Source organism: Lentzea terrae, assembly GCF_003265345.1.
Taxonomy (GTDB): domain Bacteria; phylum Actinomycetota; class Actinomycetes; order Mycobacteriales; family Pseudonocardiaceae; genus Lentzea; species Lentzea terrae.
Genome location: NZ_QFWW01000001.1, coordinates 497,639 through 553,646 on the forward strand (window position 1 = coordinate 497,639; position 56,008 = coordinate 553,646).

Below are 56,008 nucleotides of genomic sequence, written 5' to 3' on the forward strand. Positions count from 1 at the left end.
ACGCGCCCTCGGCCACCGCCTCAGCGGTCACCGGAAGCTCCGGGGCGAGCTCACTGCCGGTCGGAGTGATCTCACGACCCAGCAAACCCGCGTTCGCCACCCATTTTCTGGCGGTGTTCACGTCCCAGCGAACAGCGTGCCGCAGCACCTGAGCCAGATTCTTGTAACCCAGCTCGGAAGCGGCACCGCGCCGATCCAACTCGGCAATTTTCTGCATCACCGCAGATTCGCGAGCCCGAATTTCCGCCACCTCCGCGACAACACTGCGCAGCAGCTCGTCGGTCGAGAGGAGTCGGGGTTCGATCACGTGTTCTACTCTACCGCAAGATCACGAAACAATAACGGCCTAGGACGAACACGGCCGAGTGAACCGAGCCGGACAGGCAATACCAACGCGGGAAACCGGTAATGACCGCAGGCCGAACAACCCTACGCAACCATAGCCCGTCTCGGCACACGAAAAGGCCCGGCCCGCCAAACGGCGAACCGGGCCAAAGCCGAGACGTCAGAACGTGCGCTGCACCCGATCAGCCACCAGCTTCACGAACCGGGACGGGTCGGCCAGCTCCCCGCCCTCGGCCAGCAACGCCAGCCCGTAGATCAGCTCAGCCGTGTCCGCCAGCGACTCGCGCTCACCGGCACCGAACGCCTTGTGCAGACCCTCCACCAGCGGGTGCGACGGGTTGAGCTCCAGGATTCGCTTGATCTTGGGCAGCTCCTGGCCCATCGCCTTGTACATCTTCTCCAGGGTGGGAGTGATGTCGTGGGCGTCGCCGACCACGCAGGCGGGCGAGGTCGTCAGGCGCGTGGAGAGCCGGACCTCCTTGACGTTGTCCTCCAGGGCAGAGCCCATCCACGAAAGCAGATCGGAGAACTCGGCTGCCTTGGCGGCGGCCGCGGTCTTCTCCTCCTCCGTCTCCAGGTCCACCTGTCCCTTGGCGACGGACTGGAAAGGCTTCTCAGAGAACGACGGGACGGAGTCGACCCACATCTCGTCGATCGGGTCGGTGAGGATCAGCACTTCGTAACCCTTGGCGCGCAACGCTTCCAGGTGCGGCGACTGCTCCACCGCGACCCGCGAGTCGCCGGTCATGAAGTAGATGTGCTCCTGGCCTTCCTTCATCCGCGAGACGTACTCGGTGAGCGTCGTCAAGGAGTCGGAGTGCGTCGAGGCGAAGGAACAGATCTCCAGGATGGCGTCGCGGTTGTCGGCGTCGGCGAGCAGGCCCTCCTTCAGCGCCGCACCGACCTCGCCCCAGAGCTTCAGGTAGTCGTCCGGGCGCGCGCCCATCAGCGACTTGATCGAGGACAGGACCTTCTTCACCAGGCGGCGGCGCATCAGCTGGATCTGGCGGTCCTGCTGCAGGATCTCGCGCGAGACGTTCAGCGAGAGGTCGGCGGCGTCCACCACGCCCTTCACGAAGCGCAGGTACTCCGGCATCAGCTCGGCGCAGTCGTCCATGATGAAGACGCGCTTCACGTAGAGCTGGACGCCGCGCTTGCCGTCGCGCATGAAGAGGTCCATCGGAGCCTGCGCCGGCAGGAACAGCAGGGCCTGGTACTCGAAGGTGCCCTCCGCCTGCATGCGGATGGTCTCGAGCGGCGCGTTCCAGTCGTGGCTGATGTGGCGGTAGAACTCGGCGTACTCCTCCTCCGTCACCTCGGAGGACGGGCGCGCCCACAGGGCCTTGCGGGAGTTGATGTCCTCGCCGCCCAGGCGGACCGGCCAGGTGATGAAGTCCGAGTAGCGCTTGACGATCTCGCGGATCTTCGCCGGCTCGGTGTAGTCCGGGAGGCGGTCCTCGTCGTCGGACGGCTTGAGGTGCAACGTGACCGAGGTGCCCTGCGGCGCGTCGTCCACGTCGTCGATCGTGTACGTGCTCTCGCCGGTCGACTCCCAGCGCACGCCCTTCTCGGCGTGCGGGTGCCGCGTCACGAGGGTGACCTTGTCGGCGACCATGAACGACGAGTAGAAGCCGATGCCGAACTGGCCGATCAGGTCCGAGGAAGACGACTGCTGTTCCTTGAGCTGCTTCAGGAACTCCGCCGTGCCCGACTTGGCGATCGTGCCGATCAGCCGGACGACGTCCTCGCGCGTCATGCCGATGCCGTTGTCGCGCACGGTCAGCGTACGAGCGGAAGGATCGGACTCGATCACGATGTGCAGGTCGTCGACGTCGACCTGCATGTCCTTGTCGCGGAACGACTCCAGCCGCAGCTTGTCGAGCGCGTCGGAGGCGTTCGAGACCAGCTCGCGCAGGAACGTGTCCTTGTTCGAGTAGATCGAGTGGATCATCAGCTGCAGCAGCTGGCGAGCCTCGGACTGGAACTCAAGCGTTTCCATGCATCCCCACCGAAAACAGAAAGCGGAACGAACAGCCCTATAACTTACCGACCCACAACTGTGAGAGCGCCTGGAACCGTGTGAACCGAGACGGGCAGCGCCTCCTGGCGTTCACCATCGGCGTAAGCGATCCAGCCGTTGCCACCGGACAGCGACACCTCACGCGCGCGGAACGTGCGTACGGACGGATGCGACGTGTGCTCGCCCGTGCGCAACGTCGGCAGCATCCGGACCAGCATCGACCGGCTCGCGTGCTCCACGACCGTCACGTCGAACAGGCCGTCCGAGGCGTCGGCGGTAGGACAGACCGGGATCCCGCCGCCGTAGTTCGGCGTGTTCCCGACGGCCACCAGGGTCGCGTCCAGCGAGAACGTGTCGGTCTCGGTCGTCACCAGCAACGGAGCCGACCGCAGCGACGCCAGCTCGGCCAGGATCGCCAGGTCGTAGCGGCGCGGACCGGCGGGCCAGCGCATCGCGTTCGCCCGCTCGTTCACCGCGGAGTCGAACCCGGCGCACAGCACCGTCGCGAACCACTGCCCCGTCGACAACCGGCCCAGGTCGAGCTGCTTGCGGGTCCCGAACACGACGTCCTCGACCGAAGCCGACCCGATCGCGGCCGCCAGGTCGTTGCCGGTACCCGCCGGCACGATGCCGAGCGCCGTCGACGTGCCCGCGCACGCCTGCAAGCCCAGATGAGCGGCACCATCACCACCCAGCACGACCAGCAGGTCGACACCAGAAGCAACGGCCTCGCGCGCCATCGCCAACGTACCGGCTGCGTCATGCGCGACCAGCTGTGTCAACGACGAGACGTGCGGACGCAACGCGGCGGCGGTCGACCCGGCCATGCGGGCCGCCCGCCCCTTGCCCGACGCCGGGCAGACCAGCAGGGCTGCCCGCGTCACGTGGCGTCGTCGTAGTTCACGCGCTTCGCGGGTTCCGAAGCGGCCGCCTCACCGGGCACCTTCTCATCGGGCACCTTCTCATCGGGCACCTTCTCATCGGGCACCTTCTCATCGGGCACCTTCTGACCGGGCAGCTCGCCGTCGGCGTCGGACGGCGTGTAGTCGAACGGCGCCGCCTCGTTGTCGTCGAGCGCGTCCCAGCCCTCGGCCGCGCGCAGCTTGGCCTTGCGCTTGTCGTGGATGCGGGCGAGCTGGATCGCCAGTTCGAACAGCAGCACCAGCGCGAGCGCCAGCACGACCATCGAGATCGGGTCCGTGCCCGGCGTCGCAATCGCGGCGAACACGAACAGGCCCATCATCAGGCCACGCCGCCACTTCGCCAGCCGCTCGTACGACACCACGCCCGCGCGGTTGAGCATCACCACGACCAGCGGGAGCAGGAAGCTCACGCCGAAGATGAACAGCATGGTGATCACGAAGTTGATGTACTTGCTACCCGTGAGCGCCGTGGTCCAGTTGCCGCTGCCGAAGCCGAGCAGCACCTTCAAGCCCTCGGGCACCACCAGGTAGGCGAGCACCGCACCGGCGACGAACAGCAGCGCGCCGATGCCCACGAACACCCGCGCGAAGTTGCGTTCCTTCGCGTACAGGCCGGGCGTGATGAACGCCCAGATCTGGTACAGCCACAGCGGGCTGAGCAGCACCGCTCCCGCCGCCGTGCCGACCTGGAGCTGCACCAGGAAGATCTCGAACGGCTCCGTCTGCAGCAGCGCGCAGCGGCCGTCCGTGGTGATGTCGGCGCGGTACTCCGCCAGATCGGGCTGGCAGTACGGCCCCGTCAGGATGTCGCCCAGCGACGGGATCGGACCGAGCCGCACCTGGAACCAGATGAAGCCGAAGACGGCACCGACGGCGATGACCAGCATCGCCAGGCCGAGGCGGTACCTCAGCTCGTACAGGTGCTCTTTGAGCGACATCGTGCCGTCGGGATTGCCCCGACGGCGCCTGCCGCGTTCCCGGCGCTCGGCGAACCACCGGAACGGACCTGCCACCTCGCTAACCGTCCTTACAAGTCAGGCGACCGGAAGGTCAGTTGGTGTTGGCCTTGTTCTGCGAGGTCTGCTCGATGGGCTGCGCCACCTGCGGCTGCTGCTGAACAGGCTGAACGGGCTGCTGAACAGGCTGAACGGGCTGCTGGACCTGCGGCTGGGCGGGCGGGAGCTGCTGCACCGGCTGCTGCACGGGCTGCTGCTGCGCGTCGTCCGTGGCGTCGGGGTCGCGCAGGCCCTTGGTCTCGGCCTTGAAGATCTTCGCCGACCGGCCGAGCGACCGGGCCATGTCAGGAAGCTTCTTCGCACCGAACAGCAAGATGATCACCACAGCGATGATGATCAGCTCGGTGGGTCCGAGGTTAGGCATTGCTGGTCCTCCTGTCTGCCCCGCGTCGATCGTACGCGGGGTTCGCCCTGGTGCGGGCCTGTTCCGGGCGCCGCCGTTCGGCGAGGGCCACCTTGAGCGCGGCGGACCGCGCCTTCAGCAGACCGACGCCGTCGCCGACCCTGTCCCCCACCAGAGTGCGGGCGGCAGCGAATCGGCGCAAGGATCGGATGACTCGGACTCCGATCGCGACCAGCACGATCAGGCCGAGCGCGATCAGCGCCAGGGTCGGTGTGTACGGCACGAACACACGTTATACGTCCTGGGTGGACAGCAGGTGATCTGCCCGGCGCAATGCTTCTTCCGCCCGGCGAACAACTTCCTCCGCGAGCTCGGCCGGCTGCTCGACGTGCACGTCACCGCCGAGTCCGAGGAGCAGGCGGACCATCCAGGACGGGTCGTCGTAGCGCATGAGGACACGCGTGCGGCCGTCGGAGAGCTCTGCCGCGTGATCCACCGGGTAGTACTCGGCGACCCAGTGCGCGTCCGGTTCGAGAAGAAGGACCGCGATCTTCTGATCGTCCCTTGGTTGGAACAATCCCTCCGATGTATCGGTCAGCCGGGCGTGCGGCGGGGGCGACGACGGCTCGTCGAGCACCTCCACCTCGTCGATGCGGTCGAGCCGGAACAACCGCACGCCGAGGGCCGTCCGGCACCACGCTTCGAGGTACCCGCGGCCCTCCACGAGCAGCAGCCGCATCGGATCGACGACCCGATCGCTCATCGCGTCGTGCGACTGCGAGTAGTAGCGGATGCGCACAGCACGTAGACGCTTCACGGCGTCCTGCACCGCAGCGCGGATCTCTGCGGTCTCCTCGCGCTCGAACGCGCCCAGCCCGACGACCATGCCCGCCGGCTGCGCCTTGCCGACCGCCGACTCGATCTTGGCCAGCGCCCGCTGCACGGCGTCCGTGTCGACCACGCCAGGGGTGTCCGCGAGCGCCCGCAACGCCACCAGCAGCGACGACGCCTCGGCCGCGGTGAGCCGCAGCGGCCGGTTCATGCCCGCGTCGAACGAGACGGTGATCGTCTCGCCCTCGAAGGACAGGTCGATCAGGTCGCCGGGGCCGTAGCCGGGCAGGCCGCACATCCACAGCAGCTCGAGGTCCTTGCGCAGCTGCTTGGGCGTGATGCCGAAGTCGGCCGCGGCCTCCTTGACCGTGATGGCGGGCCGGTTGAGCAGGTACGGCACGAGTGCGAGCAGCCGCGGCAGCCGTTCGTTCGACGCGGTCACCGCGCTCCTTCCAGTGCGCCCTGCAGCCGATCGCGGACGCTCTTCTGCAGGACCTCGGGCTCCAGCACCACGACGTCGGGCCCGAACCCGGCGAGCCACTTGGCCGCCGAGTCGGGGAACTTCAGGTCGATCTCGACGACGTCGCCGCCGTCGCGTTCCTCGATGATCTTCGCGTGCCGGCGCAGGCCCTGGGCGCGGTCCTTGGCGACCCAGATCTTCGCGGGCGCCGTGTGGTGCGGATCGACCTCCGTGCGCGCGATGAGGCTCATCAGGTCGACGCCCTCGGGCACCTTGAACGCACCGGGCTTGCCGACGGTCCTGACCGCGCCGACGACGCGGGAAAGCCGAAAGCAGCGGGTGTCGTCGCGGTCGCGGTCCCAGCCGACGAGGTACCACTTGCCGCGCCAGGCGACGACGCCCCACGGCTCGACCGTGCGTTCCTTCTGCCCGCCCGGCGGGGGCTTGCGGTAGTCGAACGCGACTGCCTGCCCGGCCTGCACGGCCTGCAGCAGCGGCGGGAACGCGGGCTCGTTCGCCCGCACCTTGGGCTCGACGGCGGCCGGCGCGTCCTGGTCGACGTCCACCCCGGCGGCCCGCAGCTTGATCAACGCGCCGTGCACCGCGCCCGTGAGCTGCGGCGAGTCCCAGAGCCGCGCGGCCAGCGCGACGGCGGCCGCCTCGTCGGGTTCGAGGTCGATGTCGCCGAGCTCGTAGTCGCGCCGGGCGATCCGGTAGCCGTCCTCCGCGCCCTCGACGTTGGACTGCCTGCCGGTCTCCAGCGGCACGCCGAGGTCGCGCAGTTCGGACTTGTCCCGTTCGAACATGCGGAAGAACGCCTCGTCCGTCGGAGCTTCGTGATAGCCCGGGACGATGGCGCGGATGCGCTCCGCTGTCAGGTACTGGCGGGTCGACAGCAGGCACAACACCAGGTTGACGAGGCGTTCGGCGCGTGCGATGGCCACGGACAAACCCTAACCCCGCGCGGTTTGAAACCTTGACATCACCTGTTGTGAACGGTCCGTTCAGAGCAACGTGCGCAACTCTCGCACCAGCTCCACGGGCGCTTCCTCGGCCATGTGGTGTCCGCAGTCGATGGACCGTACCTGCACGTCATCGGCCCATTCGGCCCACACGGCGGGGAGATCCTCGTAAAGCTCGCCCAGATCGTCCTTGGCCGCCCACAACGCCAAAACCGGACACGCGATCTTCCGCCCGTTTGCCCGGTCCTCGTCGTCGTGCTGGCGGTCGACCTCCAGCCCGGCCCGGTAGTCCCCGCACATGGCGAGCACGGTCTCGGGGTCGTGGATGGCGCGCTGGAAGTCGGCCCAGTTCTCCACGCCCATCGCGAGCGGCGTGTCGTGGTAGCGCCCGCCGTAGAAGAGATCCGGGTTCTCGATGATCATCGCGGCGGCGAGCTCCTGCTGCGCCAGGAAGAACCAGTGGTACCAGGACCGCGCGAACCGGGCGTCGCACCGCTGCAGATGAGCCCCGATCGGCAACCCGTCCAACACGGCCAGCTTCGTGATCTTCGCTGGGTGATCGAGGGCCAGCCGGATCGCCGCGGCGGCACCCCGGTCGTGCCCGGCGACCGCGAACCGCTCGTACCCGAGGCCGCTCATCAGGTGCACGAAGTCCCGCGCCATGGCACGTTTCGAGTAGTCGCCGGGCTTGCTGGACTCGCCGTAGCCCCGCAGATCCGGACACACCACCGTGTGGTCCGTGGCGAGCAACGGCGCGACGCGGTGCCACGTCGTGTGCGTTCGAGGGTGGCCGTGCAGGAGGAGGATCGGTGGCCCTGCTCCACCGATCCTCACTCGCAGCACGGCCTCGCCGACATCGATGCGGCGCAACGAGAATCCCTCGAACACCCCCGTCATCTACCCGGCGGGGCCCACGGGGAAACGGCCTGGGGCGATGACGATCTCGGACTCGGGGTCGTGCGGGAGGCCGGTGGTGCCGGCCACGATGACGCTCGCCTTCCGCCACGGCTGTTCGCGGAGCATGAACGGCAGCTCCTCGGCCAGCCACGCGGCCACGTGCCGCCGTTGCTCGGCCGAGTCGCCGTCGCGGGCCACCAACCGGCGTTCCTGCTCGTCCAGGTCGCCCTGCACCCAGATCGACGCGTCGAGCCACGGGACGAGCTCGGCGCGGATGATCCCGGTGCCCTCGATCCACACGACGTCCAGCCCGGCGGCCACGCTGATCGCACCGGGTCGATCGTGCTCGACCCACGCCGGTGGCCGGAACTCCACCTCCTCGCCCCGGTGGAGCGGCTTGAGGACGTGCTCGACCAGCAGGCCGCCCCAGTCGAAGTACGCGTGGTTCCAGGCGACGTCGTCGGTGTGCACGACCGCGGACTTCGGGCCCCGCAGTCGTGCGGCGAGCGTGGACTTCCCCGCCCCGCCGCGCCCGTCGATCGCGACGAGGAGGGGTCGTCCGGCCGGCTTGCGCAGCCGGACGACCTCCGACAGCTTCACGACCCGCCACCCCGAGGCCTCGGGCTCACCTGGATGCAGACGCATCAGGTACGGCCGACCCGTCCCTTCTCACCGGACGCCCAGCAGGTGAACCCGACGCAGTCGACCGTGTCGAAGCTGCCCGTGTCCGCCACCTTCCAGCTCCTGCCGTCCAAGCTGACGTCCGTACCCGACGGCCCGACCGCGACGAGTCCGTTGCCGCGGTAGGCGATCCCGGACCGATAGCCGACGGGCGCCTGCTTGCCCGCCGTCCAACCGTGGCCGTTGTTGGTCGCGAACGCCGGCGTCGGATCGGTCGGCTTCTCGTAGTCGCCACCGATCGCCACTCCGCGCCACGGCGTCTTGAACGCCACCGCGAACACCCCGGCCGCCGGACCGCTCGGCAACGGGGTGTCCGACGCCTTCCACGACCGGCCACCGTCGCGCGACTCCAGCACCCGTGCTTTCGCGCCGCCGCCGGTCGCGATCCACGCGTGGTTGCCGCTCGTCGTCACGCACTGCCCGGACGCCGCGAACGCGAACTCACCCGGCAGCGCGTCCGGCATGCCCTCGGTGGAGTTGACGTGCCACGACCGGCCGCCGTCCCACGTCCGCAACACCCGGAACTTGCCGCCGACCGGGTCGCTCAGCGCCAGCCCGCGGAACCGGTCGAAGAACGCCACGCAGTCGTAGAAGACGGCGGGATCGGGGTCGGTGTTGCGGAACGACTCCTGCCAGGTCCTTCCGCCGTCGGAGGTCCGGTAGATCCGGGCCGACTCGCCGGTGCCGGCGGACAGGGCCACCGCGTTGCGCGCGTCGAACGCCTCGATGTCGCGGAACTGCAGCGCCGAGGTGCCGGGCGGGCCGACGGACTCCCACGTCCGGCCACCGTTGACAGTCCGCAGGACAGTGCCTTTTGAGCCGCTGACCCACGCGACCTGACCGGACACGGCGGACAAACCGCGCAGCTGCGCGTCCGTTCCGGTCGGTTTGAGCTCCCAGAAAGGCGCTTCAGCCGAAGCGACCCCTGAGAGAACCAGGAAAGCAGCGAGTGCCGCCGCAAAGATCCTCATGCGACGGCACTCTGCCAGCTCTACAGAGAGGAGATAAGCCTCTCGACGCGCTCGTCCACCGCCCTGAACGGGTCCTTGCACAGCACGGTCCGCTGCGCCTGGTCGTTCAGCTTCAGGTGCACCCAGTCGACGGTGAAGTCGCGCCCGGCCGCCTGCGCCGCCGCGATGAAGTCACCGCGCAGCTTGGCCCGCGTGGTCTGCGGCGGGGTGTCCTTGGCCGCCTCGATCTCGCCGTCGTCGGTGACCCGCTCGACCTGGCCCTTGCGCTGCAGCAGGTCGAACACGCCACGACCGCGGCGGATGTCGTGGTAGGCGAGGTCGAGCTGGGCGATGCGCGGGTTGGACAGGTCCATGTTGTGCTTGGCCATGTACCGCTCCATCAGGCGGTTCTTGATGGCCCAGTCGATCTCGCGGTCGATCTTCGAGAGGTTCTGCGACTCGACGGCGTCCAGCGTGCGGCCCCACAGTTCGAGGACGCGCTGCGCCATCGGGTCCGGCGAGCGCTTGGCCACGTGCTCGACGGCCTTCTCGTAGTACTCGCGCTGGATGTCCAGCGCCGAAGCTTCCTTGCCGCCCGCCAGGCGGACTGTGCGGCGGCCGGTGAGGTCGTGCGAGATCTCGCGGATCGCGCGGATCGGGTTGTCCAGCGAGAAGTCGCGGAACTGGACGCCCTGCTCGATCATCTCCAGCACCAGGTTCGCGCTGCCCACCTTGAGCAGCGTCGTCACCTCGGACATGTTCGAGTCGCCGACGATGACGTGCAGGCGGCGGTAACGCTCGGCGTCTGCATGAGGCTCGTCGCGGGTGTTGATGATCGGGCGGGACCTGGTCGTCGCGGACGACACGCCCTCCCAGATGTGCTCGGCGCGCTGCGAGAGGCAGTAGACGGCGCCGCGCGGGGTTTGCAGGACCTTGCCGGCGCCGCAGATCAGCTGGCGCGTGACCAGGAACGGCAGCAGCACGTCGGCGATCCTGGAGAACTCGCCTGCCCGAGCGACCAGGTAGTTCTCGTGACAGCCGTACGAGTTGCCCGCCGAGTCGGTGTTGTTCTTGAACAGGAAGATGTCCCCGCCGATGCCCTCGTCGGCCAGCCTGCGCTCGGCGTCGACCAGGAGGTCCTCGAGGATGCGCTCGCCCGCCTTGTCGTGCGTGACGAGCTGGGCCAGGTCGTCGCACTCGGCCGTGGCGTACTCCGGGTGCGAGCCGACGTCCAGGTAGAGCCGGGAACCGTTGCGCAGGAACACGTTGGACGAACGTCCCCAGGAGACGACCCGGCGGAACAAGTACCGCGCGACCTCGTCCGGGGACAGACGACGCTGCCCGTGGAAGGTGCAGGTCACCCCGAATTCTGTCTCAATGCCGAAGATCCGCCGCTGCATCCCTCAACAGTAGGCGACTTCCGGCCGCACGAGGGTGATCCGTTCGGGCGGCACGCCGGTTGCGGTTTAGTGTCGGTGGGGTGTGGAAACGGGTCAGCGCTCTCGACAAGAAGCTCATGAGCTCGTCTGCCGGACTGCCTCCGAGCAGGCTCGACAGGGGTTTCAAGAGGCTTTCGAAAGCCGCCAACCACAGTCTGCTGTGGTTCGTGATCGCGGCAATTTTGGCAACTGGGAAGGGGTCGTTCCGGCGGGGTGCGCTGCGCGGTGTCGCGGCCATTGCCGGGGCCTCTGCCAGCGCGAACCTGGTCGGCAAGTCACTTTTCCCGCGCCGCCGGCCCGCCGCTGATCTGCTCGCGGTGCCGCGCCGGTTGTCCAAGCGGCCGACGTCCTCGTCGTTTCCGTCCGGTCACTCCGCGTCAGCCGCCGCTTTCGCCACGGCGGTGGCCATGGAATCACCCAAAGCAGGTGCGGTGGTCGCGCCGATCGCGGCGGCCGTGGCCTATTCACGCGTCCACACGGGCGTGCATTGGCCAACGGACGTTGCGGCCGGTGCGGCGGTGGGTGTCGGGGCCGCGTTCCTGACGCGCCGGTGGTGGCCGCTCGGCATGAACGAGCCCGCTTCGGCCTACGAGCACGCCGACCTGACGCCGTTGCAGGAGGGCGACGGGCTGGTCGTCGTCGTGAACCCGCATTCGGGGATCGGCCCGGACCCGACGCCGCGGATCGCCGAGGAGTGGCCGAAGGCGCAGATCCTGTCGATCGACGAGCTCCCCGACCTGCCGGACGCGAAGGCGCTGGGCGTGGCCGGTGGTGACGGCACCGTGGCCGCCGTGGCCTCCATCGCGGCCGAACGCGACCTCCCGATGGTGCTCATCCCGTCCGGCACGCTCAACCACTTCGCCCGCGACGTGGGCATCACGGGCCTGCACGACACGGCGCAGGCGGTCGCGGACGGCTTGGGCGTGCGGGTCGACCTGGCGCAGGTCAACGGGCAGTGGTTCGTCAACACGGCGTCGCTCGGCGGCTACCCGGACATGGTGCGCATCCGCGAGAAGCTCGAGAAGCGCTGGGGCAAGTGGCCCGCGGCGGCGATGGCGCTGTTCCGCGTGCTGCAGCGCGCCAAGCCGCTGGAGATGACCATCGACGGCGACCGGCACCTCGTCTGGCTGCTGTTCGTGGGCAACGGCCCGTACCGGCCGAAGGGGTTCGCGCCGACGATGAGGCCGCGGCTGGACGACGGGCTGCTCGACGTGCGGTACGTGCGTGCGGACCGGAAGTTCTCCCGGACCAGGTTCTTCATCGGCGCACTGCTCGGGGCGTTGGAGCACTCGCGCATGTACGAGCACTTCGAAGTGCCGTCGTTGAACGTCGAGGTGCACGGCGCGCCCATCTCGATCGCGACGGACGGTGAGGTGCGCGAGAAGGGCAACCACTTCAAGTTCCGTTCGCGGGCTGCCGCTCTCGGGATCTACCGACCCTAAGTGTTCGACAATGTCGAACGTGCGCAGCTAGAGTGGGGTGCGTGCCCGGACCCATTCAGTCCATCCAGCGCGCGGCGGAAGTGCTGAAGCTGCTCGCGCACGGCGGCGCGCACCAGTTGAGCGTCGGCGAGATTTCGCGCGCGCTCGACCTGCCGAAACCGACGGTGCACGGCATTCTGCGCACGCTGCACGAGGTCGGCTTCGTCGAGCAGCCCGTCGAGGGCGGCAAGTACCGGCTGGGCGCCGCGCTGTTCCAGATCGGCACGTCCTACCTGGACGGCAACGAGCTGCGCGCCAAGGCGTTGAACTGGTCGGACTCGCTGGCCATGCGGGCGCGCGAGGCGGTGCGCATCGGCGTGCTGCACGGCAAGCACGTGCTGGTCGTGCACCACGTGTTCCGGCCGGACAACAGCCGGCAGACGCTCGACACCGGCGCGCTGCTGCCGTGGCACGCGACCGCGCTCGGCAAGGCGCTGGTGGCGTTCGGCGAGTGGCCGGACGGCGAGCTGCGCCGGTTCACCCGGCACACGCTCGACGAGGCCGGCCTGCGCTTGGCGCTGGACCAGGCCCTGGTCCGCGACTGGGCCTACGACCTGCACGAACTCGTCGAGGGCGAGGCCTCCGTCGCGGCGCCGATCCGGGACGGGCGCGGTGCGGTCGTGGGCGCCATCGGGGTGTCCGGGCCGGTCGAGCGGCTGTGCGAGGCACCCGACCAGCCGCCGCGGCTCGAGCTCGTCTCCTACGTACGTGAGGCAGCTCGCAGCATCTCCAGGGAGCTGGGTGGCCTCTCCTGGTAGTACGCTGACACCGTTCGACAATGTCGAATGGGCGTACACAGAGAGGTGTGCACGGGGTGAGCTACATCGCGGCGATCGACCAGGGCACGACGTCGTCCCGGTGCATCGTGTTCGACCAGTCCGGCGGGATCGTGTCGGTCGCTCAGCGCGAGCACCGGCAGATCTTCCCGAAGCCGGGCTGGGTGGAGCACGACGCGTCGGAGATCTGGACGAACGTGCAGTCCGTCGTTCGCGACGCACTGGCACACGCATCTCTCTCGTATACCGACATCGCGGCGTTCGGCATCACGAACCAGCGCGAGACGACGGTCGTGTGGGACAAGGCGACCGGCGAGCCCGTGCACAACGCGATCGTCTGGCAGGACACGCGCACGGACGCGTTGATCAAGTCTCTGGGCGACCAGAACCGGTTCCGCGAGCGCTCCGGCCTGCCGCTGGCGACCTACTTCTCCGGCCCGAAGCTGCGCTGGCTGCTGGACAACGTCTCCGGCCTGCGGGAACGAGCCGAACGCGGCGAGGTCCTGTTCGGCACCATGGACACCTGGCTGATCTGGAACCTGACCGGCCGCCACGTCACCGACGTGACGAACGCGTCGCGCACCATGCTGATGAACCTGGAGACCCTCGACTGGGATCCCGAGCTGGTGTCCGCAATGGACGTTCCGCGGTCGATGCTGCCGGAGATCCGGTCCTCCTCCGAGGTTTACGGAAACTACGAGGGCGTGCCCGTCGCGTCGGCGCTGGGCGACCAGCAGGCCGCGCTGTTCGGGCAGACGTGCTTCGAGGCCGGCGAAGGCAAGTGCACCTACGGCACCGGCGCGTTCCTGCTGATCAACACCGGGGACAAGCCGGTGCAGTCGGCCAACGGCCTGCTGACCACCGTCGGCTACAAGATCGGCGACGAGCCCGCCGCGTACGCGTTGGAAGGCGCCGTCGCAGTGACGGGCGCGCTGGTGCAGTGGTTCCGCGACAAGGTCGGGCTGATCTCGTCGGCCGCAGAGATCGAAACCCTGGCGCGCACGGTGGACGACAACGGTGGCGCGTACTTCGTGCCCGCGTTCTCCGGACTGTTCGCGCCGCACTGGCGAAGTGACGCGCGTGGCGTGATCGCGGGCCTGACGGGCTACATCTCGCGCGGGCACCTCGCACGGGCCGTGCTGGAGGCGTCCGCGTGGCAGACGCGCGAAGTGGTGGACGCCATGAACGCGGACTCCGGCGTGGACCTCACGACGTTGCGGGTCGACGGCGGCATGACCGCCAACAACCTGCTCATGCAGTTCCTCTCCGACGTGCTGGACGTGCCGGTGGTGCGCCCGATCGTGGCCGAGACGACGTGCCTCGGCGCGGCGTACGCGGCAGGTCTGGCCGTGGGCTACTGGAGCAGCACGGACGAGCTGAAAGCCAACTGGCACAAGGCGGCCGAATGGGAGCCGTCGATGGAACCGGCAGCCCGCGACAAGGGCTACCGGAAGTGGAAGAAGGCGGTCGAGCGGACCGTCGGGTGGATGGACGAGGACGATGACTGACCTTTCGCAGCGGGCGCGTGCCCGTGAAGAGCTGCAGCACGGCAAGTTCGACGTCGTCGTGATCGGCGGCGGCATCCTGGGCATCGCGACGACTTGGGCCGCCGCGCGGTCGGGGCTGCGGGTCGCGCTGGTGGAGAGCGGTGACTTCGCGGGCGCGACCTCGTCCGCGTCGTCGAAGCTCGTCCACGGCGGCCTGCGCTACCTCGCGATGGGCCCGTCGGCCGTGCCGATGGTGCACGAGAACCACAAGGAACGCCGCGCACTGGGCGACCGCCTGGCGCCGCACCTGGTGCGCCCGTTGCCGTTCCTCGTCCCCGTCTACAAGGGAGGCCCGCACAGCCGCTTCGTGCTGGGTGCGGGCGTGACGCTGTACTCCGCGCTGTCGGGCTTCGGCGACGGCATGGGGAAGGTGCTGTCGGCGCGCAGGGCTGTTGAATGGGTGCCTGACCTGCGCGCCGACGGTCTGCGCGGTGCCGCGATGTACTACGACCACCAGATGAACGACAGCCGCGTGGCGATCACCGCCGCCCGTGCCGCCGCCGAGGCCGGCGCCGTGCTGCTCAACCACATCTCGGTCGTGGGCCTGCGCAAGACCGGTGCTCAGGTGACCGGCGTCGACCTGCGCGACTCGCTCGGCGAGTTCGGCGTCGACGCGAAGGTCGTCGTGAACGCCACCGGCCCGTGGCTGGACGTGTTGCGGCGCATGGAAGATCCGTCCGCCGACCCGTCGATCCGGCTGTCCAAGGGCTCGCACCTGGTGATGCGGACGCAGTCGGAGTGGAAGGCCGCGCTGACGATCCCGGTCGACGACGTGCGCGTGTCGTTCGCGATCCCGTGGGAGGGCCACCTGCTGCTGGGCACCACGGACGAGGCGTACGAGGGCGACCCGGCTGCGGTTGCCTGCACGGACGCCGACATCGACCAGATTCTGAGCGAGGCCGGCGTCGCCGTCACGGGCCTGGACCGCGCGAACCTCGCCTACACGTTCGCGGGCCTGCGCGTCCTGCCCGGCGGCCCCGGCGACACCTCGCACGCCAAGCGCGAGACCGTGATCACCGCGGGCTCCGGCGGCATGATCAGCGTCGCCGGTGGCAAGTGGACGACGTTCCGCAAGATCGGCGCCACCGTCCTGGCCCGCGTGAACTCCTCGCTGGGCCGCACGTTCGACGGTCCGCTGGACGGCGTCGCCCTGCCGGGTTCCGCGTCGCCGGACACGGTCGGTTCCGTGCTCGGCCACGCCTGGGACGCGCTGCCCGACGACGTGGTCCGCCACCTGGCCACCCACTACGGCACCACGTCGCACGAGGTCGTGGCGCTCGGCCTGGAGAACCCGGCCCTGCTGGAGCGCGTGCACCCGGACGGCCCGGACATCTGGGCGCAGGTCGAACACGCCCGCCGCACCGAGTGGGCGTCCGAAGTGGACGACGTGCTGCGCCGCCGCACCACCGTGATGGTCCGCGGCCTGGACTCGCCCGAGGTCCGCACGCGCGTGTCGGAGCTGCTCGCGTCCTGAGCGAAGTCGGTGGCGTCCGTGGCGGGAGTCGGGAAGTCTGCACACATGGTTTCGGTGCTGCAGAACGTCGCGATCGACTGTGCGAACGCCTATGAGCTGGCCCGGTTCTGGAGCGAGGTGACGGGCCGTCCGCTGCACCCGGACGACAAACCGGGTGACCCGGAGTGCGAGGTGCTCCTGGCGGACGGTCCGGTGCTGTACTTCAACCAGGTGTCGGAGCCCAAGACGACCAAGAACCGGATCCACGTGTGCCTGCGCCCGGACACCAGCCGGGACGAGGAGGTGGAACGGCTGCTGGGCCTCGGTGCCACGTTCGTCGCCGACCACCGCGAGCCGGACGGCACCGGTTGGGCGATCTTGGCCGACCCCGAGGGCAACGAGTTCTGCGTGCTGCGCAGCAAGTCCGAGCGGGGCTGATGGCCGACCGTCACCTCGTCGACGTCCACGTGCTGCTCCTGCGCGACGACCAGGTGCTGCTCACCCGGCGGCGCGACCGGAACCCGTTGTTCGACGGCCGCTGGCACCTGCCGTCAGGCAAGCTCGACGCGGGCGAGTCGGTGCTCGCGGCGGCGGTGCGGGAGGTCGACGAGGAGGTCGGCGTGGTCGTCGCGCCGGAGGATCTGCGGCACGTGCACACGTTGCACGTCAACGGTTCTGGGGTCGAACCCCGGCTCGGCCTGTTCTTCGAGACCCGCCGGTGGAGCGGCGAGCCCGTCAACCGCGAGCCCGAGAAGTGCTCGGCTGTGCGGTGGTTCCCGCTCGACGGGCTGCCCACCGACCTGATCGAGTACTCGGCCACGGGTCTCACCGCCCGCCAGCCGTTCGGGGTGCTCGGCTGGGACTAGCACGCCAGTCCGAGCTCGACCAGGTACGCGGCCAGTTCGGGCTCCGAGTGGAACGCGCTGCGCAACGCCAGCATCCCGTCACAGCCGAGCACGACCTCCTCGCGTGACACCGCGCGGTGTTCGAGCCGCAGCCCGTCCAGGTAGGCGTCGATGATCTCCTCCCGGATCGGCGGCAGCTCAGCGACCGCCATCCGCCCTGCCTGTGCGAGCCCCACGAGCAATTGGCCGAGGTCCGCGCCCACCGGGAACGGGGCCTGCCAGCCGACGTCGATCACCACGAACGACTCGGGATCGTCGGCCGGCACCAACAGGTTCTGCGGACACGCGTCGCTGTGGCCGGTCGCCTGTGGCAGTGCCTCCAGCAGTGTCAACAACTCCGGCATGCGCTCGGCGAGCCGCCGCGGGCAGTCCGGTCGCAGAAACGCGTCTCGGACCAGCCTTCCCTCGTGCAGCAACCGGATCGCCCGCGCCGGCGCGCCACCGAACCGCCGCCCCGCCCACCGGCCGAGCCCGAGCGCCGCCCGCCGGAACCTCGCGAGGTCCCACGGCACGTCGGCGCACCGCACGTCCTCCAGCCACAACCCGATCCGGTCGCCCAGGTCGTCCACGCGCAGCACGCGCGGCCGTCTGAACCCCGGCGGCAACGGGAAGTCCGACAGCAGGAATTCCGCCTCGTCGCGCCACGGGAACTCACCCACCAGCTCGGCCAGCTCACCGGGGAACTCGGGCCGCCGCAGCACTTTCACGAACGCCGGCGCGCTGCCGCCGACCACCCGGTAGACCGCCGCGGTGGTCAGCGCGACCGGCCGGAACGCCACCGGCAGGACCGTCAGCGGTACGGGTCGGTGATCTCGCAGAGCATGTCCAGCGCCTCGCGCAGCTGTGCCATGCGGCGCTTGCCGATGTGCTGTTCCCATTCCGCCTCGATCCTCGCCATCTCCGCGTTCGCGACGGGCACGGCGCCCTTCGCCTTCTCGGTGACCCGCACCAGCCGCGCGCGGCCGTCCGTCGGGTCGGGCACGCGTTCGAGGTACCCGGCCTTCTCCAGTTGGTCGACCAGGAACCCCGCGGTCTGCTTGGTGACCTGGGCCGACTCCGCGAGCACGGTCAGCCGCGTGCCTTCCGGGTCGACGCGCATCAACACCCGCGCCTGCGCCTGCGAGACGTCGAAGCCCGCCGCGTTCACCGCCGCCAGGATGCGGTTCTCCACGTTGCGGCTTGGAATGAAGAGCAGCAGACCGATGTTCACGCAGACCCCTTGTGTTTAGTCAGATACTCTGATTAAAGTAGTCAGTCCATCGAACTAAATCAAGAGGAGGTTCGTCATGGACGAGACCCAGATGTGGCAGACGATCGACTCCGAGCGGGCGGCGACGGCGGACCTGCTCGCCGGGCTCACGGACGTGGAGTGGACCTACCCGTCGCTGTGCACGGGCTGGACGGTGCGCGAGGTCGCCGCCCACCTGTCGCTCGCCCACCGGACCGGTGTCGGCGTCGTGCTGCGGGAGATCGTGAAGGCCCGCGGCAGCTTCAACCGCATGATCGACCAGACCGCCCGCGCCGAGGCGCGCAGACCGACCGAGGAACTCGTCGCCGAACTGCGCGGCGCCGTCGGCGTGCACCGGCTCGCACCCGGTCAGAGCCTCAAGAACGCGATGATGGACGTCATGGTGCACACGCAGGACATGGCCCTGCCGCTCGGCATCGAACGACACATGCCGATCGAGGCCGCTGTGGTGTCCGCGGACGACCTGTGGCGGATCGGCTTTCCGTTCCACGCGCGCAAACGGCTGGCCGGCTACCGGCTGGTCGCCACCGACGCCGACTGGAGCGCGGGCGTTGGCAGCGAGGTCAGCGGTCCGATCGAGGCGCTGCTCATGCTGCTCGCCGGACGCAGCGCCACGATCCCGAGGCTCACCGGCATCAGCGCGTGACCGGACGGACCAGTCTCCGGCACACGTGGACGCGCTCGAACCGTTGGCGCATCTCGGCTTCCCGCTCGATCCGCGCGTGCAGGAACGCTCTGGCCGGCCTCAGCCCGTGCCTCGCGGTGACCACCGTGCCGACCTCGTCGGCGGACGCGTACACGTGCAGATACCGTTCCGCCTCCGCGAAACCGTGGCGCGCGTACCAGGCCAGCGCCGGCCGGTCCTCGCGAGTCCAGGCGTCGAGGGTCTGCACCCGGGCCCGTTCCAGCCGCCGCAACGCCTCCTCCAGCAGGGCCGTCGCGATTCCCCGTCCGCGGTGGTCGGGATGCACGACGACGTTGTCAACGGTCGCATCCGGGCCGGGCACCGACACGTCCAGCAGTCCGACCACTTCTCCGCCGTCGAGCGCGACGAGCTCCAGATCGGTGCGGCGCTTCTCCTGCCAGACGTCGTCGTAGTAGTTCGTCGCGAGGAACCCCAGCACCCGGCAGCGCAGCCACGACGGCTCGTCCGTCGGCTCGTAGTCCCTGATCAGTGCGGGCAGCCCGGCTCTCGGCCTGGCCCCCAGCAGGTTCACTCCCCTTGTTCGACCCCGTGCGGCGTCGACCACGTCGTCCCCCAAACCGACTTCGGCTGCCGGACGTCTCCGGCACCGTCCAGGGTTCCTGAACTCACGCGTGCTCGCACCTGCGTTTCGGCGTCACCGTTTGCCAGGAACATACTCGGTATGCATACTCAGTACGCATGTCGGTCAAACACGGTCTGCTCGCGCTGCTGGAGCGCGGGCCCATGTACGGCTACCAGTTGCGGGCGGCGTTCGACTCGGCCACCGGCGGCACGTGGCCGTTGAACATCGGGCAGGTCTACACGACGTTGGCGCGCCTGGAGCGTGACGATCTGGTCGCCGCGCTGCCCGAGAACGAGGGCCAGCGCCCCTACGAGATCACCGCCCAGGGACGCACCGAGCTGACGAAGTGGTTCGCTTCGCCGGTGCGGCGCGGCGACCGGCCGCGCGACGAGGTGGCGATCAAGCTCGCCCTCGCCATCACCACCCCCGGCGTCGACGTGGCCAAGGTCGTGATGACCCAGCGCACGGCCACGATGCGCACGCTGCAGGAGTACACGCGGCTGAAGACCCAGCCGGGCGACCTGCCGTGGCTGCTGGTGCTCGACGCGATGATCTTCCAGGCGGAGGCCGAACTGCGCTGGCTGGACCACTGCGAGGCGAGCCTGGTGCGCTACGAACCGCGCCCCGTCGCCGAAACCACGGACGTCGAGGTGCCGAGATGACCGTCCTCGAACTGCGCGGCGTCCACCGCGTGCACGGCACCGGCGAGACCGCGGTCAACGCCCTCGACGGCGTCTCGCTCACCGTCGAGCCGGGCGAGCTCGTCGCCGTCATGGGCCCGTCCGGCTCCGGCAAGTCGACGCTGCTCAACCTCGCGGGCGGCCTCGACAGCCCGACCAGCGGCCAGGTGCTGGTCGACGGCACCAGCCTGCAGTCGTTGTCCCGCAGGCAGCTCGCCGCGTGGCGCCGCAAGCGGATCGGGTACGTCTTCCAGGACCTGAACCTCATCGCGAGCCTCACCGCCGCCGAGAACGTGGCACTGCCCCTCGACCTCGACGGCGTCCGCAAGTCCCGCCGGCAGGCCGAAGAGGCACTGTCCGAAGTGGACCTCGACGGCTACGCGGACCGCTTCCCCGACGAGATGTCCGGCGGCCAGCAGCAACGCGTCGCCATCGCCCGCGCGTTGATCGGCGAACGCCGCCTGGTCCTCGCCGACGAACCCACCGGCGCGCTCGACTCCCGCACCGGCGAGACCGTGCTGCGCCTGCTCAGGTCCAAAGTGGACGCCGGAGCCGCCGCCGTCCTCGTCACGCACGACGCCCGCCACGCCGCGTGGGCCGACCGCGTGATCTTCTTGCGCGACGGCGTAGTCGTCGACGTCTCCCAGCGCGACCAGCCAGAAGAACTGCTGAGCACGCCGTGACCGGATGGCGCGCAGCACTGCGCATCGCCTGGCGCGAGGCCAGCAGGTCCCGCGGCCGCTCGGCCCTCGTCCTCGCCCTGATCCTCGTTCCCGTGGCCGCACTCTCGTTCGCGGCCGTCGTCCACGACTCGACCACGCTGACCCCGGCCGAGGAGTCGTCCCGCCGCATGGGCGCCGCGGAAGCGCTGGTCAGCTGGCCCTACAGCAGCCCGGTGATCCAGCAGCCGACCAGGGACTTCGCCATCCCGATCAGCAACGCGCAAGGCGAAAAACCGTCCGAGGACCGCCTGCGCGCCCTGCTCCCCGGCACCGACCTCGTCCCGGTCGACCGCACCGGCGCCAACCTCCGCACCACCGCGGGCGTCGGCCGCGCGGCCCTCCGGATGCTCGATCTGAACAACCCGCTCACCAAGGGCCTGATCACCGTCCTGGAAGGCCGCCCCTCCCTCACCGGCGCGGAAGTCACGTTGTCCCGCAAGGCCATCGCCCGCACCGGCGCGAAGCTGGGCGGCACCGTCACCACCGAGAACGGCCGCACGTTCACCGTCGTCGGCGTCGTCGAGGAACCGGACCGCCTGGACAACACCACGATCGTCGCCCTGCCCGGCACGTTTCCCGACGCCGACCGCTCCTGGCTCGTCACCACCCCGATCGACTGGGCGAAGGTCAAGGAGCTCAACAAACTCGGCATCGCCGTGCTGTCCCGCACCGTCCTGCACAACCCGCCTGCGGCCGCCGACCGCTACCCGCAGTTCACCGACTCCAACGAACTGAGCGCCGACGTCCTCGTCCTGATCGCGGGCCTGGCCGTCCTGGAAATGTCGCTGCTGGCCGGCTCGGCCCTGGCCGTGGGCGCCCGCCGCCGCAAACGCGACCTGGCCCTGATCTCCGCAGTCGGCGGCTCCCCCAGCCACATCCGCCGCATCGTCCTGGCCGACGGCGTGGTCGTGGGCTTGCTCGCTGCTCTCGGCGGCGTGCTGCTCGGCGCCCTGGCAGCCGTGGTGTGCCGCCCGTTCGTCGAATGGCTGATCGCAGAACGCTTCGGCGCCCAACGCCTCTACCCCTCCGCTCTAGCCGCCCTGGCCCTGCTGGCCATGGTCACCGGCGTGCTGGCCGCGCTGGTCCCGGCCTGGATCTCCTCCCGCCAGGACGTCGTGACGGCCCTGGCCGGCCGCAGGGGCATCACCCGCTCCCGCCGCCGCTGGCTGGTGCTGGGCCTGCTCCTGATCGCGGCAGGCGTGACCGCCGGCGTCCTCAGCGCGATCAACATGGAGGTCGTCGGCATCCTGGTCGCCCTCATCCTCACCGAGGTGGGCCTGGTCCTCTGCACCCCAGCCCTGCTGGGCCTGCTGGCACGCGCCGGCCGTTGGCTACCGGTAGCCCTCCGCATCGCTCTGCGCGACGCCTCCCGCAACCGCACAGCCGCCGCCCCGGCGATCTCCGCGGTGATGGCCGCCGTGATCGGCGCGGTGGCCATCAGCGTCATCCTCACCTCCCAGTCCCAGCAGGAAGCAGGCCAACTGGCGGGCAACATGGGCGACGTAACCGTCTACCGCCTCGACGACCTCTCCAAGGCCAGCACCACCACCATCCCCTCCTCAGTCGCCACCGCCATGCGCACCACCCTCCCGGTGGCCGAAACCCACGAGATCAAACTCCTCTCCTGCAACGGTGGCCCGTGCTTCGCCCACATCCGCCCACCGGCAGACCGCGAATGCCCGTACCTCAGGGTCGTACTCCGCCGCGAGCCCACCGAAGCCGAACAACAGCGCGCCCTGGCCGACCACCGCTGCACCGACGTGGGCCGATCCCACCGCTACTTCGGCACCTTCACCACCCCGAACGGCTTCCTGACCGTGGCCACCCCAGGCGCCGCCAAGTCCGTCCTGCACCTGCGACCAGACGAGGTAGCCGCAGTGGAAACCGCCCTGCGCGCAGGCAAAATCGTCGTCAACGACCCCGACCTGGTCGCCGACAACACCGTCCTGCTCGCCACCGGCACCCAAGCCACCACAACCCCGGCCCCAGGCCACGCGATCCCGAAACGCTCAGCCCCGATGGCGATGATGACCGAGGAAACCGCCCGCGCCCTGGGCTTCGCCGTCTCGACGTTCACCATGTACGCCACCACAACCCGAATGCCCACCGAAGCCGAACAAGACGCTCTGACAGCAGCCCTGGGCGGCGAGTACGAAGTGCACGTAGACCGCCCAACAGAATCCGACGTCCAACAAGCCCTAAGCCTCCTGGGCCTGGTAGCGGGCATCATCACCCTCGCAGCCGCCGCCCTGGCGACAGGCCTGGCCGCAGCCGACGGCCGCCGCGACCTGACCACCCTGGCCGCAGTGGGCGCCACCCCTTCCTTGCGCAAACTCCTCTCGCTGAGCCAAGCAGGCGTGATCGCAGGCATAGGCGGCTTCCTCGGCACAGCAGCAGGCGTCGGCTCAGCCCTGGCTCTTCTGGCCGCGCTGAACGTGGGCTACGCGAACATCTGGCCCCGCCCAGAACTGAACCCGCTGACCATCCCGTGGCCCAACATCGCCATCTCACTACTGGTCGTCCCCGCCACAGCCATGCTGGGCGCAGCCCTCTTCACCCGTTCCCGCCTACCGATCGAACGCCGCGAATAGTGTGGCCCGCATGACAACCTTCGCGATCGTGCACGGGGCAGGCGACGTAGGCTGGTCGTGGCACCTGGTGTCCGCTTTGCTCGAAGCCAAGGGCCACACCGTCATCGCCCCCGACCTCCCGACGGAGGACGAGTCGAAGGACCTGACGGACTGGGCGTCCACGGTGGTGGCCGCCCTCCCGTCCACTTCGGACGTGGTGGTCGTGGGCCACTCGTTCGGCGGCCTGGTAGCACCCCTGGTGGCAGCACAGGTGAACGCTTCCGCTCTGGTGTTCGTGACGGCGATGCTGCCCAAACCAGGCGAGGCACCGGGCGACTGGTGGGCCCAAGCGGGCTACGCGGACAGCGGCTTGGAAGACCAGTTCTGGCACGACGTTCCACCAGACCTGGCCGCAGAGTCGCGGAAGCGCGAACGGGGCATGTCCGAGAACGCCATGGTGAAGCCGTGGCCACTCGACGCACTGCCCGACGTGCCAACGCACTTCATCCTGTGCACAGAGGACCGCTTCTTCACACCGGAGTTCATGCGACGGGTGGTCGCAGACCGCCTGAGCGGCGTTGCACCGGTAGAGCTGGCCGCAGGCCACTGCGCCCAACTGAGCAAGCCACAAGAACTGGCAAACCTGCTGGCAGGCTTCGCAAACTGACGCAGCCCTCAGGGGAAGCACGCAACAGCAACCCGCCAACCCAACTGGGGAACGCTACGGAAAAGGCCCCCGGCGGCGAAGCCGAGGGGCCTTCAACCAAACCACTACTCAGGCATCATCCGAAGGCAGCTCAACATCCTCAACAGCCTTCCCACCCTTGGTAGGCGAAGGCATCAAAGAATCCAAAGCCGCCCCAGCGATCCGCCGGAACGCCCGCCGAGGCCGAGCCCTCTCCAAAACCGCGATCTCCAACTTGCTGGCCGGCAGAATCTCAGCCGACCCGTTCCCAGTGGACGACGACCCAGCGGACAACGCCTTGACCGCAATCGGAACAGCCTCAGCCAACGAAAGCCCGTCAGCGAAGGCCTCCTTCAGAGCCGAGTTGGCAGCATCCACGGTGCCGCCCATCACGATGTACTGCGGCTCGTCCACGATGGACCCGTCGTACGTCAACCGGTACAACGTGTCCGACTCGGACGAGTCGCCGACCTCGGCCACGCAGATCTCCACCTCGAACGGCTTGATCTGCTCGGTGAAGTACGTACCGAGAGTCGTGGCGTAAACGTTCGCGAGAGACCGGGAAGTCACGTCACGCGGGTCGTTCTGGTAGCCGCGGACATCAGCGAACCGGATGCCCGCCTGCCGCAGGTTCTCGAACTCGCTGTAGCGGCCGACGGCGGCGAAGCCGATGCGGTCGTAGATCTCCGAGACCTTGTGCAGGGTGCTGGACGGGTTCTCCGCGACGAACAGAATGCCGTCCGCGTACTTCAGCACGATGACGCTGCGACCCCTGGCGATGCCCTTGCGGGCGTACTCCGAGCGGTCGCGCATCACCTGCTCTGCCGATGCGTACAGCGGCATCGTCATGGGTGGTGCTCCTGACGTCAGAAGAGGATCGGGACTCAGCCTGAGGGGCGGGACCGGCGGCCTTCGACGACCGCGTTGGCGACCGTGGCCACCTGGGGCTCCGGGATCTCGACGGCGCCGTCGGGGCCGTTGATCGTGACCACGACCGGGTAGAGCTTGCGGACCGGGTCGGGCCCGCCCGTCGCCGAGTCGTCGTCCGCCGCGTCGTACAGCGCCTCGATGACCGAGCGGATCGCGGCGTCGACGTCCGCGTCCGGGTCGTAGAGCTTCTTGAGCGCCGACTTCGCGAACAGCGAGCCGGAGCCGACGGCCTGGTAGCCCTGCGACTCCTCGTAGCGGCCGCCGGTGACGTCGTAGGACACGATGCGGCCCGCGCGGTCCGAGTCGGTGGCCGAGGTGTCGTACCCGGCGAACAGGGGCACCACGGCGAGGCCGGCCATGGCCGCGTCGAGGTTGCCCCTGATCATCGCCGAGAGGCGGTTCGCCTTGCCGTCGAGCGACAGCGAGACGCCCTCGATCTTCTCGTAGTGCCGCAGTTCGACCGTGTACAACCGCACGATCTCGATCGCGATGCCCGCCGTGCCCGCGATGCCGACGGCCGAGTGGTCGTCGGTCACGAAGACCTTCTTCATGTCGCGCTGGGCGATGACGTTGCCCATCGTCGCGCGCCGGTCGCCGGCGATCACGACCCCACCTTTGTAGGTGGCCGCGACGATCGTCGTCCCGTGCGGGGCCTGGACGGTCCCCTCCGGGAGCTTCCGGGCGCTAGGCAGCATGTCGGGTGCCTGTGCCCGCAGGAAGTCCGTGAACGACGACGAGCCCGGCGTCAGGTACGCCGAAGGCAACGCCGCGGCCGGGTAACGCCCGGTCGAGCTGTGGTCCATGTGTTGGTTGTTCTCCCGTCCCCGAGGTGGTCAACAGGCCCCCGAAGGCCTACTGACCACCCTTCTGCACGTATGCGCGGACGAAGTCCTCCGCGTTCTCCTCGAGCACGTCGTCGATCTCGTCGAGGATCGCGTCCACGTCCTCGCCGAGCTTCTCGCGGCGTTCCTGACCGGCTCCGGCGGCGTCCTCGGCACCGTCGTCGCCGTCGCCACCACCCTGGCGCTGCTTCTGTTCCTGGGACATCTCGGCCTCCTGCTGACTCGCCTGACAAGAACACTACCCAGCGGCACCGACAAAAATCCTGAGCCACTCGGGTAGACGATCACCCGCGAGTCAGTGCATCCACCAGCTGCTCCGCGGTGTCCGAGGCCTCCAGCAACGCCCCGACGTGCGCTTTTGTGCCTCGAAGCGGTTCCAGCGTGGGAATCCGCACGAGGGATTCTCGACCGAGGTCGAAGATCACCGAGTCCCAGGATGCGGCCGCGACCGAGGTCGGGTAGCGCTCCAGGCACCGGCCGCGGAAGTACGCACGCGTGTCCTCCGGCGGCGTGGTGATGGCCGCGCGCACCTCCTCCTCGCTGACCAGGCGCTTCATCGAGCCGCGCGCGACCAGGCGGTTGTAGAGGCCCTTGTCCAGGCGGACGTCGGAGTACTGCAGGTCGACCAGGTTCAGCCGCGCGGAGCCCCACGCGAGGCCGTCGCGCTGCCGGTAGCCCTCGAGCAGCCGCAGCTTGGCGACCCAGTCGAGCCGGTCGGCGCACTCCGCGGGGTCGCGGGCCAGCGCGTCGAGCACCTCGCCCCACACGCGCAGCACGTCGCGGTCGCCGATGCCCTCCTTCTCGATGAAGGCGGCGGCCCGCTCGTGGTAGGCGAACTGCACGTCCAGGCCGGTGAACTTGCGGCCGCCGGTCAGCTCGACCTTCGTCTTCAGCGTCGGGTCGTGGCTGATCTGGTGCACCGCGCGCACCGGGTCGACCATGCGCAGGTCGTCGAACCGCTGGCCCGCCTCGATCATGTCGAGCACCAGCGAGGTGGTGCCGACCTTGAGGTACGTCGAGTACTCGGCCAGGTTCGCGTCACCGATGATGACGTGCAGGCGGCGGTACTTGTCCGCGTCCGCGTGCGGTTCGTCGCGGGTGTTGATGATGCCGCGCTTCAACGTCGTCTCGAGGCCGACCTCGACCTCGATGTAGTCGGCGCGCTGCGAGAGCTGGTAGCCCGCCTCCTCGCCGGACGGGCCGATGCCCACGCGGCCGGACCCGGTCACGACCTGGCGCGACACGAAGAACGGCGTGAGGCCGGCGATGACGGCGGTGAACGGCGTCGACCGCTGCATCAGGTAGTTCTCGTGCGTGCCGTACGACGCGCCCTTGCCGTCGACGTTGTTCTTGTACAGCTGCAGGCGGGGCTGGCCCGGCACGGAGGCGGCCTTGATCGCGGCCTCCTCCATCACCCGCTCCCCCGCCTTGTCCCAGATCACCGCGTCGCGCGCGTTGGTGACCTCGGGTGCCGAGTACTCGGGGTGCGCGTGGTCGACGTAGAGCCGCGCGCCGTTGGTGAGGATGACGTTGGCCGCGCCGAGGTCCTCGACGTCGGAGTCGGCGGGATGGCCGCCGGGGCTGCCCAGGTCGAACCCGCGCGCGTCGCGCAGCGGTGACTCCACCTCGTAGTCCCAGCGCGCCCGCCTGGCGCGCGGTATGTCCGCCGCCGCCGCGTACGCGAGCACCACCTGTGTCGAAGTGAGCACCGGGTTCGCGGTCGCGTCGCCCGGCACCGCGATGCCGTACTCGACCTCGGTTCCCATGATCCGCCGCATGCGCAACACCTTATGACCTGCCCCTGACAACAGCGTGAGGGGAGCTTCCGGGTTGAAGCTCCCCTCACCCTATTCACCCGGACGCCAGTCCTGCCGCCGGGCGAATGCGCGACGCGCCCCGAGACGGTCCGAAAGCAGCCAGCACCGCGAGCACGACTACCACCAACGCGCCGATGACCAGCGGCAACACCACCCGAATCCCCGGCAGTGACATGTCGATCCCAGTGGCCAGGATGGCGATTTCGGCGTAACCGAACCCGAGCACGCCACCACCGATCACTCCGACCAGCGCCAACATGATCGCTTCAGCGATGACTCCACCCTGCAGTCCGCCCTGAGTGACACCCAAGGCGCGCCTGAGTGCGAGCTCCTTGCGGCGTTCCTGGACCGAGATCGTCAGCGCGGTGCCGATACCGGTCACTGCGACCGCCACGGACAGGCCGAGCAGCACCATCATCAGCACGGTGCCGAGGTGCATCTGTCGGTCGACCTCCGCACGCTCGTCGGCGTCGGTCTGCACGATTACCGTCGGGTTGTTGGGCAACGCGGCCTGCAGCTTCGCCCGGAACTGAGCCGCGTCCACGCCCGGTTTCAGCGCTACCAGCACCTTCTCGGAGGGTCCTGACGTCGAACCGCCGATGATCGGCGTGTAGCCGGTGAGGCTGCCGGGCACGGTGCCGACGACCTTGTACTGCTTGCCGTCGCTCTCGACGAACGGCCGGTCCTCCCAGTGCGGCGGCACGATCGCGGTCCCGGACGTGAACTGCTCGGCACCGGACACGTTCTGCGCCTTCAGCCACGCCTGGAACTCGGCGGGGTCGGCGCCCGCGCCGTTCTCGGCCCGGTGCAGCACGACGCTGGCGGCCGCCCCGTCCTGCACGGGGATCGCGGGCAGCGGCCGCTCCCCCGCGTCGACCACGGTCACGTCCGGCCGTTCCTCGTTGGCGAACGCGGACGCCATGTCCTGCGCACCACCCAGCACGACCAGGAAGAACGTCACCATCGAGCTGGCCAGCAGCAACGGCAGCGCCACCGAAGCCGACCGCTGCGGCATCCTGCGCACCTCGGCACCGGCGAGCTTCCACTGGGTGCCACCGATCTTGCCGAACAGCCGCGCGATGAACGGGACCGTGACCGGGCCGAGGATCCAGAACAGGCCGGTCACCGCGGCGATCGCGGAGAACGTGACCGCGAGCGGCGCGGCAGCGGTGCCCTTGGCCGCGACGGCCAGCAGCGCGAGCAGTGCCGCCCCACCCGTGAAGAGCAGGCCGAACACCAACCGCAGCCGACGCACGGAGCGAGGCGGCACCTCGTTCTCGGCATCACGAAGAGCAGCCAACGGCGAGACGCGCGCCGCGTTGATCGCGGGACGAACAGCCGCCATCACGCTCAACAGCGCGGCAACAACAACTCCGAGGATCACGTACCCGAGCGACGGCAGCAGGTCGGGGCTCAGCTCCACCGCACCGAACAACGCCGAGATGCCGGTGACGTCGAACGTCCTGGCCAGCAACCACGCCATCGGCCCGCCGAGCAACGCGCCGCCGACACCGGCCAGCGCACCCGTCAGCAGCGCCTCGAACAGGCTCCTGCGCACCAACGGCCCGCGCTGGGCCCCGATGCACCTCAGCAACGCCGTCTGCCGCTGACGTTGCGCGTAGACGGCCCGGAACGTGGCCGCCGCGACGAACACCGCCGTGGCCAGCGCGAGCACGCTGAACGGCAGGAGGATGAACTTCAGGTCGTTGCCGATCTTGTCGGCGTCCGGCGCCGGGTCGCGCACGAGGTACGACGCGCCCGCCGCGCTCGCGACGGCCTCGCGGGAGCCACCGATCACCCATGCCGCCACGGTCTCCGGTGCGGGGTCGAGCTTGCGGGCGAGATCGGGACCGGCGACCAGGATGGGCCGCGAGTCGATCCCGCCCTTCTTCATGACCCCGCTGACCGCGGCCTCGAACGGCTTGCCGTCCGCCGAGGCGAGCTTGATCTTGTCGCCGGGCTTGAGGCCGCGCTCGTACGCCGTGATCTTGTCGACGGCGACCTCGTTGTCGGCGGCGGGCGGCTTGCCCTCCGCCAGCGGCCAGCGCGCCAGGTCGGGCTGCTGAACGTGCACCTCTGCCCGGTGCTCCCCGGCACGGCCGTTGCCGTCCAGCAGGTCCGCCCGCGCCTCCTGCACCGGCACCGCCCTGCCGACCGCGGAGAGCCTGGCCAGCACCCCGTCGTCGATCTTCGGACGGTTCGCCTCGACGGTGTCCGCGCCGTACTCGGAGGGTTTGACGTTCACCACGTGGCCCACCGTGGACGGGGTGACCGGCGCGCCCTCGTCGACCGACCTGCTGAGGGCGTCGCTCAGCACCAGTGCGGCCAGCAGGCAGGCCACGCCGACCACGAGCGCGACGCCGGGCAGCAGCGCGCGGCCCGGCCGGGCGCGGAACTCGGCGACGCCGAGCCGCAGGGAAGTGGACACGAATCCTCCTCGGTGACGTCTGACGGTCCCGAAGGTAGGAAGGAAGCCGATCAGCGGGCGTCGGACTGGGGTAGCAAGCTCGCGTACGACCACAGGAGGACCCCGAATGATCCACCGCAGCATGATCAACCTCTACGACGAGGACGCCAACGTGATCGGCGAGGTCACGCGCGAACGCATGCGCGCGGAGAACCTCTGGCACGGATGCGTCCTCACCCTGGTGTTCTCGGTCGACGGCGAACGCGTCTACGTGCACCGCCGCACCGACACCAAGGACATCTTCCCCGGCCTGTACGACTACACCGCCGGCGGCGTGATCGACGCGGGCGAGACCCCCGACACCGCTGCCCGGCGCGAGCTCGAAGAAGAACTCGGGGTCGACACTCCCCTGACGTTCCTCTTCCAGACCACCTACGTCGACGAGCAGACCCGCTACCACGCGTGGGTCTACGAAACGCACTCCGACGGCCCGTTCACCCACCAGCCGGAGGAGGTCGCCTGGGGCGGGTGGATGGACCTCGCCGAACTGCGGGGCAAGATCGACGATCCCGGCTGGCCGCTCGTCCCGGACGGCCGGGCGATCGGCCGGGAGTGGCTGGACCTCAGTTCCAGCTGAGCCCGGCGCGCGTCTTCCAGTACCGCTCGGCGGGCTCGGCCAGCTCCGGCAGGTCCACCTCGATCCGCAGCGCGTCCACATTGGACAGAAGCTGCCGCGGGCTCGCCGCGCCGGACAGCACGACGTCCACCCACGGCTGCCGCGCGATCGCCGCCAGCGCGACCGCGTCCGGCCCGACGCCCAGCGCTTTCGCCTGCGCCGCAACCGCTTGCGGTGGTTCGACGACGAGCCGCCCGTTGGCCACGCCCTCCTTGACGATCACCCGCAACCCGGCGTCGTGCGCTTCCCGGAGAGCGTCACCCGCCGAGGTCTCCAGCACGTTCCAGGTGGACTGGACGGAGGAGAAGATGCCGAGGTCGAGCGCCTTGCGGATGGCGTCGGCCTGCCGCGGGCCGGATGTGGAGAACCCCAGCGGCACCCCGATCGCGACCATCGCGTCCTGCAGGGCGCGATCGGAGAACAGCGGGCTGTCGGCGGTCAGCGAGTGCACCTGGTAGAGGTCGACGCGCGGCAGCAGGGCCTGAGTTTCCTGCCACTGCTGGGTGAACCGGACGAGCGAGTGCTCCTTGACCTCGTGCACCTCGGCGTCGGGCCGCCAGTCCGCGGTGTAGGCGTACCCCCACTTGCTGGAGATCGTCACGTCGTCGTGGCCGGGCAGCCAGGACGACAGGAAGTCCTCCGACAACCCGTACGAACGGGCCGCGTCCACCCACCGGATGCCCAACTCGTAAGCGGTGTCGAGCACCAGATGGCACTGCGCGCGCATCGAGTCGACCGATCGCTCGCGAGGCAACGCGTCCTCGCGGCCGAGGTTGATGTAGGCGGGACGACCGAGTGACGCGAGACCGAGCGCGAGTTGAGCCATGCCGACAACCGTAAACGGCGGCGACAACGGTGAACGGCGGCCCCGGAGGACCGCCGCTCACGTGACCCGCCGGGGTCGGTTCTAGCGATTCGCCCTGATGTGGTTGCGCACCCACTTGCCGGCGTCCTTCAGCGGACCCTCACCGGCGAAGCTGTTGCCGGCACAGGTACCGCCCTTGAACACCGCGCCCGAGCGCTTGTCGTCGGAGAAGTTCCAGTTGGTCCAGGAGATCTTCTTCGAGTTCATCAGGCTGATGAACTTGTTCGCCATCGTGAAGTCGTTGGGACCGTCACCGGACGCTTCCTGCGAACCGAACTCGGTGACGAACACCGGCACCTGGTTCGAGACCGTGTCCAGCGCCTTGACGTAGCTGTCCCGGTGCGACTTCGCGTAGAAGTGGAACGTGTACATCAGGTTCGAGGCGTTGACCTTGTTCCGGCTCACCTCGTTGATGTCCTTGCCGTCGGACAGGCCGAAGGTCGACCAGCCGTGCGTGCCCACGAGCACGAGGCTGTCCGGGTCCTCCGCGCGGATCGTCGGGATGACGGCCTCCGCGTAGGACTTGACCCGCGCCCACGACACGCCGTTCGGCTCGTTGGCGATGTCGTAGATGATGTTCGTCTTGTTCTTGTGCCGCGCGGCGATCTCCTTGAAGAAGGTCTTGGCGCGGGCGGTGTTGTGGTTCGGGTCGCCCGGCGAGAGCTGGTGCCAGTCGACCAGCGCGTACATGCCGCGCTTGGTGGCTTCCTCGATGTAGCCGTGCACCATGTCGGTGAACTTCCGGGGGTTGGTCTCGTAACCGCCCTCCTGGATGTACATCGAGATGCGCAGGACGTCGGCCTTCCAGTCGTTCGCGAGCGCGTCCAGGGACGCGGTCTTGATGCACTGCGAGAACCACTGGATGCCGTGGGTGCTCATGCCCCGCAGCTGGACCTGCTGGCCCGCCTGGTTGCACAGCTTCACACCGCAGACCTTCAACTGGCCGTTGACCGCCGCGCTCGAACCCGGTGGCAGCGCGGCCGCGGAGACGTCACCCTCCGGTGCGGCGACGGAACTGCTCGCCATGACACCGGTCAGCGGGAGCACGACTGCCGCGGCGAGTGCCACCACAGACTTCTGCCAAGCCATTCAGCGTCTCCTCTCGGACTGCCGGCGGCGGATTAGTTAGGTAAGTTTCCTTACCGATTAAAGGTATAGATGACCTTAGGGCGGCCCCTGGGGTGCGTCAAGCGTCTCGTCGCAGAAGAGTCACAGTTCCGGTACCGAGAGTCACCGCTGCGTAAACGAGCAAACAGGCGACGGCGGCCACCGGGTTCAGCGGCGCGTTCTCCACGACCCCCGCCACCTCGTACACCAGGTACGGGACCATCACCCCCGAAGCGTCCATGTTCCAGGGCTCCGGCAGCATCGGCGTGATGGCGGGCAACCCCCACAGCAGCACGCCCACCACCACGATCGCGACCGCCGTCGACCGCAGCGCCAGGCCCAGCCCGAGGCCGATCAGACCCGTCACCACGATCGACAGCACCGCCGCACCGGCCCACGGCAGCACGTCGCCGAGGCTGTCCCACGGCGCGACCGGCGGCGGACGATCGCCCATGATCAGCCAGCCGGCTCCGATGCTCAGCGCGAGCGCGACAGCGCCGACCACCGCGGCCGCACCGGTGACGAGTGCGGTTTTGGCCGCCAGCAAGCGTTTCCGGTTCGGTACGGCGGTCAGCGCGGCCAGTCGCGGGTCCGAGGTGGCCACCAGAGCGCCCAGCGCGGCGACGCAGAACTGCAGGACCGGGTTGATCACCACGCTGGCGTCGGCGGAGGCGAACCGGGCCTGCTCGGCGGCCGGGGACGTGTCGTAGTCCTGCACCATCAACCACGAGAGCAGCGCACCGAGGACGACCATCAGACCGACGGCGGCGACGAGACCGAAGGGTGCGCGGACCGTCCAGAGCTTCAGCCACTCCGCTGCGAGCGCGTTCTTCACAGTCCCCTCCCGGAGGTGAGCGCCAGGTAGGCGTCTTCGAGCGAACCGTTCTGCGTCAACGCTTCCATCGGCGTTTCTTTGACCAGCTGTCCTCTTGCGACGATCACGACGTGGTCGGCGGTCAGCGCCATCTCGCTCATGAGGTGGCTGGAGACGAAGACCGTGCGGCCCTCGTGAGCCAGCGCGCGCATCAGGTCGCGGATCCACCGCACGCCTTCGGGGTCCAGGCCGTTGACGGGTTCGTCGAACATCAACACCTGCGGGTCGCCCAGGAGCGCGGCCGCGACGCCGAGCCGCTGCTTCATGCCGAGCGACAACGTCCTGATCCGCTTGTGCCGCACGCCGCCCAGCCCGACCTGCTCCAGCAGCTCGACCGCGCGCCGCTGGCTGATCCCGTTGCTCGCGGCGAGCCAGCGCAGGTGGTCCAGCGCCTTGCGGCCGTGGTGCACCGCCGCCGGGTCGAGCAGCACGCCGACGTGCCGCAGGGGCTGGTCGAGGTCGGCGTACCGCTTGCCACCGACCAGCGCCTCCCCCTCGCTGGGCCGGTCGAGTCCCACGATCATGCGCATCGTCGTGGACTTGCCGGCGCCGTTGGGCCCCAGGAAGCCCGTGACCAGTCCAGGTTGGACGGTGAACGACAGGGCGTCGACCGCCGTCGTGCCGCCGTATCTCTTCGTCAGGTTCCGCACCTCGATCATGCCGAGAAGAGTCGGCTGCCGCGGCCGTCAGCGGATCGGACCTGGAGCCGAACCCGGGAATCGGACCGTGGTCCGAGGCGTGCGGGACCTCCGCTCGTTACCGTCGGTCCCGTGATCGCGAAACTGCACCTCTACCTGGTCGACCTGACCGCCGCCGTGGTGATCGGCGTGCTCGTCGGCTACGGCATGGTGGAACACCAGGGCAAGCCGTGGTGGCTCGTCGTGCCGAGCGCCGCGCTGGTCGCGCTGCCCGTGGCGGTGCGCCGGTGGTGGCCGGTCACCACGCTGGTGGTCACCACCGCGGCGACAGCAGCGGTGATCATCGGCCAGGTGCTGCCGGTCCAGGCGCTCGGTGCCCCCGTCGGCGCGATCTGCTTCACGCTCTACACCGTGGCGGTCGAACGCACCCTCACGTGGTCGCTGACCGGTCTCGTGGTCTCCGTCGTCGCGGTCGCCGGCGTCGGCGGCGGAGAACCGGAGAACGTCCTGGCCGGCGTCGCGGTGCTCGGTGCGGTGTGGGTGATGGGCTACACGACCCGGCTGCGCCGGTCGTTCTTCGAGCGGGAGGGCCGGCAGCGAGCCGAGCAGGCACTGTCCGACGAACGCATGCGCATCGCCCGCGAACTGCACGACGTGGTGGCGCACAACCTCTCTCTCATCGCCGTACAAGCCGCCAACGCCGCACATGTGCGCTCACCCGAACACGCCTATGAGGCCTTGCAGGTCATCTCGGAGACCAGCCGGGCTGCGCTGACCGAGATGCGCAGCCTGCTCGGTGTGCTGCGCTCCGACGCCGACCTGGCGCCCTCCCCCGGCCTCGACGGGCTGGCCGAGCTGGCCGACCGGGCGTCCCTGGCGGGTGTGCGCGTGTCGTTGGACGTGCGGGGCGACGCCGAGGTCCCCGAAGGGGTCGGGCTGTCGGCGTACCGGATCGTGCAGGAGGCTTTGACGAACGTGGTGAAGCACGCGGCGCCCGCTTCGTGCACGGTGCTCGTAGAGGTGACGCCGTCGTTGGTGCGCATCGAGGTGGACGACGACGGACCTGGGGTGAAGGAGCTGGGTGTGGGGCACGGCCTGATCGGCATGCGTGAGCGTGTCGCGGTGTACGACGGCACGTTCACGGCAGGACCGGCACCGGACGGCGGTTTCCGGGTCGTGGCGGAGCTGCCGGTCCGATGACGACCGTGCTGATCGTCGACGACCAGGCCCTGCTGCGCGCGAGCTTCCGGCTGCTGGTCGACAACGAACCGGACCTGACGGTGGTGGGCGAGGCGGGCACCGGCGCCGAGGCCGTGGCGCTTGCTTCTTCGTTGGCACCAGACGTTGTGCTGATGGACATCCGCATGCCGGAGATGGACGGCATCGAGGCCACTCGCCTGGTGGACGGGCCGAAAGTGCTGGTGCTGACGACGTTCGACCTGGACGAGTACGTGTTCGGCGCACTGCGTGCCGGGGCCTCGGGTTTCCTGCTGAAGGACACGCCCCCTGCCGAGTTGCTGAGCGCGATCCGCGTGGTGGCCGCCGGTGAGTCGCTGCTGTCGCCGTCGGTCACGCGCCGGCTGATCTCCGAGTTCGTCCGGCAGCCCTCCGCTCCGGCGGTCAAGGGGCTGGAAGTGCTGACCGAGCGGGAGAAGGAGGTGCTGCTGCTGATCGCGCGCGGACTGTCCAACGCGGAGATCATGGCGGCGCTGCACGTCAGCACGGGCACGGTGAAGACGCACATCGGGAACCTGCTGGCGAAACTGCACGCACGCGACCGAGCACAGCTGGTTATTGCGGCGTACGAGGCCGGTCTCGTCGGTTAGCCTCACCCGGTGATCGCTGGGGATGTCACCGCTGTCCGGGAGGCTGTCGCCGCCGCGCAGACGGGGTTGGTGGATCGTGAGCTGATCGCCGAGGTCGTGGTGCTGTGCGCCGTCGCTGGCGAGCACGCGCTCGTGGTCGGTGCGCCGGGCACGGCCAAGTCCGCGGCGGTGCGGGCGGTCGCACGGCAGTTGGGCGGCGCGTACTTCGAGTACGTGCTGGGGCGCTTCACCGAGCCCAACGAGCTCTTCGGACCGGTGGACCTGCGGCGGCTCAAGGACGGCGTGGTCGAGATCGAGACCGCGGGCATGCTGCCGGAGGCCGAGGTCGCGTTCCTGGACGAGGTGTTCCTGGGGTCGACGGCGATCCTGAACACCTTGCTGGGACTGCTGAACGAACGGGTGTTCCGGCGCGGCGCCACGCGCCTGGCGAGCCCGCTGCGGGTGTGCGTGGGCGCCACCAACACGCTGCCGGACGACCCGGTGCTGGCGGCGTTCGCGGACCGGTTCCTGGTGCGGGTGTTCGTCGACCCGGTGGCGGATGCCTTGCTCGAGGAACTGCTGGAGACGGCGTGGTCGCCCGCGCAGAGCCCGGTGACCGCCGCGTTGCCGGCGGTGGATCGGCTGGCCGAGCACGCACGCGCGGTCGATCTGCGGCCGGTGGTGCCCGCCGCGGCCACGGCGGTGCGCAGGCTGCGGCACGCGGGGGTCGTGCTCAGCGACCGGCGGGTGGTGCGGGCCCAGCGACTGGTGGCGGCGGCCGCCGTGCTGGACGGCCGGACCGCGGCGGCGGTTCAAGACCTGTGGGTACTGCCGCTGGTCGCGCCCAGCCGGGAGACCCAGGCGCTCGCCAGGGACGTGCTCGGCGACCTGATCGACCAGGCCCGCAACGCGAGCCTCGTGCACGCGGCCGAGGAGTTCTCCCGGGGACCGCAGGCGCGTGCGGACCGGCTGGCGCTCACCGCGGCGAAGGTGCTCGACGGCGCACCGGACCGGCTGCGCGTCGAGGCGACGCTGCGGGAGATCGACGCGGGGTTCGCCGCGGACGACCTGCCCGCCGTGCTGCGCGACACCCGCGCCCGCCTCATCGCCACGCTGCAGCCGTGAGACCCCTGACCTGGACGCGCCGCGAGCCACCGCTGCACCCCGCGGCCGTGGCAGGTGGTCCCCGGCTGCGCGCCGCCACCGTCCGCCGTCTGCGCGGGGGTGCCGAGCTGCGGGTGGCGTTCGGTCCGGAGTGGACACTGGTCCTCGGCGACGACCTGCCGTGGGCGGACGACGCCACCTATCTCGGGTGGGACGACGGGCTGCTGGTGCCGACCACGCTCGCGCCGTCGACACCGGCGGGGTTGTTGCGGCACGCGCTGCCGGGCGACGTTCTGGCCGTGTTGCCGGGTGCGCTGCTGACGGGGCCGGCGCCCGTGCGGACGGCAGACCCGGAGTTGCTGGCATGATCGCAGCGCGGAGCGAGGGTCCCCTCCAGGGGGTCCCCCTGCTTTCATTCTCCCAGACGACACCGACAGTTCCACGCCGTCGAGTCTGCGCGACCGGCCTGAGCGAGGCGCGACCGTGACGCTGCCCGACGCCCTCCGCCCGTGGGCAGCCACTCTGTCCACAATGGACCTCGACCTCGCCACCGCACTGGGCCCGCTGCTCAAGGACCTGGACGAGTTCATCAACGCGGCCACCACGACGCATCCGCACCGGGGCGAGCCGGACGGGTTCGGCGGCATCGGACTGAAAGGCGAGCCCGAGCGCATCCTGGTGTCCGAGTGGGCGCTGGCCGAGCACTTCCCGCACGAGTTCCTCCGCCGGGCCGCCACCGGCGAACTCCTCCACACCACACCGGAGTTCACCGAGCCACACCGGAAAGGACAGGCAGCGGTCCTCGTCGACGCCGGTCCCGACCAGCTCGGCGCGGCCCGGCTGGTGCAGCTCGCCGCGCTCATCGTGCTGCAGCGCAGGGAACCGGAGCTGCTGCTCGGCGTGCTCGGGGACGAGCCCGGCACGTGGCATCCCGCCGACCTCAAGAGGCTGCTCGACGCCCGCCGCGCCACCCGGCCGGACCAGAACGACGTAAAGCGGTGGGCGGACACGGTCGACGACCTCTGGTTGCTGAGCGGTCCCCGGCTGACCTCGCCGCGCTCTCTCACCACCATCGAGTCGGCGTGGGACGACCAAGGCGCCACCGCGGTACGCGTCGAGCTGAACGGGCTCACCACCGAACTGACGCTCCCCGCCAGGAGACACGGCATCCGGCTGCTGCGCGGCAACCTGCGCAAGCCGCCGAAGAAGCGCACCGGCGCAGTGCGGTTCCCGTCCTTTCCCGGCGCCGAGAAGGTGCTGCTGGCCCGTGGCGGCACCGATCGCGAACTGGTGGTGCTGCGGGTGTACAGCGGCGTCCAGAAGGTCCACCGCGTGCCGGGACGACTGCTCGCCGCCGCCCAGGTGGACAAGCGGATCGTCACGCTCGTGGAGCAGGACGGCGTCGTGCGCGCGCACGTCATCGGTAACCAGCTCAAAAGCCTGTCGCGGCTGGGGGTGCCCGCGGACCTGCTCGGCATCGACCCCGAGCAGGTCGCCGCCACCGGCCTCGCGCCGCTGCACCTCCACGACGGCACCGTCGTCTGCCGCTGGAACGAGAAGTGGAACTGGTGGGTCCTCGAAGCCGGAGAACGGCCCTACCTCTCGGAGGTCGCGGTCGTCGCACCCGGCAACCACCCCGCAGACGAGCCGCGCACGTCGGAGACACCTGTGCTGTTCGGGCCGCCGCCGCTGCTCGCCAGGTCGGAGAAGGGCAACAGGTGGCGGTTCGACGGCCACCCGGACATCGTGCTGCCGAACGGAGCCCGGCCGCTCGGGCTGCACCTGTTCGAGGACAACAGACCGGGGATCGTCTTCCAGGAAGGCCTCATCGTGCGGGTGCGGACCGCGGTGCACACCCGCACGCTCACGGCGTGGTCCGGTGGGCCGGCCGTGGTGCACCCAACGCAGCCCTGGATCGCGGTCCAGCGCGACGACGGGCGCATCGACGTCGGTCACCTCGGCACCGGCGAACGGATCGCGACCATGCGGGGTGACGCGTGACCACGTTCCGCGGCACCGTCAGCGCCAAGGCGTTCGTCATCGACGTCCACGTCATCGGCGAACAGGAAGCCCGCACCCGCGTTCTGGACCTCTGGCAGCCGGGCGCCCGCATCTACGCGACCCCAACGGGTTCGTGGCTGCTCGCGCTCGCCGAGCCGGTGGAGGTCCGCGCCGAACGAGCACCCGGCCTGCCCCTGACCGAAGTGCCGGACGGACTCCAGCCGCTCGACTGTGCACAGTGGACGGACACGAGCGGCCTCACCTGGTACGAGCTCGCTCCGGCCGACGGCGAACCGGAGGCGGCACCGGTCGAGTCGACCGTGCCCGACCTGCCGGAGCTGAGGTCGCGCGGCGGGATCGGCGCGCCCTCCAGGCACGTCGAGCGACTCGCCGGCGGCGACCCCTGGCAGGCCATCGGTGCGCCCGCCGTCGTCATCGGCTCCCTCTGTCTTTTGGCCGTGACGCCGTTCGTGCTCTACACACTGGCCCCGGACCGCGTCAAGCTGATCCTGTTGATCGCGTTCATCGCCGGTTTCGCCGTTCTGGGGAGGGTGTTCGCACGCGCCGAGCGGGCGCCCACCGCCGCACACACCGAACGGGGGAACTTCTGGGCGCTGCTGGTGATGCGCACGCCGTTGCGCAGGGTGGTGCGGGCGAAGCACGACAGGTACCTGCGCCGGCTCACGAACCAGTTCGAGCGCAAGGATTGGCACAACGCACTGCGGGACGCGGTCGGCATCGGCCAGGACGGTGAGGGCCGGCTGAGCCTGCGCGTGCCGCAACGGCGCACCGGAGAGCTGCGGCCGGGCACCACCCTCGGACCGGGTGCCGGGCCGTTGTACGGGCCTGACGTCCAGCGGCATCTCCAGAACCTGTACCGGACCGCCGCCGAGGAGCTGGAACGGCTCGGACGCCACGACGAGGCCGCGTTCGTGCACGCCGACCTGCTCGGGGACCCCACCGCGGCCGTGGCGATGTACGAACGCCTCGGCAGGGTCACCGACGCCGCCGAGCTCGCCGAGGGCCGCGGTCTCGACCCCGGCCTCGCGGTGCGGCTCTGGTGGCACGCCGGGAACAGGGCGCGCGCGATCGACGTGGCACGGACGCGCGGCGCGTTCGCCGCCGCCCTCACCCGACTGTCCACTGAGGACGGACGCGAGCTGCGCGCGGAGTGGGTGCGCGAACGGCAGGAGGCCGGCGACCACCTCGGCGCGGTGGCCGCGGCCTGGCCCGACGACACCACCCGTCCCCTTGCCGTGCCCGGTATCCAGGCCGGCATGGCACTCGGCGGCCCGGTCAGCAGCACGCTGTTCGCCCACCTCGTCGTCGGCTGGCCGTCTCCCCGCACGCACGCGGCTGCGCTCGCCCTGCTGGACGACGACGATCCTCGGCTCGCCCCGTCCCGCCGGCACTTCGTCGACGCCTGGCTCGGGCTGGGCGGTGGCGACCCCGAGCTCGGCAGCGCCGCCACGAGAGCGTTCGTGCGCGACGGCACCGCGGTGCCACCGGCGTTGCAGAAGGCGGCCGACCCGTTGCTCGCCGCCGATCTGCCCAAGATCCCGAAACACCACCGGGACGTGACGGACCTCGTCCACCCCGCGCTGCCGGCCCAGCTCGTGGTCCACGACGCGGTGGCGTTGCGCGGTGGCGCGGTCCTGGTGGCCCTGGGCGACGAGGGCACGCGGCTGGTCACGGCGGACGGCCGCACCAGGGCGCGCTGGGACGTGCCCGCGCACCAGATCGTGATCGCCGACCACGGCGGGTCCGCGCTGCTGGTGGGCCAGCGCGGCTCTCTCAGCGAGGTCCACCACCTCGACCTCGCCTCCCGCAAGGTCCGCCCCTGGACCACGCTCTTCCTCCGGACGTTGTTCGGCTCGTTCGACGGTGGCATCGCGGTCGCGCTGGGACCGGACGGTCTGGAGTTCCTGGACGTGCGCAGAAGCCGGCCGACGGTCGTGTGGCGGGAACTCGAGCGGGGCGCGATCCCCCTCGGCAAGGCGCGCAACGCGCACAGCCTCGCGATGGTGTTCTTGAAGCTGGGCGACGACCTGGCCGAGCGGTGGCGGTGGGACCTGCCGGACCTCACGCTGCGCGAGCGCTCCCGCGTGCCGGGCCCAGAGGTCCGGCCGGTCGGGTTGCTGCCCTCCGGCGACGCGTGCGACGGCGTGACGGACGGCGACGCCTGGTACATCGAGGCGGAGGACTGCTGGGAGGTCCGCACGAAGGCCGGTCTCGTCGCACGCACGACCGCGGTCGTGCACGCGATCCGCTGGCACGCTGGCCTGGTCACGCTGATCGACCAGGACAGTCGCGTGGTGGCGGTGGACACCGAGACCCGCGAGCAAGTGGCGGCGTTCGCTCTCCAAGCCCTCTAGAAACGGCGAAACCGCCCCGGCCGGGTGGCCGGGGCGGTCGTCGTTCGGAGCTGTCCTACAGGTACGTGCCGGTGTTCGTGGCCGTGTCGATCGCGCGGCCCGTCTCCTGGTTCTTCCCGGTGACGAGCGTGCGGATGTAGACGATCCGCTCGCCCTTCTTGCCCGAGATGCGTGCCCAGTCGTCGGGGTTCGTCGTGTTCGGCAGGTCCTCGTTCTCGGCGAACTCGTCGACGATGGCGGCCTGCAGGTGCCGGACCGAGAGGCCGGGCTGCTTGGTGTCGAGCAGCGACTTGATCGCCGCCTTCTTGGCCCTGTCGACGATGTTCTGGATCATCGCGCCGGAGTTGAAGTCCCGGAAGTACAGGACCTCCTTGTCACCGTTGGCGTAGGTGACCTCCAGGAAGCGGTTCTCCTCGGACTCCTCGTACATGCGCTCCACGGTGTGCTGCACCATGCCCTCGATGCAGGCCTTCGGGTCGCCACCGAACTCGGCGAGGTCGTCGGCGTGCAGCGGGAGGTTGGGCGTCAGGTACTTGTTGAAGATGTCCTTCGCGCCCTCGGCGTCCGGTCGCTCGATCTTGATCTTCACGTCGAGGCGGCCGGGGCGGAGGATCGCCGGGTCGATCATGTCCTCGCGGTTGGAGGCGCCGATGACGATGACGTTCTCCAGGCCCTCGACGCCGTCGATCTCGGAGAGGAGCTGGGGCACGATCGTCGTCTCGACGTCGGACGACACACCGGAGCCGCGGGTGCGGAAGATCGAGTCCATCTCGTCGAAGAACACGATCACCGGGGTGCCCTCTGACGCCTTCTCACGAGCCCGCTGGAAGATCAGGCGGATGTGCCGCTCGGTCTCACCGACGAACTTGTTGAGGAGCTCGGGGCCCTTGATGTTGAGGAAGTAGGACTTCGCCTGCTTGTCGGTCTCGCCGCGGATCTCCCGCACCTTCTTGGCCAGGGAGTTCGCCACCGCCTTGGCGATGAGCGTCTTGCCGCAGCCGGGAGGGCCGTAGAGCAGCACGCCCTTGGGCGGGCGCAGCTCGTACTCGCGGAAGAGGTCGGCGTGCAGGAAGGGCAGTTCCACGGCGTCGCGGATCTGCTCGATCTGCCGGGACAGGCCGCCGATGTCGTTGTAGTCGATGTCCGGGACCTCTTCCAGCACGAGATCCTCGACCTCGGCCTTGGGGACCCGCTCGTAGGCGAAGCCCGCCTTCGAGTCGACCAGCAACGAGTCGCCGGGCTTGAGCGGCGAGTCGAGCAGCGGCTGGGCGAGCCAGACCACCCTCTCCTCGTCCGCGTGGCCGACGACCAGCGCGCGGGCGATCTGGTCCTCTCCCTCTTCGGAGAGCACCTCCCGCAGTGCGCAGACCTCACCCGACCGCTCGAAGCCGCCGGACTCGACGACGGTCAGCGCCTCGTTGAGGCGGACCGACTGGCCGAACGACAGCTTCTCCGGCTCGACCGCGGGGGACACGGCGACCCGCATCCGGCGGCCCGACGTGAAGACGTCGACCGTCCCGTCGTCGAAACGCGCCATGAAGACGCCGTACCCGCTGGGCGGTTGGGCCAGCCGGTCGACCTCCTCACGCAGCGCGAGCAGTTGGCTTCGTGCTTCGCGGAGGGTGTCTATGAGCTTCGTGTTTCGCTCGGTCAGCTGGCTGACGCGCTCAGTCGCCTCAGCCAAGCGCTGCTCGAGCAACCGCACGTGGCGCGGCGACTCGGTCAGCTTGCGACGCAACGACGCGATCTCGTCCTCGAGGAACCTGATCTGCGCTGTCAGCTCAGCAGAATTGTTGCCCTGGTTCAGCTCGCCACCCTCATCGGGTTGGCTGCCGGGATGACCGTGCTGCATGTCGGCACCCTCCTCCCGTGTTCGTACCGATTACGGTACCGGCGATCACCGACAAAATCGTGCACTCACAACATCATCTTCGCTCGTGTGACGCAACGGTCCGGCCTCCAAGAGAGGTCAACTGCTCCATCTCGGTGTCCGGTTCGCCCGCCTACCCGCTACGGTGCGTCCCAGAAACCACGACCGGCGTTTTGTCCACCGACACGCCGATCGACCTGCGAGAAGTCCGAGGAGAGGGTCATGGGAGCACCTGGGCGGGCGCCCGCTCCCCACGCTGTGCGACCACCCTCGGACGACCGCGAACACGCCCGGTGCGGCCCGCGGCCCGGCGACGGGCGGCAACCCGCCATCGTCCCACCAGGTGGACCACTCGCTGGTCCGATCGGTGGTCACGCACCGCAACACATCCCGTCCGCGCTCGTCGGAGGACCCGCTCTGCCGCGGGTCCAGTGCGACCGGAGGGCGTGCGGCCAACCGGGTGGTTCTGCCGGCGCAACCGGCGCACCACCCCGACAGCGCAGTGCATCGCGCTCGATTCCCGGTGGAGTTGCCGCAATCGTTATCAGACACGGCCTTCACGCGAGCAGATGGCTACCGCACATCGTGTGCATGACCACTCGTGCGGGTCGATAGACCCCATTCGGCCGCAAGCCGGTCCGCGAGGTACCACAATGTCCACCGAACAGATCGCCTCATCCGCATCGGGGGAGTTTCGATGACCTACCCGCCGCAGCAGCCCGGACCCTACGGGCAGCAGCCGCAGCCCGGTGGGCCGTACGGGCAGCAGCCGCCGCAGCAGCCGGGTTACGGCCAGCAGCCTCAGCCCGGCTACGGCCAGCAGCCGCCGCCGGGTTACGGCCAGCAGCCGCCGCCGGGATACGGCCAGCAGCCGGGCCCTTACGGCCAACCGGGCCCGTACGGCCAGCCGCAGCAGGACCCGTTCGGGCAGCAGGGTCCGCAGAGCGGTGGTTTCCCGCAGCAGGGCTACGGCGGCCAGCCCGGTTTCGGCGGACCGGGCGGCTTCGGCGGCCCGCCACCCAAGAAGAGCAACACCGGCCTGATCATCGGCGTCGTCATCGGCGTGCTGGTGCTGGTCGGTGGCGGCGTCACGGCCGCGGTGCTGCTCTCCGGCGACGACTCGCCGAGCAGCTCCAACTCGGCGTCGACGAACACGAACGGCTCCTCGAAGCCGACCACGACGTCGAAGGGTTCGTCCAGCGGCGGTGACTCGGACGCGAAGGAGATGGCCGAGGACTACGCCAAGGCGAGCCAGGTGGCCGGGCGCGCAGGCAAGCAGCAGGACCTGAGCACGGTCAAGCAGTACGTCTGCGCCCAGATGATCAAGGAAGCCGAAGAGGCGCAGAAGAAGGTTCCGAACGCGCCGACGCCCAAGCCCATGCCGCAGTTCACGGTCAAGGCGGGCGAGGTCAAGACATCCGGCAGCACCGGGACATTCCGCGCCGATTACACCGGCATCCCGGACCCGGCGGGCGGTGCCGGCACCGTCAACTCGTACATCGTCTACAAGCTCGTCAAGGAAAGCGGCGACTGGAAGGTCTGCGGCATCGAGAAGCTCGGCGAGCCGACCAAGTGACCTGACACGATGAAAAAAGGGTCCCGCACCTCAGTGGAGGTGCGGGACCCTTTTTCATCGTGTCAGGTGTAGGACCAGGTGGCACTGAGCGCCCAGCCGAACGTGTCACAAGGCCGCGTGGAGACCTGACCAGGTCCGACCAGAGGACCGTAAACGGTGTACACCGCACCGACCATCGCGTCGTAACAGGTCACCTTCACCCGCTGAACCTCGTTGGGACACGTTGAACTGCCCAAGCCGCGCTGGGTGCCGGGGTCGTAGTCCTGGTGCGCCGCCGAGCAACCCGGACCAGCGTGCGCCACCGGCGCCGGCAGGAGCGTCGCGCCTGCCGCAACCACCGCGATCATCAACTTCCGCAAGACAACCCCCAGGGTCTCAATCCGAATGCCCTTGAATCGAAGCGGACCCGGTGGAAGGTGCGAGGCCAAACGATGATCTTTGTCCGAAACCGGACAAGATCATCCCTTGCTGGGACGGCGCTGCGGCTTCGGCGCCGTCACGCCGTCCGCGAGCTTGCGCGTGGTCAGCAGGAACGCGGTGTGCGCGATCATCCGGTGCTCCGGCCGCACCGCGAGACCCACGACGTGCCACGGGCGGACGAGCGTCTCCCACGCGTGGGGCTCGGTCCAGCACGTCATCTCCCGCAGCGCCTCCGTGACCGTGGACAGCTGCGTGGTGGTGGCGACGTACACGACCAGGACGCCGCCGGGGATGAGGTTCTTCGCGATCGTGGGCAGGACCTCCCACGGCGAGAGCATGTCGAGGATGACCCGGTCGACCTCGCCCTCGTGGTTCTTCACGTCGTCGACGGTGATCGACCAGTTGCCGGGGCGCTCGCCGAAGAACTGCTCGACGTTGCGGATCGCGTGGACCGCGTGGTCGTCACGCACCTCGTAGGACTGGACGCTGCCCTTCTCCCCCACCGCTCGCAGCAGGGAGCACGACAACGCACCGGAGCCCGCGCCCGCTTCCAGAACGCGCGCGCCGGGGAAGATGTCGCCGTACATCACGATCTGCGCGGCGTCCTTCGGGTAGATCACCTGCGCGCCACGCGGCATCGACAGCACATAGTCCGGCAGCAGCGGGCGCAACGCCAGGAAGTTCGTGCCGCCGACCGACTGCACCACGGACCCCTCCGGCTGCCCGATGAGCAGGTCGTGCGGGATGGCGCCGCGGTGGGTGTGGTACTCCTTGCCGGCTTCGAGAACGACCGTGTAGTGCCGCCCCTTGGGGTCGGTCAGCTGAACCCGGTCACCCGGCTGGAACGGTCCACTTGCGCTAATCACCGCGCAATGGTGTCAAACGCCCTTCTCAATGGCCGCACGCAGGTCCTCCCTGCGCAGCACACCCGCCGGGCGGCCTTCCAGATCGACGACGAGGAACTGCCACGCGGCCGTGCCCTGGACCCGTTCGACGATCTCCTCGCCGGGCTCGTCGGCGAGCAGCACGGTCTCGGGCAGGATCGGTTCGGCGGCCTGTTCCGCGGGCGCGAACGGACTGGCCGCGGCGAGCTTCCTGGCGGCTTCCGTGTCGAGCAGCCCGGCCGCGACACCATCGGCTCTCACGAGGACCACACCCCGTCCCGCCGACGTGCTCAGAGCGTCCGCGACGGGGCTTTCCGCCGGCAGCTGCAGCACCGGGCGGATGAGATCGCTGAGGGTGACTCCAGCGGGCCACGTGCGGCGCCGTTCGCTCGCCAGTTCGCTCCTCGCGCCGGCGACGACGACCCACGCCGTGAGCGCGCATATGCCGAAGCGCAGCCACCGGTCGTCGGCGCCTTCCGCGACGCCGTAGAGCGCCCACGCCACAAGTGCGATGGCCACGGCGAAACCGCCGACCACGGCGACACGCGTGCCCGTCGCCCGTTGCCCCGTGGCGGCCCACACTCCCGCCCGGACGATCCGGCCGCCGTCCAGCGGAAGTCCCGGCAGCAGGTTGAAGATCGCGACGGCCACGTTCGCGGCGGCGATCTGGAAGACCAGCACCCACACGACATCGCCCGGTTCCATCACGAACGCGCCGATGCCGAAGACGATCGCCAGCGCCACGGACACAAGCGGACCCGCGCCCGCGACGATGCCTTCGTGGCTGGGTTTGCCGGGCGTGCGCATGATCTCGGACAGGCCGCCCAGCAGGTACAGGCGCAGCCGCCGGACCGGCAGGCCGAGCCGGAGCGCCGCGACGCAGTGGCCCAGCTCGTGCGCGAGCACACTCAGTCCCAGGAAGACCGCGAAGAGCGCGGCCAGCAGGAGGCCGATGCCGGGCGGGGTGCCGGGCGCGAGGTCGTCGACGAGCGGCGCGTAGAAGGCCACCACGATCGCCGACCCGACCCACCACGACGGCGCGAGCAGCACGGGGATGCCCGCCACCCGGAACAGCAGCAGGCCGCCCTCTCGCTCACTGATCCGCGCGGCCACGGGTGCACTGTAAAGCCGCCGGTGTGATCTCGCGGTGTACCGGTTCGCTCGAGGTCGATGAAGGGCTCCTCCATCCACCTCACGTTTGGCGATGAACCCTTCATCCACCTCGCCGGGCAAGATGCGCGCGGACGGGACCACGATCCGCGCTGAGCCACGATCCGCGCTGGGGCGGGACACGCGCGGCGTCGGGATACGCGCGGCATCGGATCCCCACCACGCCGGGACCCGGCTCGCCGGTGGCGCGCACGGAATTGTCAGACCTCTGTCCTAGGGTGCGAACCATGAGCACCACGTTGCGCCGGCCCGCCCTGTCGCCGTCACGAGCCGGGGACTTCAAGCAGTGCCCGCTGCTCTACCGCTTCCGCGCGGTCGACCGCCTGCCGGAGAAGCCGACGAAGGCGCAGGTGCGCGGCACCGTGGTGCACGCCGTGCTCGAAGACCTCTTCGCCCTGCCCGCCGCGGACCGCGTACCGTCCCGCGCCCGCTCGCTCATCGCGCCCGCCTGGGAGCGCGTGAAGGCCGAACGCCCCGAGTTCTCGTCGTTGTTCGCGGCCGAGGGCAGCGACGAGGAGGCGCAGTGGCTGGAGTCCGCCTCCGCCCTGCTGGACGGCTACTTCGGCCTGGAGGACCCGCGTCGCCTCGAACCGGAGTCCCGCGAGCTGCTCGTCGAGTCCGAGCTGCCGTCCGGTGTGCTGCTGCGCGGCTACATCGACCGCGTCGACGTGGCCCCGACGGGGGAAATCCGGGTGGTGGACTACAAGACCGGTGCCGCGCCCCGCGAGGTCGGCGAGGCGAAGGCCTTGTTCCAGATGAAGTTCTACGCCCTGGTCCTGTGGAAGCTGCGCGGCGTGGTGCCGCGGCAGCTGCGGCTGATGTACCTGGCCGACCGCCAGGCTCTCGCCTACACGCCGGACGAGTCGGAGCTGGCCCGCTTCGAGCGCACCCTCGAAGCCATCTGGCAGGCGATCATGCGCGCGGCCCCGACCGGCGACTTCCGCCCGTCCCCCAGCAGGCTCTGCGACTACTGCGACCACAAGGCGTTCTGCCCGGCGTTCGACGGCACGCCGCCGCCCTATCCCGGCTGGCCGGAGCCGGACGACACCGAACCCCTCCAGGACCGCGACTGATGCCCGCCTTCTACGAACCGCTCGGCGACAACGTCTTCCGCTCGACCGAGCACACCGTCGGCCCGTGGGGCCCGGACAGCCAGCACCTCGGCCCGCCGTCCGCGCTGCTGGTGCGGTCACTGCTGGCGATGAACACGCCGTCGCTGTCCCGCGTCACGTTCGAGGTGCTCGGGCCGGTGCCGGTCGCCGACCTCACGGTGTCCACTTCGGTCGAACGTCCCGGCCGCTCGGTGGAACTGCTGTCCGCCACGCTGGCGCACGAAGGCCGCGTGGCCCTGACCGCGCGGGCGTGGCACATCGTCGGCTCGGACACCACCGCGGTGGCCGGCGGCTCGGGCGCTCCGCTCGCACCACCCGAAGACGCCGTGCCGATGGAGATCCCGGACCACTGGTCGGGCGGCTACCTGGCCGCCGTCGAGTGGCTCTCGCTCTCCGGCGGCATCTTCACGCCGGGCGACGCCCAGGTGTGGGCCCGGCCCCGCGTCGACGTCGTCGAAGGCTCCGAGACCTCACCGCTGGAACGCCTCTTCAGCGTCGTCGACTCGGCCAGCGGCGTCTCGTCGCGTGTGGACATTCGCAAGTGGTATGCGATCAACACCGACCTGACCGTCCACCTGCACCGCCAGCCCGTCGGCGACTGGGTCGGGATGGACGCCCGCACGACCATCGGGCCGGGCGGCGTCGGGATCGCGACGAGCGTGGTGCACGACGTCGAGGGGCCGGTGGGGACGACGGCACAGGCGCTGTTCGTGCGGGAGCGTTGAGTCAGCGGGAGAACTCGAGCCGGGTGGTGGCGTCGTCGCGCAGCACCACGACGACGCCGTCGCTCCTGGTCCACGCGTCGGTCACGAGGAAGTACTTGCCGCCGGTGTTCTCCAGCAGCCGCAGCCCGGAGTACCGGTAGCGGTAGCGCGACTTGTCGCCGTCGAGCGGTTCCTCCCGCACGCCGGTGATGTGCATCCGTTCCTGGCTGAACACGGTCACCGCGGGCGCAAGTGCCGGCTCGAACTCGTCCGCGAGGCGCTGGCCGTCCACGTGGGCGTAGTTCAGCGCGGCCCAAAAGAGGGTCAGCACCCCGGCGGCCACCGCGAACAACCGGACCTTCGGCCAGTCCCACCCGCGCCGCCCGGTCGACTCGATCACGTAGCAGGACAACAGGATCCCGCCGCCGACGGACAGCGGGAACGCGTAGAAGCTCGCGACCGGCCACACGTAGCCGAACCCGACCACCAGCAGCGGCAGGATCAACCAGGACCACGCCAGCCACCCGGTGGCGAGCCGGCGGCCCACGACGACCGGCCGCAGGCGCGGCTCCAGCCACAACCACGCCAGGCCGGCCACCACGACCACCGCCAGCAACGTGAACACGGGAGCGATGCTGCGCAGCAGGTAGTCCGCGTTGGACATGCCGAGGATGTTGCTCTCGATGCCCAGCGCAGTGGCCTGCGTCGCGCTGCGCTTCCACCCGAACGCCACCAGCAGACCGGTGATCACGGTGACGTTGGCCAGCACCGCGCCGATCTTGCGCAGCGCGTCGTGCTGGTCCGTCGCCGGCTCCGGCCGCTTCTGCCTGGGAGGCAAGCGCTTGGGCGTCCTCATGACGACGACGTCCGTGTGGTCGGCGAAGTGGTCGTAGTGCCCTCGATGACGTCCGTGCGCGGATCGTCCCTCTCGGACGGCTCATCCACCAGCCACTGCGGAACCGCGCCCGGTGTGCAGCGCACCGACTCCTGCGCGACCTGGTCGAGCACGCTGCGCACGGCACGAATCGTCGCGCAGTCGACCTCGGCCGTCCCGTCGGTGCCCTGATGCGTCTGCAGCCCCAACGCGACAGCCTTGGCGAACATCGACCGGGCGCTGACCGTCCTGCCCTCGCACAAGTCGATCGCCGCCTGGTACAGCGGGACGTTGCGCGGTGACCTGAGGCTGTTCCAGTTCTCGTCCAACGCCACCTGCGCCGTGTCGCAGGCCTTCGCCACGAGCAGGTAGTAGATCTCGTTCTCGGGGTTCTGCGGCGATGACGGTCCCTGCGGCAGATTCCAGCCGTACTGCCGCTTCGTCGTGACGACGGTCGTCTTCTTCTGCGGCGGCGTCGTAGTCGTCGTGCGTTCAGGCGGTTGCGTCTGTTGAGTCGTGTTCGTGGTGGTCGTCGTCGGCGGCGTCGGACCGCCGGCGGTGTTGGCCCGCCCGGACAGCGCGCCACTGCCGCATCCGGCGAGCACCAGCACGAGTGTGAGCGGAATGATCCTGCGGTAGCCGTCCATCGCGACCACCACCCTTTCCTCGGTAGCGATTGCTAAGAGGGATGGGCGCGGCCCCGTGATACAGGGCGTACCGTCAACGGGACTGTGAAGAGGTTCGCGAACCGGCAGGAGGCGGGCCGCGCCCTGGCCGCGCGACTCGCGGGCCACGCCTGGCACGAACCGCTCGTCCTCGGCCTGCCCCGCGGCGGAGTCCCGGTGGCCAAAGAGGTGGCGACAAAGCTGAACGCCGAGCTCGATGTCGTGGTGGCGCGCAAGATCGGCGCCCCTGGCCACCCCGAGTACGGCGTCGGCGCGGTCACGGCCGACAGCGAGCCCATCTACGACCCGAGCGTCTTGAGAGCCCTGAACCTCACCGAGGAACAGCTGGCCGGCACCTGCGACGAAGAGCGCAAGGAAGCCGGCCGGCGCACCAGCCTGTACCGCAAGGACCGGCCACCGCTGCAGATCAACGACCGCGACGTCATCGTCATCGACGACGGCCTGGCCACCGGCGTCACGGCGAAAGCGGCACTGCACTGGATCGCCCGGCACGAGCCGCGCAGCCTGACCGTGGCCGTCCCGGTCGCCGCGAAGGAGTCGATCAGGACGTTCCGGACACCGGTGATCGCCGTCCTGGTGCCGCGGCACTTCGGCGCGGTCAGCCGCTGGTACGACCTGTTCGATCAGACCACGGACGACGAGGTGCTCAGGGCGCTGGAGTAGTGCTCCACCACCGGGAACGGCGAGTAGAACTTGTGCAGCAGCGCAGACCATTGGGCGTACGACGGCCCCTGCCGGAAGCCGACCGTGTGCGCCTCGACCGACTCCCACCGCACCAGCAGCAGGTAGCGCGAGGGCGTCTCGAACGACCGCAACAGCTCCAGGCCGAGGAAGCCCGGCGAGGCGGAGATCAGCTCCCGCGCCTCGCCGAACGCCCACTCGAAGTCGGTCTCCTGGCCCGCCACCACGTCCAGGACGGCGTGCTCCAGGATCACAGGCGGCAGAACCTGATGTCCGAGGCCAGCACGGCCTTGGCACCGATCGCGGCCAGCTCGTCCATCACCTGGTTCGCCTCCTTGCGCGACACCATCGCCCGCACGGCCACCCAGTTGTCGTCGGCCAGCGGCGCCACGGTCGGCGACTCGAGGCCCGGCGTGAGGCCGATCGCCCGGTCCAGGATCGAGCGCGGGCAGTCGTAGTCGAGCATCAGGTACTGCTGCGCGAACACGACGCCCTGCAGGCGGGCCGTCAGCTGCTTCTTGGCGGCGGTGAGCTCGGAGCCGGCCCGGTGCACCATGACCGCCTCGGACTCGCAGATCGGGTCGCCGAACGGCACCAGGTCGTGCTGGCGCAGGGTGCGGCCGGAGCCCACCACGTCGGCGATCAGGTCGGCCACGCCGAGCTGGATCGAGATCTCCACGGCACCGTCGAGGCGGATCACCTTGGCCGTGATGCCGCGGGCCCTGAGGTCGCGGCCCACGAGCTTCGGGTAGGCGGTGGCCAGGGTCTTGCCCTCGATGTCCTCGACCTTCCAGTCGGTGCCCTTGGGACCGGCGTAGCGGAAGGTGGAGGCGCCGAAGCCCAGCGCCAGCAGCTCCTCGACCGACGAGCCGTTGTCGTCGGCGCCGGAGTCGGCGGCCAGGTCGCGGCCGGTGATGCCGAGATCGAGGTCACCGGACGCCACGTAGATCGCGATGTCCTTGGGGCGCAGGAAGAAGAACTCGACGTCGTTGTTCGGGTCGAGCACGGTGAGGTCGCGCGGCTCGTGCCGCTGCCGGTAGCCGGCCTCGGTCAGCATGGCGGAGGCGCGTTCGGCGAGCGCGCCCTTGTTCGGGACTGCTACGCGCAGCATGTGAATGTCTCCGTCAGAGGTACTTGTAGACGTCGTCGAGGGTCAGGCCGCGGCCCAGCATCAGCACCTGGAGGCGGTACAGCAGTTGCGAGATCTCTTCTGCGAGCTTCTCGTCGGACTCGTACTCGGCGGCGATCCAGACCTCGCCCGCCTCCTCCAGGACCTTCTTGCCCTGCGCATGGACGCCGGCCTCGAGCGCTGCGACGGTGCCGGAACCTGCCGGCTTGGTGGCGGCTCGTTCGGTCAGTTCGGCGAACAGGGAGTCGAAGGTCTTCACGGCACGATCCTCCCATCCCCGGCACCCCCGTCCACACCGCGGTCACATCTGTTTCAGCCAGTGGACGTGATCTGTCCTGCATGGACACCCGGTACGGTGAATTCTCGTGTCGGAGTTCGCGGAGGTCCTCGAAGCGCTGCGCCGGGTGCGCGGCATCAACCCGTTCTTCGCGCTCGACGTGGGCCGTCCGGACGAGACGTGGCAGCCCGGAACGGCACTGCTGGAGGGCCCGGCGCTCAAAACCACCATCGACGCGATCGCGACCCGGTACCACGCGACGGAACCACGCGTCGCGGCCAGCCTGTTCTTCCTCAGCTACACCGCCCGGCTGCTCAGCCCGCTCACCGCGGCGAACCTCCCGATCGACGTCCGGCCGGAGAACCTGTGGTGGCACCACGACAGCGCGAACGGCCTGAGCGTCCGCATCGACCAGCCGCGACTGGGCCCGACGGCTGCCGAAGCACTCGAACCGGTGGTGGAAGCGGTGCAACGCGTCGCACCGGTGGCGAGCGGATTGTTGTGGGGCAACGCGATGTCGAACATCGCGGGCGCGCTGAAAATGGTTGTTCGCGCACGGATGCTCACGGCCGAGGAAGCGGAACTGCGCGGTTCGCGGTTGATGAGCGCACCACCGTTCGAACAGGCGGGGGAATTCCTCGCCATCCCCGGCGAGCTCGGGTTCATGCGCAGGAGCTGCTGCCTTTACTACCGCGTCGCCGCAGGTGGGAAGTGCGGCGACTGTCCGCTCGGGAAGTGACGAACACGACAACTCTTATGGCCGGTTGTGTTTAAGCCACCGATCAACTTACGGTGCACGCGCCGCAGTGACGGGAAGCCGGTGAAAATCCGGCGCGGTCCTCGCCACTGTGACCGGGAAGCGATCCCCGCCGAGCACGTCACTGGCACCCGAAAGGGCGCTGGGAAGACGCGGGGGCAGCGTTGATCCGGGAGTCAGGAGACCGGCTGCGGCGCCGCAAGGAGAGTTGACCTTCCACGAGGTATGGAGGAGCCCGTCATGACGAGCCCCGCAGCACATCTGTCCGCCGTCCGCGTGCCCAAATGGGCCTTCGCCGTCGCTTTGCTCGGCCTGATCGTCACGTACCTGGTCCTGCAGGAGAACGGCCTCGCGCTCGGTGCGAGCTCGGAGCTGCTGCACGAGTTCTTCCACGACGGCCGGCACGCACTCGGCGTCCCGTGCCACTGAGCTGATCCCAGACCAAGCACATGACGACGTACAAGTCCCTTGCGCTGCGAGGGATCGCGGCGGGCGGCATCGCCGGTGTCGCCTCCGCGCTCGTGCAACTGCTGGTGACCGAGATCCCGATCAGGGCCGCGCTCGCGGTCGAGGAGGCTCGGGAGCCCGCCGGTGACGGCCATTCCCACGGCGGAGAAGAGCTGGTCAGCCGTGGCGGCCAGGTCGTGGGCGGCATGCTCGCCGTGGTCATCGTCGGCATCGCGGTCGGGCTCGTGTTCGCCACGGCCTACGCGCTGTCGAAGCGGTGGTTCGCCGACCGCTCGCCGTTCAGCCGCAGCTTCGCGTTGGGTGCCGCGGTGTTCGGGGCCGTGGCGCTGCTGCCGTGGCTGAAGTACCCGGCCAACCCGCCGGCCGTGGGCGACCCGGAGACGGTGAACTACCGCACCGCGCTGTACCTCGGTGTGGTGGCGGCCGGTCTGGTGATCGTCTGGGGCGCGAGCTGGCTCGCCGAGCGGCTCCAGGCCCAGACGCAGCCCGTCCGGGTCACCGCGGTGCTGCTCGCGGTGGCCGCGGCCGTCGCGGTGGTGCTGGTGGCGTTCCCCGCGCCGCCGGACACGATCCCCGCGGACATGCCGGTGAACGTGCTGTGGCAGTTCCGCCTCAGCTCGCTCGCCCAGCTGGCCACGCTCTACGTCGGTCTCGGCGTGGTGTTCGGCCTGCTGATCGACCCGGCCACGCGCAGGAACAAGGCCTCCGAGAAGGCCGCAGTCGCCTGATGGTGCGGGGGGCCGTGCACACGGCCCCCCGCACCATCAGCCCACCGGACGCAGCCACGGACGCAGCTCCAGCGCCGGGCTGATCTTCTCCAACCGCTCGGCCAGCGCGGGTGTGAGCATCACCAGGTCGACCTGCACGGTGTCCGAGCCGCCTAGCGCGTACACGCCGTTCGCCTTGTCCCGCATGATCGCCTGCAACGGCTCGATCACCGCGTCACGGATGCCCTTCTGGTCCTTCAGGCTCGGTTTGCCCGCCGCGTCCACGACGCAGAGGTTGCCGCTGTAGCGGGACCTCAGCTCGCGGCCCTCCGCCTGCATGTCACCGGCGACGACCTCCACGACGAGCACGTCGCCTCCAGGCTTACCGTCCGGGGACGATGCCCACGGCCTGCGGAACAGGTCGGGGTGCTCGTCGAGGACGTAGCGATCCAGTTCCTTGCCGTCCGCCTGGCCGGAACGCCAGCCGCCGGCCGGTGGCGCACAGGGCGTACGCCAGTCGCGTACGGGATCCGGCAGCGGGTCGAGGCGTTCCTTCACCTCCAGCACGCCTGCCTTCCAGATGCCGCGCAGCCGCACATCGCCGTCCGGAGCCGCGTCGAGCCCGGTGACCGGCACCCCGTGCGGGCAGGTGCCGGCGTCGAACCCCGTGGTGGTCGCGGGTGCGCAGAACCGCATCGGGGTGCCGGTGATCTGGCCGGTCGCCTCGACCTCGGCACCCTCGCGCACGATCAGCGACGTGTCCTCGGCGACGCCGAACGGCACGGACTCGGCCGGTCTCGTCACCGCGTGCACACCGCCCGCGGCGACGAGAACCACGGCAGCCGCCACGGCAGCAGGCAACCAGCGGCGGCGCCGCCAGCGCGTCACGTCCGGGCGCGGCGCCGGCGGCTGTTCGGCCCGCCAGCGCGCGCCGGACTCGTGCAGCAGTTCGTCGACGGGATCGGTCATCCGGCCACCTCCAGCAGGACACGCAGCTTCGCGCGAGCGTCAGCCAACGTGGACTTCACCGTGCCCTCGGCGCAGCGCAT

59 protein-coding genes, 1 pseudogene and 1 riboswitch (1 of these 61 only partly in view) are annotated in these 56,008 nt (G+C 69.7%); of the genes and pseudogenes, 25 read left to right on the forward strand and 35 right to left on the reverse strand.

What is annotated here, in order from left to right:
• The 12 genes from DI276_RS02200 to pafA form a co-directional block, all read right to left on the reverse strand.
• Nucleotides 1-307, reverse strand: a 307-nt coding sequence (locus DI276_RS02200) for a DUF222 domain-containing protein (protein ID WP_119724465.1), incomplete at its 3' end; no start/stop codon positions are given.
• Between the two features lie 198 nt (nt 308-505).
• Nucleotides 506-2,344 carry a molecular chaperone HtpG gene (gene htpG, locus DI276_RS02205; RefSeq protein WP_112261534.1) on the reverse strand — a complete coding sequence of 613 codons (1,839 nt, stop codon included), beginning with the start codon at nt 2,342-2,344 and terminating at the stop codon, nt 506-508.
• 44 nt (nt 2,345-2,388) lie between these two features.
• Nucleotides 2,389-3,249 carry a diacylglycerol kinase family protein gene (locus tag DI276_RS02210; RefSeq protein WP_112261535.1) on the reverse strand — a complete coding sequence of 287 codons (861 nt, stop codon included), beginning with the start codon at nt 3,247-3,249 and terminating at the stop codon, nt 2,389-2,391.
• Nucleotides 3,246-4,226: a twin-arginine translocase subunit TatC gene (tatC, locus tag DI276_RS02215; protein ID WP_112261744.1), complete on the reverse strand. Its 981-nt coding sequence runs from the start codon at nt 4,224-4,226 to the stop codon at nt 3,246-3,248. Before tatC ends, DI276_RS02210 begins: the two co-directional genes overlap by 4 nt.
• A gap of 112 nt (nt 4,227-4,338) precedes the next feature.
• Nucleotides 4,339-4,668: a Sec-independent protein translocase subunit TatA gene (gene tatA, locus DI276_RS02220; RefSeq protein ID WP_112261536.1), complete on the reverse strand. Its 330-nt coding sequence runs from the start codon at nt 4,666-4,668 to the stop codon at nt 4,339-4,341.
• Nucleotides 4,661-4,930 carry a bacteriophage holin gene (locus tag DI276_RS02225; protein ID WP_198680408.1) on the reverse strand — a complete coding sequence of 90 codons (270 nt, stop codon included), beginning with the start codon at nt 4,928-4,930 and terminating at the stop codon, nt 4,661-4,663. Before DI276_RS02225 ends, tatA begins: the two co-directional genes overlap by 8 nt.
• A 9-nt stretch (nt 4,931-4,939) precedes the next feature.
• Nucleotides 4,940-5,920, reverse strand: coding sequence for a helix-turn-helix transcriptional regulator (locus DI276_RS02230; protein ID WP_112261537.1), 981 nt, complete (start codon nt 5,918-5,920; stop codon nt 4,940-4,942).
• On the reverse strand, nt 5,917-6,882 hold the full coding sequence (locus DI276_RS02235) for a helix-turn-helix transcriptional regulator (protein WP_112261538.1): 966 nt from the start codon (nt 6,880-6,882) through the stop codon (nt 5,917-5,919). Before DI276_RS02235 ends, DI276_RS02230 begins: the two co-directional genes overlap by 4 nt.
• A 60-nt stretch (nt 6,883-6,942) precedes the next feature.
• Complete coding sequence (locus DI276_RS02240; RefSeq protein ID WP_332874600.1) at nt 6,943-7,797, reverse strand: alpha/beta fold hydrolase; 855 nt, start codon at nt 7,795-7,797, stop codon at nt 6,943-6,945.
• Nucleotides 7,798-8,397, reverse strand: a complete 600-nt coding sequence (locus DI276_RS02245; protein WP_198680409.1) for a uridine kinase family protein — start codon at nt 8,395-8,397, stop codon at nt 7,798-7,800.
• A gap of 44 nt (nt 8,398-8,441) precedes the next feature.
• Nucleotides 8,442-9,449 (reverse strand): beta propeller repeat protein, encoded by a 1,008-nt coding sequence (locus DI276_RS02250; RefSeq protein WP_112261541.1) that lies wholly within the window; start codon nt 9,447-9,449, stop codon nt 8,442-8,444.
• A gap of 20 nt (nt 9,450-9,469) precedes the next feature.
• Nucleotides 9,470-10,828: a Pup--protein ligase gene (gene pafA, locus DI276_RS02255; RefSeq protein ID WP_112261542.1), complete on the reverse strand. Its 1,359-nt coding sequence runs from the start codon at nt 10,826-10,828 to the stop codon at nt 9,470-9,472.
• A gap of 116 nt (nt 10,829-10,944) precedes the next feature.
• On the opposite strand from pafA, the gene DI276_RS02260 reads away from it, so the two are divergent.
• From DI276_RS02260 to DI276_RS02285, 6 genes are read left to right on the forward strand one after another with little or no spacing between them, the layout of a single operon-like run.
• Nucleotides 10,945-12,309, forward strand: a complete 1,365-nt coding sequence (locus tag DI276_RS02260) for a bifunctional phosphatase PAP2/diacylglycerol kinase family protein (RefSeq protein ID WP_112261745.1) — start codon at nt 10,945-10,947, stop codon at nt 12,307-12,309.
• A gap of 41 nt (nt 12,310-12,350) precedes the next feature.
• Nucleotides 12,351-13,106, forward strand: a complete 756-nt coding sequence (locus DI276_RS02265; RefSeq protein ID WP_112261543.1) for an IclR family transcriptional regulator — start codon at nt 12,351-12,353, stop codon at nt 13,104-13,106.
• A gap of 20 nt (nt 13,107-13,126) precedes the next feature.
• A complete protein-coding gene (glpK, locus tag DI276_RS02270) occupies nt 13,127-14,632 on the forward strand; it encodes a glycerol kinase GlpK (protein WP_112261544.1) in 1,506 nt (501 codons plus the stop codon).
• A complete protein-coding gene (locus tag DI276_RS02275) occupies nt 14,625-16,145 on the forward strand; it encodes a glycerol-3-phosphate dehydrogenase/oxidase (protein ID WP_112261545.1) in 1,521 nt (506 codons plus the stop codon). The genes glpK and DI276_RS02275 overlap by 8 nt, the downstream gene beginning before the upstream one ends.
• 45 nt (nt 16,146-16,190) lie before the next feature.
• On the forward strand, nt 16,191-16,562 hold the full coding sequence (locus DI276_RS02280) for a VOC family protein (RefSeq protein WP_112261546.1): 372 nt from the start codon (nt 16,191-16,193) through the stop codon (nt 16,560-16,562).
• Nucleotides 16,562-16,990, forward strand: a complete 429-nt coding sequence (locus tag DI276_RS02285; protein ID WP_112261547.1) for an NUDIX domain-containing protein — start codon at nt 16,562-16,564, stop codon at nt 16,988-16,990. The genes DI276_RS02280 and DI276_RS02285 overlap by 1 nt, the downstream gene beginning before the upstream one ends.
• On the opposite strand, the gene DI276_RS02290 is transcribed toward DI276_RS02285, so the two are convergent.
• Both DI276_RS02290 and DI276_RS02295 read right to left on the reverse strand, forming a co-directional pair.
• A complete protein-coding gene (locus tag DI276_RS02290) occupies nt 16,987-17,808 on the reverse strand; it encodes a hypothetical protein (protein ID WP_232836391.1) in 822 nt (273 codons plus the stop codon). The genes DI276_RS02285 and DI276_RS02290 overlap by 4 nt on opposite strands.
• Nucleotides 17,809-17,819: 11 nt before the next feature.
• The gene (locus tag DI276_RS02295; RefSeq protein WP_112261548.1) at nt 17,820-18,239 is read right to left on the reverse strand and encodes a MarR family winged helix-turn-helix transcriptional regulator; all 420 of its coding nucleotides are present in this window, start codon (nt 18,237-18,239) and stop codon (nt 17,820-17,822) included.
• Nucleotides 18,240-18,315: 76 nt separating this feature from the next.
• Between DI276_RS02295 and DI276_RS02300 the strand changes: the two genes are divergently transcribed.
• On the forward strand, nt 18,316-18,924 hold the full coding sequence (locus tag DI276_RS02300) for a maleylpyruvate isomerase family mycothiol-dependent enzyme (protein WP_112261549.1): 609 nt from the start codon (nt 18,316-18,318) through the stop codon (nt 18,922-18,924).
• On the opposite strand, the gene DI276_RS02305 is transcribed toward DI276_RS02300, so the two are convergent.
• Complete coding sequence (locus DI276_RS02305; protein ID WP_198680410.1) at nt 18,914-19,495, reverse strand: GNAT family N-acetyltransferase; 582 nt, start codon at nt 19,493-19,495, stop codon at nt 18,914-18,916. The two genes, DI276_RS02300 and DI276_RS02305, sit on opposite strands and share 11 nt — an antisense overlap.
• 167 nt (nt 19,496-19,662) lie before the next feature.
• Here DI276_RS02305 and DI276_RS02310 point away from each other — a divergent pair, with 167 nt between their 5' ends.
• The 4 genes from DI276_RS02310 to DI276_RS02325 are packed head-to-tail and all read left to right on the forward strand — an operon-like array spanning nt 19,663 to nt 24,185.
• Nucleotides 19,663-20,208, forward strand: coding sequence for a PadR family transcriptional regulator (locus tag DI276_RS02310; RefSeq protein ID WP_112261550.1), 546 nt, complete (start codon nt 19,663-19,665; stop codon nt 20,206-20,208).
• Nucleotides 20,205-20,909 carry an ABC transporter ATP-binding protein gene (locus DI276_RS02315; RefSeq protein ID WP_112261551.1) on the forward strand — a complete coding sequence of 235 codons (705 nt, stop codon included), beginning with the start codon at nt 20,205-20,207 and terminating at the stop codon, nt 20,907-20,909. Before DI276_RS02310 ends, DI276_RS02315 begins: the two co-directional genes overlap by 4 nt.
• Nucleotides 20,906-23,539: an FtsX-like permease family protein gene (locus DI276_RS02320; RefSeq protein ID WP_112261552.1), complete on the forward strand. Its 2,634-nt coding sequence runs from the start codon at nt 20,906-20,908 to the stop codon at nt 23,537-23,539. Before DI276_RS02315 ends, DI276_RS02320 begins: the two co-directional genes overlap by 4 nt.
• 10 nt (nt 23,540-23,549) lie before the next feature.
• A complete protein-coding gene (locus tag DI276_RS02325) occupies nt 23,550-24,185 on the forward strand; it encodes an alpha/beta fold hydrolase (RefSeq protein WP_112261748.1) in 636 nt (211 codons plus the stop codon).
• 108 nt (nt 24,186-24,293) lie between these two features.
• On the opposite strand, the gene prcA is transcribed toward DI276_RS02325, so the two are convergent.
• From prcA to DI276_RS02350, 5 genes are all read right to left on the reverse strand, one after another.
• The gene (gene prcA / locus DI276_RS02330) at nt 24,294-25,052 is read right to left on the reverse strand and encodes a proteasome subunit alpha (protein ID WP_112261553.1); all 759 of its coding nucleotides are present in this window, start codon (nt 25,050-25,052) and stop codon (nt 24,294-24,296) included.
• Between the two features lie 35 nt (nt 25,053-25,087).
• Nucleotides 25,088-25,936 (reverse strand): proteasome subunit beta, encoded by an 849-nt coding sequence (gene prcB / locus DI276_RS02335; RefSeq protein ID WP_112261554.1) that lies wholly within the window; start codon nt 25,934-25,936, stop codon nt 25,088-25,090.
• A 49-nt stretch (nt 25,937-25,985) separates the two neighbouring features.
• Nucleotides 25,986-26,180 carry a ubiquitin-like protein Pup gene (locus DI276_RS02340; protein ID WP_065920406.1) on the reverse strand — a complete coding sequence of 65 codons (195 nt, stop codon included), beginning with the start codon at nt 26,178-26,180 and terminating at the stop codon, nt 25,986-25,988.
• A 79-nt stretch (nt 26,181-26,259) separates the two neighbouring features.
• The gene (dop, locus tag DI276_RS02345; RefSeq protein ID WP_112261555.1) at nt 26,260-27,753 is read right to left on the reverse strand and encodes a depupylase/deamidase Dop; all 1,494 of its coding nucleotides are present in this window, start codon (nt 27,751-27,753) and stop codon (nt 26,260-26,262) included.
• A 73-nt stretch (nt 27,754-27,826) separates the two neighbouring features.
• A complete protein-coding gene (locus tag DI276_RS02350; protein WP_112261556.1) occupies nt 27,827-30,220 on the reverse strand; it encodes an FtsX-like permease family protein in 2,394 nt (797 codons plus the stop codon).
• 106 nt (nt 30,221-30,326) lie between these two features.
• Between DI276_RS02350 and DI276_RS02355 the strand changes: the two genes are divergently transcribed.
• Nucleotides 30,327-30,836 carry an NUDIX hydrolase gene (locus DI276_RS02355; protein ID WP_232836392.1) on the forward strand — a complete coding sequence of 170 codons (510 nt, stop codon included), beginning with the start codon at nt 30,327-30,329 and terminating at the stop codon, nt 30,834-30,836.
• Here DI276_RS02355 and DI276_RS02360 read toward each other — a convergent pair.
• The 4 genes and pseudogenes from DI276_RS02360 to DI276_RS02375 all read right to left on the reverse strand — a co-directional run.
• Nucleotides 30,823-31,701, reverse strand: coding sequence for an aldo/keto reductase (locus DI276_RS02360; protein ID WP_112261557.1), 879 nt, complete (start codon nt 31,699-31,701; stop codon nt 30,823-30,825). The two genes, DI276_RS02355 and DI276_RS02360, sit on opposite strands and share 14 nt — an antisense overlap.
• Nucleotides 31,702-31,782: 81 nt before the next feature.
• Nucleotides 31,783-32,829, reverse strand: coding sequence for a glycoside hydrolase family 5 protein (locus DI276_RS02365; RefSeq protein WP_112261558.1), 1,047 nt, complete (start codon nt 32,827-32,829; stop codon nt 31,783-31,785).
• Between the two features lie 97 nt (nt 32,830-32,926).
• Nucleotides 32,927-33,682 (reverse strand): ABC transporter permease, encoded by a 756-nt coding sequence (locus tag DI276_RS02370; RefSeq protein WP_112261559.1) that lies wholly within the window; start codon nt 33,680-33,682, stop codon nt 32,927-32,929.
• A 50-nt stretch (nt 33,683-33,732) separates the two neighbouring features.
• Nucleotides 33,733-34,380: pseudogene (locus DI276_RS02375) on the reverse strand (ABC transporter ATP-binding protein); the annotation flags it as partial.
• A gap of 111 nt (nt 34,381-34,491) precedes the next feature.
• Here DI276_RS02375 and DI276_RS02380 point away from each other — a divergent pair.
• The 6 genes from DI276_RS02380 (at nt 34,492) to DI276_RS02405 (ending at nt 41,644) form a co-directional block, all read left to right on the forward strand.
• Complete coding sequence (locus tag DI276_RS02380) at nt 34,492-35,559, forward strand: sensor histidine kinase (protein ID WP_232836393.1); 1,068 nt, start codon at nt 34,492-34,494, stop codon at nt 35,557-35,559.
• On the forward strand, nt 35,556-36,185 hold the full coding sequence (locus DI276_RS02385; protein WP_112261561.1) for a response regulator: 630 nt from the start codon (nt 35,556-35,558) through the stop codon (nt 36,183-36,185). The genes DI276_RS02380 and DI276_RS02385 overlap by 4 nt, the downstream gene beginning before the upstream one ends.
• Nucleotides 36,186-36,194: 9 nt before the next feature.
• A complete protein-coding gene (locus DI276_RS02390; RefSeq protein ID WP_198680411.1) occupies nt 36,195-37,289 on the forward strand; it encodes an AAA family ATPase in 1,095 nt (364 codons plus the stop codon).
• A complete protein-coding gene (locus DI276_RS02395) occupies nt 37,286-37,636 on the forward strand; it encodes a bpX5 domain-containing protein (protein WP_157984470.1) in 351 nt (116 codons plus the stop codon). Before DI276_RS02390 ends, DI276_RS02395 begins: the two co-directional genes overlap by 4 nt.
• A 115-nt stretch (nt 37,637-37,751) precedes the next feature.
• Nucleotides 37,752-39,269 carry a hypothetical protein gene (locus DI276_RS02400; RefSeq protein WP_157984471.1) on the forward strand — a complete coding sequence of 506 codons (1,518 nt, stop codon included), beginning with the start codon at nt 37,752-37,754 and terminating at the stop codon, nt 39,267-39,269.
• Nucleotides 39,266-41,644 (forward strand): bpX6 domain-containing protein, encoded by a 2,379-nt coding sequence (locus tag DI276_RS02405; protein ID WP_112261564.1) that lies wholly within the window; start codon nt 39,266-39,268, stop codon nt 41,642-41,644. Before DI276_RS02400 ends, DI276_RS02405 begins: the two co-directional genes overlap by 4 nt.
• A 55-nt stretch (nt 41,645-41,699) precedes the next feature.
• Here the strand turns inward: DI276_RS02405 and arc are convergent, their stop codons facing one another.
• On the reverse strand, nt 41,700-43,496 hold the full coding sequence (arc, locus tag DI276_RS02410) for a proteasome ATPase (RefSeq protein ID WP_112261565.1): 1,797 nt from the start codon (nt 43,494-43,496) through the stop codon (nt 41,700-41,702).
• A 715-nt stretch (nt 43,497-44,211) separates the two neighbouring features.
• Here arc and DI276_RS50725 point away from each other — a divergent pair.
• On the forward strand, nt 44,212-45,090 hold the full coding sequence (locus DI276_RS50725; RefSeq protein WP_198680412.1) for a hypothetical protein: 879 nt from the start codon (nt 44,212-44,214) through the stop codon (nt 45,088-45,090).
• A gap of 62 nt (nt 45,091-45,152) precedes the next feature.
• Here the strand turns inward: DI276_RS50725 and DI276_RS02420 are convergent, their stop codons facing one another.
• The 3 genes from DI276_RS02420 to DI276_RS02430 form a co-directional block, all read right to left on the reverse strand.
• The gene (locus DI276_RS02420; protein WP_112261566.1) at nt 45,153-45,437 is read right to left on the reverse strand and encodes a hypothetical protein; all 285 of its coding nucleotides are present in this window, start codon (nt 45,435-45,437) and stop codon (nt 45,153-45,155) included.
• Between the two features lie 111 nt (nt 45,438-45,548).
• Nucleotides 45,549-46,373 (reverse strand): tRNA (adenine-N1)-methyltransferase, encoded by an 825-nt coding sequence (locus DI276_RS02425; RefSeq protein WP_112261752.1) that lies wholly within the window; start codon nt 46,371-46,373, stop codon nt 45,549-45,551.
• Nucleotides 46,374-46,388: 15 nt separating this feature from the next.
• Nucleotides 46,389-47,507, reverse strand: coding sequence for a site-2 protease family protein (locus tag DI276_RS02430; protein ID WP_232836394.1), 1,119 nt, complete (start codon nt 47,505-47,507; stop codon nt 46,389-46,391).
• A 284-nt stretch (nt 47,508-47,791) separates the two neighbouring features.
• Between DI276_RS02430 and DI276_RS02435 the strand changes: the two genes are divergently transcribed.
• Nucleotides 47,792-48,637, forward strand: coding sequence for a RecB family exonuclease (locus DI276_RS02435; RefSeq protein ID WP_112261567.1), 846 nt, complete (start codon nt 47,792-47,794; stop codon nt 48,635-48,637).
• A complete protein-coding gene (locus DI276_RS02440; protein ID WP_112261568.1) occupies nt 48,637-49,401 on the forward strand; it encodes a thioesterase family protein in 765 nt (254 codons plus the stop codon). Before DI276_RS02435 ends, DI276_RS02440 begins: the two co-directional genes overlap by 1 nt.
• 1 nt (nt 49,402) lies before the next feature.
• Here DI276_RS02440 and DI276_RS02445 read toward each other — a convergent pair whose 3' ends face one another.
• Nucleotides 49,403-50,236: a hypothetical protein gene (locus DI276_RS02445; RefSeq protein WP_112261569.1), complete on the reverse strand. Its 834-nt coding sequence runs from the start codon at nt 50,234-50,236 to the stop codon at nt 49,403-49,405.
• Nucleotides 50,233-50,910 carry a hypothetical protein gene (locus DI276_RS50730; RefSeq protein WP_198680413.1) on the reverse strand — a complete coding sequence of 226 codons (678 nt, stop codon included), beginning with the start codon at nt 50,908-50,910 and terminating at the stop codon, nt 50,233-50,235. The genes DI276_RS02445 and DI276_RS50730 overlap by 4 nt, the downstream gene beginning before the upstream one ends.
• Before the next feature lie 75 nt (nt 50,911-50,985).
• Between DI276_RS50730 and DI276_RS02455 the strand changes: the two genes are divergently transcribed.
• Nucleotides 50,986-51,603 (forward strand): phosphoribosyltransferase, encoded by a 618-nt coding sequence (locus tag DI276_RS02455; RefSeq protein WP_112261570.1) that lies wholly within the window; start codon nt 50,986-50,988, stop codon nt 51,601-51,603.
• Here the strand turns inward: DI276_RS02455 and DI276_RS02460 are convergent.
• From DI276_RS02460 to DI276_RS02470, 3 genes are read right to left on the reverse strand one after another with little or no spacing between them, the layout of a single operon-like run.
• Nucleotides 51,564-51,875: an antibiotic biosynthesis monooxygenase family protein gene (locus tag DI276_RS02460; RefSeq protein WP_112261571.1), complete on the reverse strand. Its 312-nt coding sequence runs from the start codon at nt 51,873-51,875 to the stop codon at nt 51,564-51,566. The two genes, DI276_RS02455 and DI276_RS02460, sit on opposite strands and share 40 nt — an antisense overlap.
• Nucleotides 51,872-52,732: an ATP phosphoribosyltransferase gene (gene hisG / locus DI276_RS02465; RefSeq protein WP_112261572.1), complete on the reverse strand. Its 861-nt coding sequence runs from the start codon at nt 52,730-52,732 to the stop codon at nt 51,872-51,874. Before hisG ends, DI276_RS02460 begins: the two co-directional genes overlap by 4 nt.
• A 13-nt stretch (nt 52,733-52,745) precedes the next feature.
• Complete coding sequence (locus DI276_RS02470; protein ID WP_112261573.1) at nt 52,746-53,009, reverse strand: phosphoribosyl-ATP diphosphatase; 264 nt, start codon at nt 53,007-53,009, stop codon at nt 52,746-52,748.
• 106 nt (nt 53,010-53,115) lie between these two features.
• Here DI276_RS02470 and DI276_RS02475 point away from each other — a divergent pair, with 106 nt between their 5' ends.
• The 3 genes from DI276_RS02475 (at nt 53,116) to DI276_RS02485 (ending at nt 54,980) form a co-directional block, all read left to right on the forward strand.
• Nucleotides 53,116-53,766, forward strand: coding sequence for a (2Fe-2S)-binding protein (locus DI276_RS02475; RefSeq protein ID WP_112261574.1), 651 nt, complete (start codon nt 53,116-53,118; stop codon nt 53,764-53,766).
• Between the two features lie 48 nt (nt 53,767-53,814).
• Nucleotides 53,815-53,991: riboswitch (cobalamin riboswitch) on the forward strand.
• 33 nt (nt 53,992-54,024) lie between these two features.
• Nucleotides 54,025-54,213: a CbtB domain-containing protein gene (locus tag DI276_RS02480; protein WP_109640378.1), complete on the forward strand. Its 189-nt coding sequence runs from the start codon at nt 54,025-54,027 to the stop codon at nt 54,211-54,213.
• Between the two features lie 20 nt (nt 54,214-54,233).
• Complete coding sequence (locus DI276_RS02485) at nt 54,234-54,980, forward strand: CbtA family protein (RefSeq protein WP_112261575.1); 747 nt, start codon at nt 54,234-54,236, stop codon at nt 54,978-54,980.
• A 36-nt stretch (nt 54,981-55,016) separates the two neighbouring features.
• Here the strand turns inward: DI276_RS02485 and DI276_RS02490 are convergent, their stop codons facing one another.
• Nucleotides 55,017-55,928, reverse strand: coding sequence for a hypothetical protein (locus DI276_RS02490; protein ID WP_112261576.1), 912 nt, complete (start codon nt 55,926-55,928; stop codon nt 55,017-55,019).
• Nucleotides 55,925-56,008, reverse strand: partial view of an RNA polymerase sigma factor gene (locus DI276_RS02495; RefSeq protein ID WP_112261577.1) — the final stretch only. The gene runs 393 nt beyond the window's last position; the window shows 84 of its 477 coding nt (coding positions 394-477); the start codon falls outside the window, past its right edge; the stop codon is at nt 55,925-55,927. The genes DI276_RS02490 and DI276_RS02495 overlap by 4 nt, the downstream gene beginning before the upstream one ends.

Bases quoted from the DNA above. Each gene is read 5' to 3' on its own strand.
- htpG (WP_112261534.1), bottom strand. From the start codon at position 2,344: ATGGAAACGCTTGAGTTCCAGTCCGAGGCTCGCCAGCTGCTGCAGCTG.
- tatC (WP_112261744.1), bottom strand. From the start codon at position 4,226: ATGTCGCTCAAAGAGCACCTGTACGAGCTGAGGTACCGCCTCGGCCTG.
- tatA (WP_112261536.1), bottom strand. From the start codon at position 4,668: ATGCCTAACCTCGGACCCACCGAGCTGATCATCATCGCTGTGGTGATC.
- DI276_RS02240 (WP_332874600.1), bottom strand. From the start codon at position 7,797: ATGACGGGGGTGTTCGAGGGATTCTCGTTGCGCCGCATCGATGTCGGC.
- DI276_RS02250 (WP_112261541.1), bottom strand. From the start codon at position 9,449: ATGAGGATCTTTGCGGCGGCACTCGCTGCTTTCCTGGTTCTCTCAGGG.
- pafA (WP_112261542.1), bottom strand. From the start codon at position 10,828: ATGCAGCGGCGGATCTTCGGCATTGAGACAGAATTCGGGGTGACCTGC.
- DI276_RS02260 (WP_112261745.1), top strand. From the start codon at position 10,945: ATGAGCTCGTCTGCCGGACTGCCTCCGAGCAGGCTCGACAGGGGTTTC.
- glpK (WP_112261544.1), top strand. From the start codon at position 13,127: ATGTCGAATGGGCGTACACAGAGAGGTGTGCACGGGGTGAGCTACATC.
- DI276_RS02275 (WP_112261545.1), top strand. From the start codon at position 14,625: ATGACTGACCTTTCGCAGCGGGCGCGTGCCCGTGAAGAGCTGCAGCAC.
- DI276_RS02280 (WP_112261546.1), top strand. From the start codon at position 16,191: ATGGTTTCGGTGCTGCAGAACGTCGCGATCGACTGTGCGAACGCCTAT.
- DI276_RS02285 (WP_112261547.1), top strand. From the start codon at position 16,562: ATGGCCGACCGTCACCTCGTCGACGTCCACGTGCTGCTCCTGCGCGAC.
- DI276_RS02300 (WP_112261549.1), top strand. From the start codon at position 18,316: ATGGACGAGACCCAGATGTGGCAGACGATCGACTCCGAGCGGGCGGCG.
- DI276_RS02310 (WP_112261550.1), top strand. From the start codon at position 19,663: ATGTCGGTCAAACACGGTCTGCTCGCGCTGCTGGAGCGCGGGCCCATG.
- DI276_RS02315 (WP_112261551.1), top strand. From the start codon at position 20,205: ATGACCGTCCTCGAACTGCGCGGCGTCCACCGCGTGCACGGCACCGGC.
- DI276_RS02325 (WP_112261748.1), top strand. From the start codon at position 23,550: ATGACAACCTTCGCGATCGTGCACGGGGCAGGCGACGTAGGCTGGTCG.
- prcA (WP_112261553.1), bottom strand. From the start codon at position 25,052: ATGACGATGCCGCTGTACGCATCGGCAGAGCAGGTGATGCGCGACCGC.
- prcB (WP_112261554.1), bottom strand. From the start codon at position 25,936: ATGGACCACAGCTCGACCGGGCGTTACCCGGCCGCGGCGTTGCCTTCG.
- DI276_RS02340 (WP_065920406.1), bottom strand. From the start codon at position 26,180: ATGTCCCAGGAACAGAAGCAGCGCCAGGGTGGTGGCGACGGCGACGAC.
- dop (WP_112261555.1), bottom strand. From the start codon at position 27,753: ATGCGGCGGATCATGGGAACCGAGGTCGAGTACGGCATCGCGGTGCCG.
- DI276_RS02355 (WP_232836392.1), top strand. From the start codon at position 30,327: ATGATCCACCGCAGCATGATCAACCTCTACGACGAGGACGCCAACGTG.
- DI276_RS02360 (WP_112261557.1), bottom strand. From the start codon at position 31,701: ATGGCTCAACTCGCGCTCGGTCTCGCGTCACTCGGTCGTCCCGCCTAC.
- DI276_RS02365 (WP_112261558.1), bottom strand. From the start codon at position 32,829: ATGGCTTGGCAGAAGTCTGTGGTGGCACTCGCCGCGGCAGTCGTGCTC.
- DI276_RS02385 (WP_112261561.1), top strand. From the start codon at position 35,556: ATGACGACCGTGCTGATCGTCGACGACCAGGCCCTGCTGCGCGCGAGC.
- arc (WP_112261565.1), bottom strand. From the start codon at position 43,496: ATGCAGCACGGTCATCCCGGCAGCCAACCCGATGAGGGTGGCGAGCTG.
- DI276_RS50725 (WP_198680412.1), top strand. From the start codon at position 44,212: ATGACCTACCCGCCGCAGCAGCCCGGACCCTACGGGCAGCAGCCGCAG.
- DI276_RS02420 (WP_112261566.1), bottom strand. From the start codon at position 45,437: ATGATCGCGGTGGTTGCGGCAGGCGCGACGCTCCTGCCGGCGCCGGTG.
- DI276_RS02435 (WP_112261567.1), top strand. From the start codon at position 47,792: ATGAGCACCACGTTGCGCCGGCCCGCCCTGTCGCCGTCACGAGCCGGG.
- DI276_RS02440 (WP_112261568.1), top strand. From the start codon at position 48,637: ATGCCCGCCTTCTACGAACCGCTCGGCGACAACGTCTTCCGCTCGACC.
- DI276_RS02445 (WP_112261569.1), bottom strand. From the start codon at position 50,236: ATGAGGACGCCCAAGCGCTTGCCTCCCAGGCAGAAGCGGCCGGAGCCG.
- hisG (WP_112261572.1), bottom strand. From the start codon at position 52,732: ATGCTGCGCGTAGCAGTCCCGAACAAGGGCGCGCTCGCCGAACGCGCC.
- DI276_RS02480 (WP_109640378.1), top strand. From the start codon at position 54,025: ATGACGAGCCCCGCAGCACATCTGTCCGCCGTCCGCGTGCCCAAATGG.
- DI276_RS02485 (WP_112261575.1), top strand. From the start codon at position 54,234: ATGACGACGTACAAGTCCCTTGCGCTGCGAGGGATCGCGGCGGGCGGC.
- DI276_RS02490 (WP_112261576.1), bottom strand. From the start codon at position 55,928: ATGACCGATCCCGTCGACGAACTGCTGCACGAGTCCGGCGCGCGCTGG.